This window comes from Bartonella sp. W8167 (assembly GCF_016100335.1).
Lineage (GTDB): Bacteria > Pseudomonadota > Alphaproteobacteria > Rhizobiales > Rhizobiaceae > Bartonella > Bartonella apis.
Genome location: NZ_JACFSQ010000004.1, coordinates 1 through 57,671 on the forward strand (window position 1 = coordinate 1; position 57,671 = coordinate 57,671).

Annotated in this window: 44 protein-coding genes and 4 tRNA genes (1 of these 48 running past the window's edge); 24 read left to right on the forward strand and 24 right to left on the reverse strand. The window is 45.9% G+C overall.

Features of this window, described 5'->3' with window-relative positions:
• The first annotated feature begins 6 nt into the window (after positions 1-6).
• The 3 genes from H3V12_RS10120 (at position 7) to H3V12_RS10130 (ending at position 2,540) form a co-directional block, all read left to right on the forward strand.
• Positions 7-83 (forward strand) — tRNA-Met (locus tag H3V12_RS10120).
• A 1,233-nt stretch (positions 84-1,316) separates the two neighbouring features.
• A complete protein-coding gene (locus H3V12_RS10125) occupies positions 1,317-1,667 on the forward strand; it encodes an MmcQ/YjbR family DNA-binding protein (RefSeq protein ID WP_198214566.1) in 351 nt (116 codons plus the stop codon).
• 444 nt (positions 1,668-2,111) lie between these two features.
• A complete protein-coding gene (locus H3V12_RS10130; protein ID WP_075915077.1) occupies positions 2,112-2,540 on the forward strand; it encodes a DUF3995 domain-containing protein in 429 nt (142 codons plus the stop codon).
• Between the two features lie 986 nt (positions 2,541-3,526).
• On the opposite strand, the gene H3V12_RS10135 is transcribed toward H3V12_RS10130, so the two are convergent.
• Positions 3,527-3,602, reverse strand: a tRNA-Phe gene (locus H3V12_RS10135).
• Positions 3,603-3,765: 163 nt separating this feature from the next.
• On the opposite strand from H3V12_RS10135, the gene H3V12_RS10140 reads away from it, so the two are divergent.
• Positions 3,766-3,840 (forward strand) — tRNA-Glu (locus tag H3V12_RS10140).
• A 161-nt stretch (positions 3,841-4,001) separates the two neighbouring features.
• On the opposite strand, the gene ureG is transcribed toward H3V12_RS10140, so the two are convergent.
• The 9 genes from ureG to H3V12_RS10185 all read right to left on the reverse strand — a co-directional run bounded on the left by ureG (position 4,002) and on the right by H3V12_RS10185 (position 10,162).
• The gene (gene ureG, locus H3V12_RS10145; RefSeq protein ID WP_198214567.1) at positions 4,002-4,628 is read right to left on the reverse strand and encodes an urease accessory protein UreG; all 627 of its coding nucleotides are present in this window, start codon (positions 4,626-4,628) and stop codon (positions 4,002-4,004) included.
• Positions 4,625-5,284, reverse strand: coding sequence for an urease accessory protein UreF (locus tag H3V12_RS10150; RefSeq protein ID WP_198214568.1), 660 nt, complete (start codon positions 5,282-5,284; stop codon positions 4,625-4,627). Before H3V12_RS10150 ends, ureG begins: the two co-directional genes overlap by 4 nt.
• Positions 5,284-5,748, reverse strand: coding sequence for an urease accessory protein UreE (locus H3V12_RS10155; protein ID WP_198214569.1), 465 nt, complete (start codon positions 5,746-5,748; stop codon positions 5,284-5,286). The genes H3V12_RS10150 and H3V12_RS10155 overlap by 1 nt, the downstream gene beginning before the upstream one ends.
• A gap of 7 nt (positions 5,749-5,755) precedes the next feature.
• Positions 5,756-7,465, reverse strand: coding sequence for an urease subunit alpha (gene ureC / locus H3V12_RS10160; protein ID WP_198214570.1), 1,710 nt, complete (start codon positions 7,463-7,465; stop codon positions 5,756-5,758).
• The gene (locus H3V12_RS10165) at positions 7,465-7,770 is read right to left on the reverse strand and encodes an urease subunit beta (protein WP_198214571.1); all 306 of its coding nucleotides are present in this window, start codon (positions 7,768-7,770) and stop codon (positions 7,465-7,467) included. The genes ureC and H3V12_RS10165 overlap by 1 nt, the downstream gene beginning before the upstream one ends.
• A 46-nt stretch (positions 7,771-7,816) precedes the next feature.
• Positions 7,817-8,419, reverse strand: coding sequence for a HupE/UreJ family protein (locus H3V12_RS10170; protein WP_210326827.1), 603 nt, complete (start codon positions 8,417-8,419; stop codon positions 7,817-7,819).
• A 43-nt stretch (positions 8,420-8,462) separates the two neighbouring features.
• Positions 8,463-8,765: an urease subunit gamma gene (locus H3V12_RS10175; protein ID WP_198214572.1), complete on the reverse strand. Its 303-nt coding sequence runs from the start codon at positions 8,763-8,765 to the stop codon at positions 8,463-8,465.
• Positions 8,766-8,778: 13 nt separating this feature from the next.
• A complete protein-coding gene (locus tag H3V12_RS10180; RefSeq protein WP_198214573.1) occupies positions 8,779-9,603 on the reverse strand; it encodes an urease accessory protein UreD in 825 nt (274 codons plus the stop codon).
• A gap of 121 nt (positions 9,604-9,724) precedes the next feature.
• The gene (locus tag H3V12_RS10185) at positions 9,725-10,162 is read right to left on the reverse strand and encodes a hypothetical protein (RefSeq protein WP_198214574.1); all 438 of its coding nucleotides are present in this window, start codon (positions 10,160-10,162) and stop codon (positions 9,725-9,727) included.
• A gap of 106 nt (positions 10,163-10,268) precedes the next feature.
• Here H3V12_RS10185 and H3V12_RS10190 point away from each other — a divergent pair, with 106 nt between their 5' ends.
• The 5 genes from H3V12_RS10190 to H3V12_RS10210 all read left to right on the forward strand — a co-directional run bounded on the left by H3V12_RS10190 (position 10,269) and on the right by H3V12_RS10210 (position 14,638).
• A complete protein-coding gene (locus H3V12_RS10190) occupies positions 10,269-10,754 on the forward strand; it encodes an NAD(P)H-binding protein (RefSeq protein ID WP_198214575.1) in 486 nt (161 codons plus the stop codon).
• Positions 10,703-11,044, forward strand: a complete 342-nt coding sequence (locus H3V12_RS10195; RefSeq protein WP_198214576.1) for a hypothetical protein — start codon at positions 10,703-10,705, stop codon at positions 11,042-11,044. The genes H3V12_RS10190 and H3V12_RS10195 overlap by 52 nt, the downstream gene beginning before the upstream one ends.
• 200 nt (positions 11,045-11,244) lie before the next feature.
• Entirely contained in the window at positions 11,245-12,408 is a 1,164-nt protein-coding gene (locus H3V12_RS10200; protein WP_198214577.1) for a phosphoserine transaminase, read from the forward strand.
• Between the two features lie 75 nt (positions 12,409-12,483).
• Positions 12,484-14,088, forward strand: coding sequence for a phosphoglycerate dehydrogenase (gene serA / locus H3V12_RS10205; RefSeq protein ID WP_198214578.1), 1,605 nt, complete (start codon positions 12,484-12,486; stop codon positions 14,086-14,088).
• Positions 14,089-14,113: 25 nt separating this feature from the next.
• Complete coding sequence (locus tag H3V12_RS10210) at positions 14,114-14,638, forward strand: GNAT family N-acetyltransferase (protein WP_246787556.1); 525 nt, start codon at positions 14,114-14,116, stop codon at positions 14,636-14,638.
• An 842-nt stretch (positions 14,639-15,480) separates the two neighbouring features.
• On the opposite strand, the gene glpQ is transcribed toward H3V12_RS10210, so the two are convergent.
• Positions 15,481-16,551, reverse strand: coding sequence for a glycerophosphodiester phosphodiesterase (gene glpQ, locus H3V12_RS10215; protein WP_198214580.1), 1,071 nt, complete (start codon positions 16,549-16,551; stop codon positions 15,481-15,483).
• 49 nt (positions 16,552-16,600) lie between these two features.
• Positions 16,601-17,947, reverse strand: coding sequence for a glycerol-3-phosphate transporter (gene glpT, locus H3V12_RS10220; protein ID WP_075869248.1), 1,347 nt, complete (start codon positions 17,945-17,947; stop codon positions 16,601-16,603).
• 1,166 nt (positions 17,948-19,113) lie between these two features.
• Between glpT and H3V12_RS10225 the strand changes: the two genes are divergently transcribed.
• Together H3V12_RS10225 and H3V12_RS10230 are read left to right on the forward strand one after the other, a co-directional pair.
• Entirely contained in the window at positions 19,114-20,406 is a 1,293-nt protein-coding gene (locus H3V12_RS10225; protein WP_075869246.1) for an adenylosuccinate synthase, read from the forward strand.
• Positions 20,407-20,619: 213 nt separating this feature from the next.
• Complete coding sequence (locus H3V12_RS10230; protein ID WP_198214581.1) at positions 20,620-22,587, forward strand: hypothetical protein; 1,968 nt, start codon at positions 20,620-20,622, stop codon at positions 22,585-22,587.
• A gap of 650 nt (positions 22,588-23,237) precedes the next feature.
• Here the strand turns inward: H3V12_RS10230 and rpoH are convergent.
• The 6 genes from rpoH to H3V12_RS10260 form a co-directional block, all read right to left on the reverse strand.
• Positions 23,238-24,167: an RNA polymerase sigma factor RpoH gene (gene rpoH / locus H3V12_RS10235; RefSeq protein ID WP_075869878.1), complete on the reverse strand. Its 930-nt coding sequence runs from the start codon at positions 24,165-24,167 to the stop codon at positions 23,238-23,240.
• Between the two features lie 166 nt (positions 24,168-24,333).
• Positions 24,334-25,332 carry an RluA family pseudouridine synthase gene (locus H3V12_RS10240; RefSeq protein ID WP_198214582.1) on the reverse strand — a complete coding sequence of 333 codons (999 nt, stop codon included), beginning with the start codon at positions 25,330-25,332 and terminating at the stop codon, positions 24,334-24,336.
• Positions 25,333-25,421: 89 nt separating this feature from the next.
• Positions 25,422-26,852: an aldehyde dehydrogenase family protein gene (locus tag H3V12_RS10245; RefSeq protein WP_198214583.1), complete on the reverse strand. Its 1,431-nt coding sequence runs from the start codon at positions 26,850-26,852 to the stop codon at positions 25,422-25,424.
• Between the two features lie 340 nt (positions 26,853-27,192).
• Positions 27,193-27,342, reverse strand: a complete 150-nt coding sequence (locus tag H3V12_RS10250) for a hypothetical protein (protein ID WP_198214584.1) — start codon at positions 27,340-27,342, stop codon at positions 27,193-27,195.
• Between the two features lie 297 nt (positions 27,343-27,639).
• Entirely contained in the window at positions 27,640-29,070 is a 1,431-nt protein-coding gene (locus H3V12_RS10255; protein WP_198214585.1) for an aldehyde dehydrogenase family protein, read from the reverse strand.
• 362 nt (positions 29,071-29,432) lie between these two features.
• Positions 29,433-30,077, reverse strand: a complete 645-nt coding sequence (locus tag H3V12_RS10260) for a hypothetical protein (RefSeq protein WP_198214586.1) — start codon at positions 30,075-30,077, stop codon at positions 29,433-29,435.
• Positions 30,078-30,605: 528 nt separating this feature from the next.
• On the opposite strand from H3V12_RS10260, the gene proP reads away from it, so the two are divergent.
• Complete coding sequence (gene proP / locus H3V12_RS10265; protein WP_198214587.1) at positions 30,606-32,096, forward strand: glycine betaine/L-proline transporter ProP; 1,491 nt, start codon at positions 30,606-30,608, stop codon at positions 32,094-32,096.
• Positions 32,097-32,211: 115 nt separating this feature from the next.
• Here the strand turns inward: proP and H3V12_RS10270 are convergent, their stop codons facing one another.
• Entirely contained in the window at positions 32,212-32,682 is a 471-nt protein-coding gene (locus tag H3V12_RS10270) for an Lrp/AsnC ligand binding domain-containing protein (RefSeq protein ID WP_198214588.1), read from the reverse strand.
• Between the two features lie 175 nt (positions 32,683-32,857).
• Between H3V12_RS10270 and putA the strand changes: the two genes are divergently transcribed.
• The 3 genes from putA (at position 32,858) to H3V12_RS11220 (ending at position 42,825) form a co-directional block, all read left to right on the forward strand.
• Complete coding sequence (gene putA, locus H3V12_RS10275; protein WP_198214589.1) at positions 32,858-36,526, forward strand: trifunctional transcriptional regulator/proline dehydrogenase/L-glutamate gamma-semialdehyde dehydrogenase; 3,669 nt, start codon at positions 32,858-32,860, stop codon at positions 36,524-36,526.
• 160 nt (positions 36,527-36,686) lie between these two features.
• Complete coding sequence (locus tag H3V12_RS11215) at positions 36,687-39,968, forward strand: DNA translocase FtsK (protein WP_246787557.1); 3,282 nt, start codon at positions 36,687-36,689, stop codon at positions 39,966-39,968.
• A 307-nt stretch (positions 39,969-40,275) separates the two neighbouring features.
• Positions 40,276-42,825 (forward strand): PAS domain-containing sensor histidine kinase, encoded by a 2,550-nt coding sequence (locus tag H3V12_RS11220; RefSeq protein ID WP_246787558.1) that lies wholly within the window; start codon positions 40,276-40,278, stop codon positions 42,823-42,825.
• 371 nt (positions 42,826-43,196) lie between these two features.
• On the opposite strand, the gene mscL is transcribed toward H3V12_RS11220, so the two are convergent.
• Both mscL and H3V12_RS10295 read right to left on the reverse strand, forming a co-directional pair.
• Positions 43,197-43,610 (reverse strand): large conductance mechanosensitive channel protein MscL, encoded by a 414-nt coding sequence (gene mscL / locus H3V12_RS10290; protein ID WP_075869237.1) that lies wholly within the window; start codon positions 43,608-43,610, stop codon positions 43,197-43,199.
• A gap of 154 nt (positions 43,611-43,764) precedes the next feature.
• Positions 43,765-44,160 (reverse strand): hypothetical protein, encoded by a 396-nt coding sequence (locus H3V12_RS10295; protein ID WP_198214590.1) that lies wholly within the window; start codon positions 44,158-44,160, stop codon positions 43,765-43,767.
• A 111-nt stretch (positions 44,161-44,271) separates the two neighbouring features.
• Between H3V12_RS10295 and H3V12_RS10300 the strand changes: the two genes are divergently transcribed.
• The 8 genes from H3V12_RS10300 (at position 44,272) to edd (ending at position 54,095) form a co-directional block, all read left to right on the forward strand.
• Entirely contained in the window at positions 44,272-44,619 is a 348-nt protein-coding gene (locus H3V12_RS10300; RefSeq protein ID WP_198214650.1) for a DUF952 domain-containing protein, read from the forward strand.
• A complete protein-coding gene (locus H3V12_RS10305; protein ID WP_198214591.1) occupies positions 44,616-45,704 on the forward strand; it encodes a quinone-dependent dihydroorotate dehydrogenase in 1,089 nt (362 codons plus the stop codon). The genes H3V12_RS10300 and H3V12_RS10305 overlap by 4 nt, the downstream gene beginning before the upstream one ends.
• Before the next feature lie 467 nt (positions 45,705-46,171).
• A tRNA-His gene (locus H3V12_RS10310) sits at positions 46,172-46,248 on the forward strand.
• 722 nt (positions 46,249-46,970) lie between these two features.
• Positions 46,971-48,398 (forward strand): glutamine synthetase family protein, encoded by a 1,428-nt coding sequence (locus H3V12_RS10315; RefSeq protein ID WP_198214592.1) that lies wholly within the window; start codon positions 46,971-46,973, stop codon positions 48,396-48,398.
• An 11-nt stretch (positions 48,399-48,409) separates the two neighbouring features.
• Positions 48,410-49,687, forward strand: coding sequence for an FAD-binding oxidoreductase (locus H3V12_RS10320; protein WP_198214593.1), 1,278 nt, complete (start codon positions 48,410-48,412; stop codon positions 49,685-49,687).
• Positions 49,688-49,988: 301 nt separating this feature from the next.
• The gene (zwf, locus tag H3V12_RS10325) at positions 49,989-51,467 is read left to right on the forward strand and encodes a glucose-6-phosphate dehydrogenase (RefSeq protein WP_075869232.1); all 1,479 of its coding nucleotides are present in this window, start codon (positions 49,989-49,991) and stop codon (positions 51,465-51,467) included.
• A gap of 10 nt (positions 51,468-51,477) precedes the next feature.
• A complete protein-coding gene (gene pgl, locus H3V12_RS10330; protein ID WP_198214594.1) occupies positions 51,478-52,245 on the forward strand; it encodes a 6-phosphogluconolactonase in 768 nt (255 codons plus the stop codon).
• Between the two features lie 14 nt (positions 52,246-52,259).
• Complete coding sequence (gene edd / locus H3V12_RS10335; RefSeq protein ID WP_198214595.1) at positions 52,260-54,095, forward strand: phosphogluconate dehydratase; 1,836 nt, start codon at positions 52,260-52,262, stop codon at positions 54,093-54,095.
• Positions 54,096-54,217: 122 nt separating this feature from the next.
• On the opposite strand, the gene folD is transcribed toward edd, so the two are convergent.
• The 3 genes from folD to H3V12_RS10350 form a co-directional block, all read right to left on the reverse strand.
• Positions 54,218-55,117 carry a bifunctional methylenetetrahydrofolate dehydrogenase/methenyltetrahydrofolate cyclohydrolase FolD gene (folD, locus tag H3V12_RS10340; protein ID WP_075915493.1) on the reverse strand — a complete coding sequence of 300 codons (900 nt, stop codon included), beginning with the start codon at positions 55,115-55,117 and terminating at the stop codon, positions 54,218-54,220.
• Positions 55,118-55,571: 454 nt separating this feature from the next.
• Complete coding sequence (locus tag H3V12_RS10345) at positions 55,572-56,282, reverse strand: LrgB family protein (protein ID WP_075869873.1); 711 nt, start codon at positions 56,280-56,282, stop codon at positions 55,572-55,574.
• A gap of 19 nt (positions 56,283-56,301) precedes the next feature.
• A complete protein-coding gene (locus H3V12_RS10350) occupies positions 56,302-56,709 on the reverse strand; it encodes a CidA/LrgA family protein (RefSeq protein ID WP_198214596.1) in 408 nt (135 codons plus the stop codon).
• Positions 56,710-56,800: 91 nt separating this feature from the next.
• On the opposite strand from H3V12_RS10350, the gene H3V12_RS10355 reads away from it, so the two are divergent.
• A protein-coding gene (locus H3V12_RS10355) for a LysR family transcriptional regulator (RefSeq protein ID WP_198214597.1) crosses the window boundary here: on the forward strand, positions 56,801-57,671 show its 5' portion. 11 nt of this gene lie beyond the right edge of the window; only the first 871 of its 882 coding nucleotides appear in the window; it begins with the start codon at positions 56,801-56,803; its stop codon lies off the right edge, out of view.

Consider the following 57,671-nt stretch of genomic DNA (forward strand, 5'->3'; position numbering starts at 1 on the left):
CCTTGGCGCGGGGTGGAGCAGCCCGGTAGCTCGTCAGGCTCATAACCTGAAGGCCGCAGGTTCAAATCCTGCCCCCGCAACCAATCCTTATCTTCCTATCTTTTTACTTACCTATTGATATCCGCTTTCTATAACCGGCAGGGGTGTTTTTGTTGGTTATGATTAAATGATAAGTTCAATGGTATCGATATTACCATCTTGAAACTTTAGCACCAAAAAAACACTGATAACGGTTAAAAGCTTTGTTAAAAAGATGGAGACATTTGATCTGCTGCTCTTATTGAATCAGCAATCAGTTTGTCGCTCTGATAGCATCCAAATGTTCGTTGTTTGGCGTTTGTGTAATGTAGAGCAGAAATAACGGCCGACTTGATGCTATCGCCCAAATATCAGTATGTCAAAACCGAAATCTAACTTCGGGAAAAAAGCTTCGTCACTTTCTATCGAAACGCACGTCAAAAAAATCCTGCTGAAACACCTCACATGACCATGAGGTAATTAAATTGCCTCCTTCAAAATGGCCGCGGATCGTTGGGGGCAAATGACACCAAGTCACCCGTTGTTGCTCGATAAATCGTGGTCTGGAAAAGCACGTCATCGCTAACGGCGTTTAAACTGGTCATCTCTGGTTTAAATGAGAGCTCTCTAGTGAGTCATTGGTCTCTTTGCCAACCGCTAAAATTGATTTGACACTTGGCGGTAAACAGAACGGTTTTAAGTGTCACCAAATTGGAATAGATAGCGGCTCATTGCCCGCCGGCTCCGTTTAACGCGTTCCCTGAGCGTCTCAGAGACAGTAAAAATTGCTAGCGGTTGCAATAGCAGCTTCTTTCTCGTCAATCGTTGCCGGCATGGTTTAATGATCGGGAAATATTGTCTCTAACACTATCCGATATTAATATGCGACAATAACCGCTCGCCATAGGAAATGAAGAGAGTTTCTAGACTTACTCAACGGAATTTCTAGGGAAATTGTTATCTGTTAAAGCCTCTCATAGAACTATGTTTTGCTAGATGCCTGAGTTAAACTATCTGCTGACCATTGGACGCGAAGTGAATCCAAGTGAATTTGCCCGAGTTAACAATCAGCGAACATGCGGTAATACGCGGTGAATCTTTGGGTAATTTCCATAATCGAAGGTTGTCCGTAGGGATATGTTGGATCATTTTACGTTTGAAATTATTGAGGCCGCTAATTGGAAAAAATAGATGAAAAAGAAGGCCCGTTCCTAAGAGTAGAACAATCGAGATATTAGCAGGTGGTTCCTTTAAAATAGGCTACGACGAAATGATATCGAAAACCGGAGTATTGGAAATTGAGAGAACAACTTATCGAGTATGTGAAATCAAAATACGATACGAAAGAAGAACATCCGTGGAGAAAATATCCTGATTACGTGGTCTTACGCCATAGAGATAATAAAAAATGGTATGCTCTCATAATGAATGTTCCAAAATACCGCTTGGGTCTGACGGGAAACGATGAAGTGGATGTTATCAACGTGAAATGCCCATCAGTCATGATAGGTAATTTACGTCAGTCAGCCGGCTATTTGCCCGCTTATCACATGAACAAGGATAGTTGGATCAGTATTGTTCTTGATGGAACCGTACCTATGAAAGAAATTTGCGATCTCATAGACCAAAGTTATTCTCTCACTCATTAAGTCGGATTTTACGGTAAAAATAGGGAAATTATTCCTGAGCTTTTTAAACCCTTCGGCCGTAATTGGTGCTTAAAAATATACTTTGAGCCCACCTCAAAAACTGTCTGAATTGAGAACAATAGAGACCAACCCTTTCCATTGAAATCTTTTCAATTCATTATATGCTTCAAATCTCCTGCTTGGAAACCCGCTCTCGTCTCGCCAAAGTAAGCTGATGGATGAACAAAAAGTTTTTTATGGCAGTCTTGTTGAGCAATTGTACAAAATGAAGGATTAGGAGCCACCTTTTGATTGCAGAATTCTGGTTGAAGGCTCGATGGCATTAGGCCATAATGAAGCTGTGAACCGCCTTTTGCGAAAGGAGCCTAACCGGCCAAATCCTTTTGCTACTTATCTCAAATTACTCTTCCAAAAATAAATTCCTTGAAAGGTTGGACCACCGCGATGTTCTATACCATTGTCCATTTAAGCACTGTCATTGTGCTTTTTTTGATTGCCTTGACACATTACTATTGGGTATTGAAACCCGATGCTGAACCATCATCAAAAGTAATTCCCTATATTGAGGGTGTCCCGGCTTTCCATGCAAGCAAATTAGGTACTTTTCTAGTTGCCTCGGCACTGTTGCTTGTTACATTGTTCGTAATGGAATTGGGAGCAGGGATTATCGGCTTGCTGCCAACTTATATATTAAAAATAGGTGGGACTTTGCTTGCAGCCGTTTTTATTGTCAGGGCAATTGGCGATTTTCGGCTTGTCGGTTTTACCAAGAAAATAAAAGATAGCACATTTGCTTACTATGACACGCGCTACTGGTCTCCACTATGTGCATTGATCGGCCTATCGCTGCTTTATATAACGTGGGGTTCCTGACAAAAGATGGCACGGTTTTTAAGCTGCAATCTGTTAGAAGATTGCAGGCTACATGCTTAAGCAGAAGAACAGTGATTTTGAAAAGTAGTTTATTGCCGGCTTATCACATGAACAAGGATAGTTGGATCACTATTGTTCTTGATGAAACAGTATCTATAAAAGAAATCTACGATCTCATAGACCAAAGTTATTCTCTCACTCATTAAGTCGGATTTTACGGTAAAAATAAGGAAACTTATTCCTCACGTTTTTAAACCCTTCAGGCGTAATTGGTGCTTAAAAATAAATCTTGAGCTTACTTAGGAGATTGGCTGAATTGAGAGCAGAATTATGGAAAACAAACGTTTTCAATGGCATATTGTCGGTCCATTGCATGGCTCAAATCTCTCGCCCAAAGAAAATTTAGCCGCTTTCGTCTCGCAAAAGTAGGCTTGTTGGTGAGACACGGAAAATTCCTAACTTAACAAATTGGCTGTGTCTGTTCGTTAGATTGACATTCGATAACTCATTTCGTTTTATAAGCTGCGTTCGAGCCAATGGCTGACAGAAAATGTGGGAGCAACGAGTGTTCGGCATTTAGAGGTCACCAAAAACATTTTATTGTTATTTTTAAAAAAGGCTTACGGCTCAATAAGATGGAATATTGTGGCAATCGAAATCAAGAGAACAGATTATCGAATATTTCAGATCAAAATATTGGACAAAACGTGAGGCTTGCAAATAAAGAGAGGGAAAAAGATTCCCATTAAAGGTGCGAGGATGAATGCGTTTCATATAAAAATTCCGGAGCCACAATAGTGCAATTGAAATCGATTTGGTTTGTGAAGCTGAAAAAAGCGTATCTTTTTATATAAAAAACAGATGATCAGCGATAATTAGCCGATGAGACAATTCAAAAGCGTCAGAACGATTGGAACGCTTTTCTATTCTCTTACTCAAGAGAATAATTAATAAAAACATTATGATAAAAAGGTGAAAAGTTGAGATGGTGCCCAGACGCGGAATTGAACCACGGACACGCGGATTTTCAGTCCGCTGCTCTACCAACTGAGCTATCTGGGCACGTCCGGTTTTTTAACCGGAGCGGTTGGGTTTATAACATTAAAATTTTGAGTGTCTAGCCTTCAAAACAAAAATATTCAAAATTTGCCCTGTTAAGTTCATTTTTTTGGGGATTTGGCATTGCTCTTTGAGTAAACAAGGCTTATTAGCGGCTCTACACCGTGCGCCTATCGTCTAGCGGTTAGGACGCCGCCCTCTCACGGCGGAAACAGGGGTTCAAGTCCCCTTAGGCGTACCAATTAATTTTCCCGAACATATTTCTCAGTGAAACTTTATAGAGAAATTCTGGCAAATATCTTTTTATCTTTGCAGAAGCTCTTTGACGCCATCAGCTTTGTTCATGTGAGAGTAAAATTTTTTAAGACGTGAAAAACGTTTTTCATGTGGGCGTTTGCTTATTTACCGGTTGAAGCCGCCCGCCTGTTCGATAAATCGAATAATGTCCTGAAGCCCTTCGCGGCGCAACATATCGGTGAATACAAAAGGCTTTTCGCCGCGCTGGATTTCGGCGTCATGTTTCATGATATCAAGATCGGCGTAAACATATGGGGCTAGATCTTTCTTGTTAATGATAAGCAAGTCGGAGCGGGTAATCGCCGGACCGCCTTTACGCGGAATTTTTTCGCCTTCTGCGACCGAAATGACATAAAGTGTCAAATCGGCAAGGTCGGGAGAAAATGTTGCTGCGAGATTGTCTCCGCCCGATTCGATAAATACCATATCAAGGTCAGGATGACGTTTAACCAGCTCGTCAATTGCTTGCAGATTGATCGTTGCATCCTCGCGAATAGCAGTGTGAGGGCAACCGCCTGTTTCCACGCCGATGATGCGGTCTTCCGGCAGTGCCTGAACGCGATTGAGAAACAGGGCATCTTCTTTTGTATAAATGTCGTTGGTAACAACGGCGACCGAGTAACGATCGCGCAAGGCCTTGCAAAGCATTTCCGTCAAAGTTGTTTTTCCGGACCCGACGGGGCCACCTATGCCGATACGTAATGGGCCGTTTGGTGAATATGAAGATGTCATGAGCGGAAAATCCTTGAATAGAGTGTTTCGTGGCGCATTGCCATGATGTCGGATATGAAACAGCTTGAACCGAGATCATCAAGTGTAAGCTTATCGCTGTTACCGGTGATAGCAAGAATTGTATTTTCGAGCTTTGCCATTATTTTGACCCCGTCGCTTTGACCAAGCGGAACAAGTCTGATTGCTGCCTGCACCAGATTTGACAGGAATGTGTGGAGATAGGCTGTCAGGACAGATGACAATGAAATTTCCAATTGGTGCCCGAGAATACCCACAGCAACCGGATAGGGAAGAGCTTTATAAATTTCTTTTGAAAAACTGGTTTGGGCAACTGCCCTACAAAAAGCACGGCCTTGTAAATCAATTTCCAGAAAGCGCTCTTTCGAGGCAGCGTTGGCATTGGCGATTTCAACTAAGTCAACAATGTTTTGTCCTTGATTGCTTGATCTCCAAGCTTCGGCGATCAAAACCACGTCATTATGGAGTGATCCGTGATTGGCAAGAGCATCAAGCCAATTAAACAAATCGTCGGCATTTTGAATAAAATTTTCATGGACTGCCTGTTCGAGACCATGGCTATAGGCAAAGCCTCCGACCGGAAAGACGGGTGAAAAAAGCGTCATCAAACGCAGTAAAGAGGCATCACCCTGCAACATTAATGATGGTGCCCCGCATGGTCGTGATAAGCTCCGTGGAGAGGTTGAAAAGGAGCTTCGATCTCTTTTATAGTTGCTCCTAAACCTTCAAGCATAGCGCGAATAACCGGATCGCGAGATAGAAGAATCGTATTTTCTTTAATTTCGACTGCTTGATGACGATTGCCCAAATGCCAGGCAAGTTGTGTAAGCTCCAGCGGTGTGTTCGCCGTTACAGAATAAAGCGGTTCGTTGGCTGCATGGATGAGAAAATATTCGCCGTTTTCTGCTTCAAGAACATCCCCTTCCAAGAGATGGACGGGTTCTTTCAGATCCACCATTATCATATCGCCATTCACAAAATGAAGTAATTTTCGGCGGATATGGCGCTCGTCATGGGAAAGTGACAACGCGCCTGAAGACGGCAAACCTTTGGCATTGGACGCCGGTATATATTTTGTTGATCGAAAAGTTTTATAGGACATTTAAACCTCAATAAAGGAAATAGCGTTGTGCCATCGGAAGTATTTTTGCCGGTTCGCATGTTAATAATTCACCATCTGCGCGCACTTCGTAGGTTTCAGGGTCGACGTCGATATGCGGCGTTGCAGAATTGAGTTTCATGGATTTTTTGGAAATAGTGCGGGTGTTTTTGACGGCAACAAGTTCCTTTTCAAGCCCGAGCTTTTCAGTGAGCCCATTGTTAATGGCGGCGATGCTGGTAAAGGTGACAGAGGTGTGTTTGACAGCCTTTCCGAAAGCGCCGAACATTGGCCGGAAGTGAACCGGTTGCGGTGTTGCAATTGATGCATTGGGGTCCCCCATTGGTGCCGCAACGATCATTCCGCCAAGCAAAACCATCTCCGGTTTTACACCGAAAAAGACTGGCGACCAGATGACAATATCGGCACGTTTGCCTGTCTCGATCGAACCGGTGACATGACCGATTCCTTGTGCAATGGCAGGATTGATTGTGTATTTTGCAATATAGCGTTTCACCCGCTCATTATCGTTGAACCCGCTATCTTTCCCCAAATAACCCCGTTGTTTTTTCATTTTATCGGCTGTTTGCCATGTGCGGATAATGACTTCGCCGACGCGTCCCATTGCCTGACTATCCGACGCGATAATAGAAAAGGCACCAATATCATGCAGGATATCTTCTGCGGCAATTGTTTCCTTACGTATACGGCTTTCGGCAAAAGCAACATCTTCTGGTATTTTTGCCGATAAGTGATGACAAACCATGAGCATATCGAGGTGCTCGGCAATGGTGTTTTCCGTATAGGGGCGTGTGGGGTTGGTGGAGGCAGGCAATACATTTTCAAACCCGCAAACACGGATAATATCGGGAGCATGGCCACCGCCGGCACCTTCTGTATGAAAGGCGTGGATTGTCCGGCCTTTGAATGCCGCGATTGTATCTTCGACAAACCCCGCTTCATTCAAGGTATCGGTGTGGATCATCACCTGCACATCATAATCATCGGCAACGCTCAAGCAATTGTCGATTGCCGCCGGAGTCGACCCCCAATCTTCATGAAGTTTGAGCGAAGAAGCACCGGCATTGACCATTTCGATCAAAGCATCCGGTGAGGATGAATTGCCTTTACCGGCAAGACCGATATTCATTGGTAAACTGTCTACCGCCTGTATCATCCGTGCCAAATGCCAAGGTCCCGGTGTGCAGGTGGTCGCAAGCGTCCCGTGCGCGGGCCCTGTGCCACCGCCAAACATTGTTGTAACGCCGGAATAGAGCGCTTCGTTAACCTGTTGGGGGCATATGAAATGGATATGTGAATCAATTCCGCCGGCGGTTACAATTTTTCCCTCCGCTGCAATAATTTCGGTTGCAGGGCCAATGATGATGTCGACATTCGGCTGAATATCGGGATTGCCGGCTTTACCGATTTTTTCGATAATCCCGTCTTTCAAACCGATATCGGCTTTATAGATGCCGGTATAATCAACAATAAGGGCATTGGTGATAACTGTATCCATAGCCCCTTTTTCCCGTGAACACTGGCTTTGCCCCATGCCATCGCGGATAACTTTACCGCCACCGAATTTGACTTCCTCGCCATAAGTTGTCTTGTCATCTTCGACAGTTACGAAAAGGTCTGTATCGGCAAGGCGGATATGGTCGCCTGTTGTAGGCCCGAACATTTGCGCATAAGCCGCACGTGAAATTTTGTGGGTCATCAAAGATCCCCCTGAATTTTTGCACGAAAACCGAAGACACGCCGTTTTCCCGCTAATGGTATGAGGAAAACATCTTTTTCTTGTCCCGGTTCAAACCGGATAGCGGTACCAGCCGGAATATCAAGGCGCATTCCACGGGCTTTTTCACGGTCGAATTGAAGGGCAGAATTGGCTTCATAAAAATGATAATGCGAGCCCACTTGAATAGGGCGGTCACCACTATTGCCTACTTTAAGCTTTATTGCAGGACGGCCGGCATTCATTTCAATGTCGCCTTCTTTTGTGATGATTTCACCGGGAACCATAATGTTTCTTTCCGATTGTTAGAGCGGTTACTTTTGTCAGCATTATTTACGCAGAAAACGCCATATAAACGCCGACAAGAAGGGTAGCGATGCCTCCGATGCGGATGGCTTTTTTGCCGTTCAAGCGGCCAAAAATTTTACCGGCTCCCAAGCCGATTGCGATGCCTGTTGCATGAAGAAGTGCGGTTGCAAGAGAAAATCCGGCGGCGTAAGCATAAGCGCTAGCGCTTTCGAGTTCGCTGCCATGTGCATATCCGTGGAAAATTGCAAAGGCACCAACAACCAACATTGCCGGCATAACGGGAAGATGAATAGCCATAGCTGCAAAGAGCCCCATTGCAACGACCGAGGCAAGAATGACGGGTTCAACAAAAGGCAGTTCGACACCATTCAAAGCAAGCAAAAAGCCGAAAGCCATAAAGAGAACGAAACTTGCCGGAACTGCAACAATCGATTTTCCACCGAGTTGAGCTGCCCATAGGCCAACTGCAACCATCACCAGAATATGATCGAAACCGGTTAACGGGTGTAAAAAGCCGCTTGTAAAAGAGCTATGGTCATGTGGAACACCTGTAAGGTGGGCAAAAGCCGGTGTGGATGTAAAAATCATCAAACCTGAGATAAGTGTTGATCTTGACACGAGTTTCATGAGAGTTCCCCTCTTTATAGTTTTATTTTTCCAACTGTTGGGCTTAACGTATCGGATTGTGGACAGTGACAAGTTTTGTACCGTCGGGAAATGTTGCTTCAACCTGAATATCTTCAATCATTTCAGGGATGCCTTCCATGACCTGGTCGCGGCGCAATACATAAGCGCCTTGTTCCATGAGATCGGCAACGGTCCGACCATCGCGAGCGCCTTCGACAACAAAATCGCTGATGATGGCAACCGCTTCCGGATGATTGAGTTTGACACCCCGTTCGAGCCGTTTTCTTGCGACTATTGCAGCCATAGAGATCAACAATTTGTCTTTCTCTCTTTCGGTAAGTATCATTGTTCACCTTTACCTAAATTGACCAAAATTTCGGCACACCTGCCCCTTTTGTCAGCAGATTTACCAAAGGAACCAACCTTTTCTTCAGAAAATAGGAGTCCTTTTCTATAATCCTTGCAAGAAGCTTGCCATTCCACGCAGAGACCCCTCCGGATTGCCCGATAATCTCTCTCGCTGCCTCTTCTTTGCTTTGATAATCATCAGCAATGTAAAGAACACTGGCAATGGCCTGATTGCCGTTAAAAATTGCAGGACGGGCGAATTGTTGCACGATATCGCCAGCGATTTTAAAAGCTTCGAAATGGATAAGTTTATTGCCAAGGCGGATTTGCCAACGATCGTCAAGAGAACCGCTGTTGACCGTTTCACCCATCAATTTCCTACCGAAAACAAAACTTTCAACCATGAGGAGTTTTGCATTTTCTTCCATCTTGACAGTGATGTTGCGTTGGAGTGCGCCTTGATCAAAGAAAATCGTTTCCTGAGGCAGCCAGAAAAGCGTAGCGCCTGTCTTCAATTCGAGTGAAACGTCTATTTCAACGGGTTGTCCATCAAGCGAGCGGTATATTTTTTCCGCGGCTTGGGTGGTGATTGTTGCTTGTGTTTTTTCGCCGAGCTCGCATTTCCAGAAAAGCTTGTCTCCGCCGGTTGCGCCGCCGGCTGTATTGATTTGCACAGCCTCGAAATGTTTGTCCGGATAAAGCGGGAACCGCAGTTTTAATGATCCCGATTGATAAAGCTTTTCCAATGATGACCGTTGATCTTTATAGACCGTGCTGAACGAAGCGCAGCCTTCCATGCGCTGCATCACGGCTTTTTTTAAAGACGAATTTTGCAAATTATTTCCGCCCCCTAGTTTTTAAAAAACTAATGGTTTCTCTAACCGCTATATGACAGCAGTTTTTCTGTAAAACGCAATTTTTATCTTGAACTTGAAGTGACCAACTTGTTGAAAACAGCTATTTGGAAATAACCTCGGTTACATCATAAACTTTGGTCGCTTGTGCTTCGGGCGTATGCATCATGGTGACAACCCAATGGATGCGGCGCGTATTCAACGGTAAATCCATTGAAATTCCACCTCCTGTACTGTCGGCGCCAGGGTCGGAAAAACCATAAGGATCGCGTCCGTAATTAATGCCGAAAGTTGGTATTTTTGAAGTCTGGGCACCTTCGGATGTGTCATTGATTGTAAAATAACGATAGCCGCGGCGTTCTGCCGTAAAAGCGGCACGCCTCAGGACATCGGCCGGAATGCCAACTTCATTTGTCGGGCGGGTGTTAAACTCGTAAACATTATCCGGTGATTTGAGCTTGGGAACCGATTGGCAACCACTTAAAAACAAAAGCGGAATTATCATAAGGCTTAAGCTTTTTATCCAATGCAATTGTTTCATCCTGCACCTGTCCCGTTTTAAAGCTCATCATAGTTTCATTAGTTCTTCCCGACAAGAATGATTATCGTCATTTGATGGCTAACGGCTTTCGAAAGAAAGGTGAATCATGTTTGTCGTGATGGGCGGAACCTGCCATATCGATTCCGAACTCACAAAAAATCTGCTTCTTTCGAGGAGGGATGTGACAGTGGTGACCCGTTCTGGAAAACGTGCTGAAAACCTTGTCAAGCTTGGTGCGCAACTGGCGGAAATCGATAGTTCTGACCACCGCTCGTTAAATAAGGTTTTGAAACAGGCAAGCGGTGTTCATATCCTTAATCCCCCTGCCAATCCTGTTCATGATGTCGATGTTGAAGAGCGCCGAACAATCGCAGCGATTACGCGCGCGCTCGAAAACACGAATCTTAAAAAAGTCATTGTGCAGTCGACTTATAGTGCTCAGGAAGGTGACCATATCGGAGATTTAGGAAGCCTTTATTTATTGGAGGTGAAGGTTAAAGAGATTTATCCGGAAGCGCTTATTGTTCGGGCAGCGTTTATATGTCCAATTGGGATTTTGCACTTAATGGGATTGCCGAAAAAGGATGTCTGACCATCATTTATCTCTCGCATTCTATCATTCCGATGGTCGCTCCCCGCGATATTGCCGATTATTTGACAGGGCTTGTTGAACGCGGAAAGGCCGGCATTCATTATATTGAAGGGCCGGAACGTTACACGGTTCAAGATGTCGCGTCCGCCTTTGAAGCGGCACTCGGAAAGCCCATAAAGCTCGAAGGAGTGAACAGGGAAGATATTGAAAAATATTATCTTTCTTTGAGATTGTTCGAAAACAAGTGCAATGTCTTTTACTCGAATGGCGCTAAAGACAATAAGAGGTAATTGGCCGCCTTTGAATAAAACGCTGAGAGGAAAAATAACACTTCAACAATACATTGAAAAACTTTGTCTAAAACCCACTTAGGCTAAATAATTTGTGATAATCTATTTTTTTACTTGTATTGATAGAAGCTTTCGGATAACCACGTGAGCGGGCCACCTCTTCCCAACGAGAGGCGAGCTATCTGAAAGGGTAGATTAATATGACAAATTTAGACGAGCCGGGCGTGCGCCCGAACAATCCCAATTTCTCTTCTGGTCCCTGTGCAAAGCGTCCCGGTTGGACGGTTGAAGCGCTTGCTGATGCGCCGGTTGGCCGTTCACATCGTGCAAAAATTGGTAAAGCCAAGCTGGCAGAGGCAATCAATCTTACCCGCGAAGTGCTGGAAGTTCCTGCAAATTATCGTATCGGCATTGTTCCCGCATCCGATACCGGTGCTGTTGAAATGGCACTGTGGTCGCTCCTTGGAGCACGCGGGGTTGACATGCTCGCATGGGAAAGCTTCGGTTCCGGCTGGGTTACAGATGTTGTCAAACAATTGAAATTGACCGATGTGCGCAAGTTGGAAGCGCCTTACGGTGAATTACCGGATTTGACCAAAGTCGATTTTGATCGTGATGTTGTTTTTACATGGAATGGAACAACCTCCGGTGTGCGCGTTCCTAATGCCGATTTTATTCCGGCTGATCGTAAGGGACTTACGATTTGCGACGCAACATCCGCAGCATTTGCACAAAATCTCGATTTCTCGAAACTCGATGTTGTAACATTCTCCTGGCAAAAAGTGCTGGGTGGCGAGGGTGCCCACGGTGTGCTTATTCTTGGGCCACGCGCGGTGGAACGTCTTGAAACCTACACGCCGGCATGGCCGTTGCCAAAAATTTTCCGCATGACAAAAGGTGGAAAACTCAATGAAGGTATTTTCGAGGGCGCAACAATCAATACGCCGTCTATGCTTTGTGTTGAAGATTACCTTGATGCATTGAAATGGGCAAAGTCGATTGGTGGCTTGAAAACACTCATGAAACGGGCTGACGAGAACTTTGCTGTTCTGGACAAATTCGTTGCAAAAACTTCGTGGATCGAATTTTTGGCCACAGATCCGGCAACCCGCTCGAATACTTCCGTCTGCTTCAGAATTGTTGATCCTGCAGTGGTTAAACTCGATGCCGACAAGCAGGCAGCATTTGCCAAGGCTATTGTCAATCGTCTGGAAAAAGCCGGTGTCGCCCATGACATAGGGGCCTATCGCGATGCACCGTCAGGTTTGCGCATCTGGGCAGGTGCCACGATTGAAGCTCGCGACCTTCAGGCATTGACGGAATGGCTCGACTGGGCTTTCAAGGCTGAAAAAGCAGCTCTTTAAAAATTAAGATTCCCTTGTAGCGGCTTGTTTCAAGGCCGCTCATTCCCCCATTTTACAAAATTTTTGGAGGCCATAATGGCACCTCGTGTACTTGTATCTGATAAACTATCCCCGACGGCTGTCCAGATTTTCAAAGATCGCGGCGTTGAGGTCGATTTCAAACCGGAACTCGGTAAAGACAAAGAAAAGCTTCTCGAAGTTATTGGTCAATATGATGGTTTGGCAATCCGTTCCGCAACCAAGGTAACGGAAAAACTAATTGCTGCCGCGAAAAACCTGAAAGTTGTCGGTCGTGCCGGTATCGGTGTTGACAATGTTGATATTCCGGCCGCTTCACGGCGCGGTATTATTGTCATGAATACGCCATTCGGCAATTCGATAACAACCGCAGAACATGCCATTGCATTGATGTTTGCTGTTGCTCGCGAATTGCCAGCTGCCGATAAATCGACCAAGGCTGGCAAATGGGAAAAAAGCCGCTTTATGGGTGTTGAAATCACCGGCAAAACTCTTGGTATTATCGGCTGTGGCAATATCGGTTCGATTGTCGCAACCCGCGGTGTCGGATTGAAAATGAAAGTGATTGCTTATGACCCGTTCCTCTCGGATGCCCGAGCCAAAGAACTTGGTGTCGAAAAGGTCGAATTGGACGATCTGTTGAAGCGCGCCGATTTCATTACTTTGCATACACCGCTTACCGATAAGACCCGCCATATCATCAATGCAGAAACGATTGCCAAGATGAAAAATGGCGTAAGACTTATCAATTGTGCACGCGGTGCGCTGGTTGTCGAAAAAGACCTCGTTGACGCTTTGAAGTCGGGCAAAATTGCAGGTGCAGCGGTCGACGTTTATGAAGTCGAGCCACCGGCTGCCGATGATCCGCTCTTTAGCCTTGATAATGTTGTTTGCACACCGCACCTTGGTGCCTCGACAACCGAGGCGCAGGAAAACGTTGCCATTCAGGTTGCCGAACAGATGTCGGATTATCTCATCAACGGTGCTGTCAGCAATGCAATCAATATGCCGTCGATTACGGCAGAAGAAGCACCGCGCTTGAAGCCGTTTGTCAAACTTGCCGAAGTTCTCGGTGCATTTGTTGGCCAATCGACCGAGGAAGACATCAAGGAAGTCGAAATTCTGTTTGATGGTTCAACGGCTGCCATGAATACGCGCGCGCTTATCAGTGCCGCATTGGCCGGTCTCATTCGCCCACAACTTGCCGATGTCAACATGGTATCGGCACCGGTTCTCGTTAAAGAGCGCGGTATTATTCTTTCTGAAGTCAAGCGCGATAAATCCGGTATTTTTGACGGTTATATCAAACTGACGGTCAAAACATCGAAGCGCACCCGTTCCATTGCCGGAACCTGCTTTGTTGACGGCAAACCGCGCTTTATCCAGATCAAGGGTATCAATCTTGATGCCGAGGTCGGCCCGCATATGCTTTATATCACCAACACCGACACACCGGGAATTATCGGTACAATCGGTACGATTTGCGGAAAATCCGGCGTGAATATTGCAAACTTCGCTTTGGGACGTAATGAACCGGGTGGTGACGCAATCGCGCTTCTTTATCTTGATGCACGTATTCCCGATCAAGTGCTTGATGAATTGCGCAAGATAAAGGGTATCAAACACACTCAACCTCTGGAATTCGATGTCGCTAACGGTTGATCGAACCGTGAAATATTGGCGTCCAATGAAACAAAGCGATCTGGCAGATGTCTGCCGGATCGCTTCACTTTGTCATCCGGATTTTCCGGAAGAGGATGCAGTGCTCGAAGAAAAGTTTAATCTTTCTCCTTCGTCCTGCTTTGTATTTTCCGACGGAAATCCTGCCTCCGGAAACATTTCAGATAAAAGTTCAGTCTCCGGAACAAGCGCAATCTATGGTTATTGCCTTGCCCATCCGTTCAGAGTGAATTCCATTCCTGCTCTTGATCGCCTGCTGCATAAACTTCCGGAAAAATGTGATACGCTCTACATTCACGATCTTGCTTTATTGCCTGAAGCGCAAGGCGGGGGAAATGGCAAAAAAGCGGTGGAGCTGCTGTTCAATGTAGCCAAGCGGAAAAAACTCGAAACACTTTCTCTTGTTTCTGTTCATGGATCACAACCTTTTTGGCAAAAGAACGGATTTAAACCGGCGGAAGTTTCAGAAATATTGAAACAGAAATTGCTGACTTATAGCGAAGACGCCCGCTACATGGTGCATCGACGCTGAAGTTGCAAATGATGCCGATTTTCAGCTTTATCAGTCCCGTCTCGTCGGTCCTGTCAACCAAGTCCATTCTTTCAAATCAATATCATTTTTTACCGATGTTCTTGTATTAAAATTTTAAAAATAATTATTTGTCGAGTTCTTTATATATCGGAATGAAATGGAATTTCTGATTTATTTTAACCGTGTCCTGTTTCGGCTTTTTATTTTTAAAAATTCAATTTTGATTATATTTTAAAATAATCTATTTAACTGTCCGAAAATTTCAAAATATCATAGGGTTCATCCATCCATTCTTTGAGCTTTCTTTTTGCGGAAAACGATTGGTCGTTACTAATTGCGTTTTCGCTCGCTAACAAAGAAAAATGATGAGTTCACACATGGAAACAGCATGCGTTGTTCGCATTTTCGATAACATATTTGATTTTTTGAAGAGTAAAATTATCTTAATTCTTGATAGAGAAAAAATAAAAGAAATATCGCTTTTAAAGCATCTTTTATCTGAAGTTATCTGATCGATGTAAGAAATCACGAATTGAAATTTTTGTAGCGTAAAAGGTTATTGTTTATGAAACGCTTTGAAATGACAAAAGCGCGTGCACCCGCACGACCGTCCATTTCAGGATTGGTGTTAAGAAAAGTGTGATAGATTTAACAAACGCTCCAACGGTTATGCAACAACCGTTATCCGGAACAGTGGAGCTAGATGAAACGCGTGTAAGAGAATTCAAAATCAGGAACAAATGGGATGGGCGTTTCAAATCTTTTGATAATCATAACAAAAAGATATTTGATTAAGTGAGGATTTCCCATAGTTTTACGGGAAATCCTTTCTTTTATAAACATCACGGATGTGAATGGAGATAGCTTACCGCTTTATCAGGAAAGTCGGTGAACAATCCGTCGACATCGGCTTGCCGATACAACGCATCGTAAAGCTCGTTTACATCTTTTGCGTAAGGTGGCAACTGGTCGGCTCTTACTGTGAAAGGATGAACTTCTAGTTGATGCTCATGCGCTTCCTTGACCATTCCGTTTATGATTATATGTCCGTTGGTAGAACTATCGGCTATCAACATATGATAATCGGGGCCAATACCATCGGCATATTGCGCAATTTTCTCCATGGCACCGGGTTCCAACATCCAGTCATAGCTGTAGTTTACCCATTTACCATCGGGCTGTTGCTCTTCGGTCTCATTCCATTTTGTGTAGGCGATGAGCTGCACCAGCTTCAAATCCATGCCCATTTTTGGCTCAAGTTCGTTGCGAATACGTTTCAACTCGTTGGCATCAAAACATTGGAGATAAATTTTGTCAGATTTTTTGGCATAACCGTATTTTTTTAAAACTTCCAAAACGCGCGTGGCTATATCCTTGCCTTCCTGATGATGAAACCAGGGCGCTTTGATTTCGGGATAGAGACCGATGTTTTTTCCGGTAGAATGATTAAGTCCCTGAATGAATTCGATTTCTTCCTCGAAAGTGTGAACCCGAAAATCGGATTTTCCCATCGGAAAACGGCCCGGAAAAGTTTGCACTTTCTTGCCGTTTTCGACCGTGAAACCTTCGCTGAATTTCAGTGATTTGATTTCAGCCAATGTGAAATCGATCGCATAATAACGTCCATCCTTACGGGCGCGGTCGGGAAAACGGTCCGCAACGTCTGTTACGCGATCAAGGTAATGATCATGTAAGACCACCAACTGGTCATCCTTTGTCATGACCAGATCCTGCTCAAGATAATCTGCACCTTGCGCAAAAGCCATTGCTTTTGCCGGCAGCGTATGTTCGGGCAGGTAACCGCTGGCTCCGCGGTGTGCAATAACAACTTTGTCATCGGCGTTGGCGGTGGTGCTGAAGGTTGCCCCCATCAGCACCAGTCCGGCCATCAACATGCCTAATAGTGTTTTCATAATGCACTTACTTTCTGTGACAGACGCCACTTTATCGGATTAACGCCGATCAGTGTGCCTGCTCTTTAGCATGCTGCTTGCGTTCGCCAATCATTTCGATTGCAAGAAGGATGACAGCTACGACACCACCACCGATCATGAGAAGGAAACCACCGTTCCAGCCGAAATAGTCGACGGTGTAGCCAACGATTGCGCTTGCAGCAACCGAACCACCGAGGTAACCGAAAAGACCGGTAAAGCCGGCCGCAGTACCGGCCGCTTTCTTTGGTGCCAATTCGAGAGCATGAAGACCGATCAGCATAACAGGACCGTAGATCAAAAAGCCGATAACGATCATGCAGATCATGTCGATATTGGGGTGGCCTTGCGGGTTAAGCCAGTAAATAACAGTGGCAATGGTCACCAATGTCATGAAGAAAACGCCGGTTGCACCACGATTGCCCTTGAATACCTTATCGGACATCCAGCCGCACAGAAGAGTGCCGGGGATACCTGCATATTCATAGAAGAAATAAGCCCATGACGATTGGTCGACTGCAAAGTGCTTGACTTCTTTCAAGTAAGTCGGTGACCAATCAAGAACGCCATAGCGCAGCAGATAAACAAAAACATTGGCAAAAGCGATATACCAGAGCAGCTTGTTCGGCAAAACATATTGGGTGAAGATCTGCTTGGTCGTAAGCTCGACTTCGTTCTTTTCCGAATAGTTTTCAGGATAATCGTTTTTATATTCTTCAATTGGCGGCAAACCGCAAGATTGCGGTGTATCGCGCATCATTGCAAAGGCAAAAATGGCAACCAGAATGGCGGCAAAAGCCGGCATATAAAAGGCTGCATGCCAATCGTTAAACCATGCCATACCAAGCATGAACAGGATCGGAGGCAGACCACCACCGACATTGTGGGCGCAGTTCCACAAAGAAACGATACTGCCACGTTCTTTTTGTGACCACCAGTGCACCATTGTGCGCCCGCATGGAGGCCACCCCATTCCCTGGAACCAGCCGCAAATGAACAGCAGCACGAACATGACAGCAATGCTGGATGTTGCCCACGGAACAAAGCCCATAATCAGCATGACAACTGCCGCAAGAATCAAACCGACAGGCAGGAAAACACGCGGATTAGAACGGTCGGATACCGCCCCCATAATGAATTTTGAAAAACCGTAAGCGATAGAGACAGCCGATAAGGCAAACCCCAAATCACCACGGGTAAAGCCTTGCTCGACCAGAGAAGGCATTGCCAAAGCAAAGTTTTTACGTACGAGATAATAGGCGGCGTAACCGAAGAATATCCCTAGGAAAATCTGCCAACGCAGACGACGATAAAGCGGGTCGATTTCCGCTTCGGGGACACGCGGCTTATTCGGCGCGTGTTTAAAAATGTTTAGCATGAACTGCCTCCCATAGATATCGACAGAACGCAACCTGAAAAACTATGGCGTCTCATGTTCACGCAGGCAAATCCCCCACCGGATGGACAGGAAAACGTCGCACAGATGTTACATTCCAATGACAATGTGATCCAATTTGTGCACAGTAACACGTTATATTTTCTTTGTGAGTTCAATTAATTTCAATATTGAACAATCCACAATTAATTATGAATAAATGGTTAAGACCGAAAAGACAATCTTAATTAGCCGGTTTATTTTTTAAAACCGGATAAACCACAGGGCCGAATTGATCGGGTAATGTTTAATAAGTCATTGTTTTATATATATATAATTAATTTAAAAAATTTATGAATTGATACCGTAATTTTTAAAAGCCAACGACAAATTTTGTGGAGTTACCGCACTTTTGCTGTTTTTAATTTTGACTTTTATCAAGGCTAGAAATTCACCTTTTAGAATCAGAAAAATAAAATGTTTTCAAGAGGATAACTTTAAAAATTGCACATATCCTACAATCTTTTAAAATTGTTGAACAATGCAAAATATGGCTCGCGTCGAAACAAGGGGAAAAGTGTCTTTTCAAAAATTTTTGATAATAAAATCGCACTTTCAGAAAATAATGTACCAATACGAAACAAGTGAAGAGAGAATCACGCAAGTTTCCGCAGGGTGGATTTAAATCGATTTAAAAAGAATGAAAGAATAGTTCATATTTTAAATGCAAAACTTCTTTATCGGTTTTAAATCCGATAAAATGCAAATAAGCCTGTTAACCGTTGTTCCATGGCGGCAAAATCAGAGTCGAAATTTTTAAGGTGTGCAGGGCACTTGGCAACTTTGGTCTAAATGGCCATCGCCTATTTTTTTAAAATCGCAATGTTTAATCTGCTTGTTGCGGTTGTAGAAAAGCACTTTATCGTTCAGGAGATAGAAAAAGGGAGATCGTTCGAAAAATGTTGAGGAGGGTGACCATTTTTTTAAGCTTTTTCCCATTGCTCGGCCTTTTTGATTGATTGTTTTCGAGCTTGTTTTTGGTGTAAAAGTTCAAAAATTTCGGCGTAAAAGGCTAAAAGAAGAGTCGCACTCGAAACTATAGTTGGGTATAAGAAAGCCGTTTATTTCTGAAGGAAGGTTAAAAACCTTCAAATAGGACGGAGAAGATTATGGCCAATGTAGTGGTTGTCGGCGCACAATGGGGCGACGAAGGAAAAGGCAAGATTGTTGACTGGTTATCCGAGCGTGCAGATGTTGTTGTACGTTATCAAGGCGGACACAACGCCGGACATACATTGGTTATAGATGGAACAAGCTACAAATTGTCACTTTTGCCATCCGGCGTTGTTCGGGGTAAACTTTCTGTCATCGGCAATGGTGTTGTTGTTGATCCGCACCACTTTGTGGAAGAGCTGAAAAAGCTCAGAGGGCAAGGAATTACTATTACACCGGAAAATTTGCGTATAGCAGAAAACGCACCGCTTATTCTTTCTCTTCATCGGGATCTTGATGCAGCCCGGGAAGATGCCACATCAAGTCTTAAAATCGGCACGACCAAGCGGGGAATAGGGCCGGCCTATGAAGACAAAGTCGGCCGTCGTTCAATCCGTGTCATGGATCTTGCGGAACCCGATACTTTGATGGCGAAAATTGAACGTTTGCTTGCCCACCACAATCCGCTCCGTCGCGGTATGGGGAAGCCGGAGATTGATCCAAAAACACTTTATGACGAGCTCATGGAAGTTGCAGGCGATATTCTTCCCTTTATGGACCGCACATGGAAATTGCTCGATGAACAGCGCCGTGCCGGTTCTCGAATTCTTTTTGAAGGTGCACAAGGTGCACTTCTTGATAATGATTTCGGCACTTATCCTTATGTCACCTCTTCCAATACAATTGCCGGTCAGGCTGCGACAGGATCAGGTATGGGGCCGGGTGCAATCAATTATGTTCTGGGTATCGCCAAGGCTTACACAACACGCGTTGGTGAGGGACCGTTTCCGACCGAACAGAAAAACGAAGCGGGTGAATATCTTGGCACACATGGACACGAATATGGCGTTGTAACCGGACGCAAACGCCGTTGTGGTTGGTTTGATGCGGTTTTGCTGCGCCAGATGATTGCTGTTTGCGGCATTAACGGTATTGCTTTAACCAAACTTGATGTTCTTGACGGACTGGATGAAATCAAATTGTGTGTCGGCTATGAACTTGACGGTAAAAAGATCGACTATATGCCGTCATCCATGGGGGCTCAGGCACGCTTGAAGCCGATTTATGAAACCATGGAAGGCTGGAAAGCAACCACCGCGGGTGCCAGAAGCTGGGCTGATTTGCCGGCCAAGGCGGTTAAATATGTCCGTCATATCGAAGAATTGATCGGCGCACCTGTGGCGCTTCTTTCAACCAGCCCCGAGCGTCTCGACACTATTCTTGTAACCGACCCGTTTGAAGACAGATAAGACAGGTTTGAAGTGTGTGGCGGCAAATGGCCGCCAACTTATCCCGGGATAGAGTAAAATTTGACGATTGTTTTGTTAGACTATATCTATTTTTTATGAGGGATAAACTTACCGGAAAAGGTTGTTCAAGAACAATATCGGTCAACAATCTGAAGTAACCGGCAGAATAAAGGCCTGCCGGTTGTTGTGGATATTTAGAAAGTAAAGAAACCGATGGCGAATTTCGCAGGGTTATTAAAAAAAACTATCGATGCCCAGAATAATCCGACACCACAATTGCGGGCACGGGTTTATGCTCGCGCGCGTGAAACTGTCGAGCGGAAACTTGCCGAAACCAATGTTCCCGAAAATGTGGCAGCGGCACAATTGAACGCGCTTGATGAGGCGATCAAAAGTGTTGAAGCCGACTATGTCGCGGTTGAACAGGAATTGCTTTCTACCATTATGGTAAGAAAACCGGCTGAAGAAAAACCGGCGCCTGCTGGCGAAGCATTTCGTCCATTTGCCTCTCCACAAAATCATCAGGAATCGGAGCATATCGAGGCCCGGACACCATCTTCTATTCATCCGCAAGATAACGCCGACGACGTGCAAAGAAAAGCTGGTGAACAGCATGACGGGCAGCAAACTTCACCAACAGACTATCAGGGTGTTGCAAGCGGTCTTGGAGAAAATAGAAGTTTGCTTTCTGGAGAAACGAAACGAGATGACTCAACTCCAAGCAATGATCTAGGCAAAAGGGCAACGGCTTCTTCCCGTAATTTTTTAGGCGAGAATAAAACATTTGCCACTACCAGTAATGGTGATGAAGCAACGCTCAAGTCGGACGATGCTTTTTCGACCAATTCTACGAATGTAAAAAAAGTGCCGGACGCCGAGCCGGTCAATATGGAAGACATTATCGCTGCGGAAAAGGAAGCCGAGAAAGAACAAGCTGAAAAAGAACAGCAGTCGGCAAAGGCCTTGGGAAACAACCAGCAAACCGGCGATTATGACATCGTTTCCGATATTTTTGTGCAGGCTGCCAAACGGACAGAACGCCGTGCTGCGAGAAAACGGGCAATTGTAATCGGTTTATCAAGTGCGGTCGTGGTCATCGTTGTAGTGGGTGTTTTGTTGACAGCCTGGAGTTTTCTTTCAGGAAAAAACAAGTCGCATGAAGCGGAAAACCACATTGCGGAGAGCAATGCAAACGAGCAACCGAAAGAAAAATTTACCCAGCGCCTTCTGGCTGATGGTAGCGAAGTTGACGAAGGGCCTGCAAAAACGGCAATCAAACCCGGTGAAGGGACGTCAACTTCAGCCGGAACAACCGGAGCTGCAAATCCCCAAGAACAACCGGGAGAAGCAACATTCTATCAGGCACGCACCGATCAACAGGATGAAAAAGTCGAAACCGGTTCGGTTCAATGGTCGGTGGTTAAAGATAAAGCCACTGCACAGCATCCGGAAGAAATTGCGGTGCGTGGTAACGTGACAATTCCTGACGAAAAATTGTCGCTGAGGTTGACACTTCGACGCAATACCGATCCATCATTGCCGGCAGCCTATCTTATCGAGGCAATTTTTATTGTTCCCGACGATTTTGAAGGTAAAGCGATTGATAATGTTCACGAGCTGACATTCAAGGATAGCGAGCAGGCTCCCGGTCAACAGTTGACCGGAACAGTCGAAGCGAAAATTGATGATGATTTCTTCCTCTTTGCATTAAGTGGAGCCAATCCTTTCCGTGATCGTAATCTTCAGCTCATGAAACAATTGGGATGGATCCGTCTTGTCATCACCGATAAAAATAAACGTGTTTCGGAATTGACCTTTTCAAAAGGCCCGAATGGTGAGGCTATCTTCAATCAAGTGATCGATAGTTGGCTCAATCAAAACAACAAACCGACGCTCTATGATGAGAAGCAGAGTTCCGATGGTAGCAATGCAAATAATCCGACAGCACAAAGCAACGAAAATGGCGTTACAACTGATAATCCGCAAGCTCAGGGGCAAAGCGAAGATAATGCTGAAGTAAACGGCATAAATCAGTCCCCGACAACAGGTGCCCAACCGGATTCCGATGCCGCGGAACCAAGTACTGGTGAATCGGGAGCCGCTGACGCGCCGAAAGGTGATGGACAAACAGCGCCCGATGGCGATCAATCAACTGATACAGGTGAAGAAGATACCGAATAACAGTTTGATCGCAAAAATTAGATTGCCGAATTCGAAATAACGCTGTTGGACTTTTCCATATTTATTATTAATGAGTGCGGAAAGCGTGGCATGTGAAGCCGTATCCGGTAAGAACAACCTTGCCGTAAAAGGGAACGCCTAACTCCTTTTTTATCTCGTTGACGGAGGAAGGGTGGAAAATATATGCATGAAAAACGGTAGCGGTTAAAATGCTACCTGATTGAAATTTCCGCTCATTGTTTACTCAAAAAACCACCAAATGCCGGAATGCAAATTGACCAGGCTACTGATCCAATCTGTGAAAAAGAAGGTCGGAATAATTGCGTTACCAATATGCGAGAGATCAAAATATCAGTCAATCAAACGCGTTGAACAAATACCGGCATTTCAGGGAATTCCGGAAATTGCATGAAAGAAGCAGGCTTTCATATCAACGTCCAAACTTTCGTATAAATTCCCGAATATTCATATAAATTCATTGTGTCGGGTAAAATTTTCAACAAGCCGGAGCGGAACAATGAAAAATAAAAAAGGCCCTTTCGAGCCTTTTGCTTTTTTTGGGTTTTGTTCGGAGTTTTTCCGCTGCATCAAGAAAAATCTTCGTTATCCGATAAACTGTCGCCAATAACCGGAATGCTTTCCGGTTATGTTTATTTGGTTGCCGCAGGTGCAAGTTTCTTGGGCGTTGTCGGAAGCAATGCACGCTTTTGCGCGATTGCAGCAGCTTTCACGGCATTCTGTACTTTTTCGAATGCGCGCACTTCAATTTGGCGAACACGTTCACGACTGATGCCGAATTCGGTTGAAAGTTCTTCAAGTGTCACCGGATCTTCCGAGAGACGGCGTGCTTTGAAAATGCGTTTTTCGCGATCATTTAAACCTTCCATTGCCTGTTCAAGCATGGCACGGCGATTTTCAAGCTCGTCTTCTTCAATCAGTAGCTGTTCCTGACTGCTTGAATCATCAACCAGCCAATCTTGCCATTCACCACTTTCACCTTCACTCGCACGGATCGGCGCATTGAGTGATGTGTCGCCCGATAAGCGCCGGTTCATCGAAATGACGTCTTCTTCACTGACATTAAGACGGGTCGCAATTTCCTTGACCTGTTCGGGGTTAAGGTCGCCGTCATCCAAAGCCTGAATTTTGCTTTTGACTTTTCTCAAGTTAAAAAACAGCCGCTTCTGATTGGCAGTGGTGCCCATTTTTACAAGGCTCCACGAGCGCAAAACATATTCCTGAATGGACGCTTTGATCCACCACATGGCATAAGTTGCAAGCCTGAAGCCGCGTTCCGGTTCAAAACGTTTGACAGCCTGCATCAGGCCGACATTTCCCTCGGAAATAACTTCACCGATCGGCAGACCATAGCCACGATAACCCATTGCAATTTTTGCAACGAGCCTTAAATGACTTGTAACGAGTTTATGTGCTGCCTTCGGGTCATTATGCTCGCGATAACGTTTTGCAAGCATATATTCTTCCTGTGGCTCCAGCATAGGAAACCGGCGTATCTCTTCCAGATAGCGGGTAAGTCCCCCATCACCGTTAGCAACTGATGGTAAATTTGTCTGGGCCATAAAGCACCCTCCTTTAGCGCGTTCTCCCATTAAAGGCGAAAACGAAAAATATCCTTTTCGTACAGGATGTAACAAGCATATTACACCGTCTATATGGCCTTTTTAAGAAACAAGCATCCGTCCGGTTGACGTTCAATCAAACAAACCCGCCAAAGCCAAAATAGTTTCACCTAAATTTCCGAAATGCCCCGATAAGATTGAGCATATCAGTTGGCAGGCTACTCGTAAAGCGCATGATTTTTCCGGTAGACGGATGTTCAAAGACAAGTGTCGCAGCATGAAGAGCTTGATGCGGAAATGCACTGACAATTGCTTTTAAGTCATCGGGTAACATATTGGCTTTTGTTTTAAAAGCATTGCCATAGACCTGATCGCCGACAAGCGGATGACCGATGTGAGCCATATGCACACGGATCTGGTGTGTACGTCCTGTTTCCAATCGGCATTCAATCAGACTTGCAATCGCTTCCTTTTCATTCGTTTCCCCGAAAGATTCCAATAGTCGGTAATGTGTCACGGCATGGCGCGCATCCATCTGGGTGGGCGAAACAACGGATCTTTTTGTACGATCACGCGAAGAACGTCCCAGATAGGTGTCAACCACACCAGCCTTTTGCGCAAAGGCACCCCACACCACAGCCTGATAGCTGCGTTCGAGAGGACCTTGTCGACCGTGATCAGCAAATTGTCGGCTTAAAACATTATGTGCATGGTCATTTTTTGCAACAACCATAACCCCGCTTGTATCTTTGTCGAGACGGTGCACAATTCCCGGACGCTTTACGCCCCCTATGCCCGAAAGCGAAGAACCGCAGTGGTAGATCAGGGCATTGACCATTGTACCCGTTTCGTTGCCATTGCCGGGGTGGACAACAAGGCCTACCGGTTTGTTGATAACTATAAGATCATCATCTTCATAGAGAATTTCAAGGTCTATTGCTTCCCCTTCGGGGCGTGCAGCAACCGGTTCCGGCAGAAAAACTTCAATTGAATCGCCAATTTTCAAGCGGGTTTTTGGTTCGCGTATAACAAGTTGATTTATTTTCAACTGCCCTTCACGAATGAGTGCCTGAAGACGCGAGCGCGACATTTCGGGACAATTCTTTGCCAGCCATTGATCGACGCGTTGACCTTTAGCCGTGTCATCACTTACCAGTCTGATCAAATGAAGCCCTATTGAAGTTTAAAGTTTACGAAATTGAGCCGCTTCGGCAAAGGGAATGTTCCCCTTGCCGGAGACGGATAATCATTATCTTACCATTCGGAGATGGCTTTTGTATCAAGAAATTGCTTGATTCCCCAGATACTACCTTCACGGGCATGGCCGGAATATTTGACACCACCGAAGAAGCTTTCCTTCGGCAAGCTCTTACCGTTAACTTCGACCATACCGGAACGCAAGGCCGTTGCAACGCGGTGGCATTTTTCCTTGTCTCCGGATTGGACATAGTTGGTCAGTCCATAATCCGTGTCATTGGCCATTGCAATGGCTTCTTCTTCACTGTCAAAAGGAATCATCGACAGAACCGGCCCGAAAATTTCCTGACGGAAAATTCTCATATCCGGTTTGACATCGGCAAAAACGGTCGGGCGGACAAAATAGCCGCGCTTGAAACCGTCAGCCAAGCCGGTACCACCGGCAACAAGTGTTGCGCCTTCGTCGATACCCGATTGGATAAGGCCTTGGATCTTGTCAAATTGGGCTTTTGATACAACCGGTCCCAAATGGTTTCCGTGTTCGCTCGCAACAGCAAGTTTGACATTATTTGCTACGTCTTTCGCAATTTTCTTGGCTTTTTCATAAATTGAACGCTCGACAAACATGCGGGTCGGTGCATTGCAACTCTGGCCGCTATTGTTGAAGCAGGCCAGAACGCTCCATTTGATAGCATCTTCACGGGCATCGGCGAAAACCAGATTGGCTCCTTTACCACCAAGCTCCAGATCAACATGTTTTAATGTGTCCGAAGCATTTTTGGAAATTGCTTTGCCAACGCCGGTAGAACCGGTAAAACTTATCATTGCAATATCGGGATGGCCGGAAAGACATGTTCCAACACCGGCGCCATCACCATTGACAAGGTTGAACACCCCCTTGGGAAGACCCGCCTCATCAATAATATCGGCATATAAGAGACCGGAAAGCGGAGCAATTTCAGAAGGCTTCAAAACCATCGTGCAACCGGTAAGCAATGCCGGAATAACCTTCAGGTTGATCAGGTTCATTGGCCAGTTCCATGGCGTAATGAGACCGACGACGCCGACCGGTTCATATTGTAGCGCACTATCCTTGCGACCTTTGACAAGTTCTGTCTTAAAAGAAAAATGTTTAAAGCTATCAATAAAGCCTTCGATAAAGTAAGCACCACCTCCGACTTGTTGTTCCAAGGCCATATCAATGGGGGCACCCATTTCTGTTGAAATAGCTTTTGCCATTTCACCTCTGCGCTGGTTATAGATGTCCAATATTTTTTCAACAAAGATTAAACGCTTTTGCGGGTCGGTATGCTTCCATCCCTCAAAGGCTGCTTTTGCAGCTGCAACGGCGCGATCGACATCTTTTGACGTGCCATTGCTGATGACAGCACAAGCTTCTTCCGTCGACGGATCAATTACTTTGAGGTCATGTGCCTCGACTGGCTCAACCCAGGCACCATTTATATAGAATTTGCGTTTATCTAACATATTTATCCCTTTAAGCCCACGCAGGGCAATTTTATATCGGTTTTCCTTTTTCCCGAAGCCATAGACATCCATATTGGAAAAACTTTTTGTCGTTCAAAAAGTTGGAAGAACCGGAATTTCCGTGCAAACGGCTTTTTTAAAAATACGATTGCCCCTCTTATTTAAAAAGTGATCCTAGGTATTAAAGTGTTGTCGTTTATTTTTTTAAAAAAAGTCGCAATAAGGTAAGACACACGAAAGCCGTGTTGAAACAATAAAAATCCGGCAAGCTTTCAATATTCTTATAAGCCAAAGGTCTTTCAAAGAGGCCAATATCGGGAGGAAAAAACGGAGGAGCAGATCACGGCGTTGACTGAACCGTCTCGTTATCATTGCCGGAATAGACCACAAGGCCTGCCGGTTTGTTGATAACTATAAAATCATCATTTTTATAAAGGATATCAAGGCCTATTGCATACCCTTCGGGGCGTGCTGCAACCGGTTCCGGCAAAAAACTTTAATTGAACAGCCAATTTTCAACCGCGTTTTCGGTTTGCGTATAACAAGTTGATTTATTTTCAACTGGCCTTCACAAATGAAATCCTCAAGAGCCTGAAGACGCGAACACGACATTTCCGGACAATTCTTTGCCAGCCCTTAATCGACGCGTTGACCTTTGGCTGTGTCATCACTTACCAGTCTGATCAACTTCCATCCTGCCTATTTGCAAAAGTCGGAAATTTGCATTTCCGGCAAAAAGTAAATGGCTTTTTGCCGGAAAGGGTAACCTTATTTTATCATTCGGATTTTACCATTCGGAAATGGCTTTTGTATCAAGAAATTCCTTGATTCCCCAGATACCACCTTCACGGGCATGGCCTGAATATTTGACGCCACCGAAATAGCTTCCCTTCGGCAAGCTTAAACCGTTGACTTCAACCATGCCGGAACGCAATGCCGTTGCAACGCGGTGGCACTTTTCCTTGTCTTCGGATTGGACATAGTTGGTCAAGCCATAGTTCGTGTCATTGGCCATTGCTATGGCTTCTTCTTCACTATCAAAAGGAATCATCGACAGAACCGGTCCGAAAATTTCCTCGCGGAAAATTCTCATGCCCGGTTTGACATCGGCAAAAACAGTCGGCCGGACAAAATAGCCATGATTGATACCTTCTGGCAGACCCGTTCCACCGGCAAGAAGTGTTGCACCTTCGTCGATGCCCGATTGGATAAGGCCCTCAATTTTATCGAATTGGGCTTTTGATACAACGGGGCCGAGATGGTTTCCATGTTCGTTTGCCACAGCGAGTTTGACATTATTGGCAACTTCTTTTGCTATTTTTTTGGCTTTTTCATAAATCGAACGCTCGACAAACATGCGGGTTGGTGCATTGCAACTCTGGCCGCTATTATTGAAGCATCTTAAAACACTCCATTTGACAGCATCTTCACGGGCATCGGCGAAAACCAGATTGGCTCCTTTGCCTCCAAGCTCGAGCCCCACACGTTTTAGTGTTTCTGCTGCATTTTTGGAAATTGCCTTACCTGCGCGGGTGGAGCCGGTAAAGCTTATCATGGCAATGTCCGGATGACCGGAAAGACATGTTCCAACACCCGCACCATCACCATTGACAAGGTTGAACACACCCTTCGGCAGACCAGCCTGATCAATAATATCGGCGAATAAAGATGCAGAAAGCGGAGCAATTTCGGAAGGCTTCAAAACCATGGTACAACCGGCAAGCAATGCCGGAATGACCTTCAATGTAATCTGGTTCATCGGCCAGTTCCATGGCGTAATGAGACCTACAACTCCAATCGGCTCATATTGAAGCGCACTATCTTTATGACCTTTGACAAGTTCGCTCTGGAAAGAAAAATGCAAAAAGCTATCAATGAAAGTTTCAATATGGCGTCCACCAGCGGCAGCCTGTTGTTCTACAGCCATATCAATCGGGGCGCCCATTTCGGTTGAAATAGCCTTCGCAATTTCACCCCTGCGCTGATTGTAGATGGCCAATATTTTTTCAACAAAGGTTAAACGCTTTTGCGGGTCGGTATGCTTCCATCCCTCAAAGGCTGCTTTTGCAGCTGCAACTGCATGATCGACGTCTTTTGACGTGCCATTGCTGATAACACCACAAACTTCTTCAGTTGATGGATCAATCACATTAAGGTCGTGTGCCTCGACAGGCGCAACCCAGGCGCCATTTATATAGAATTTGCGTTTATCTAACATAGTTTATCCCTTTAAGTCCTCGCTTGGGTATTTTATACCTGTTTTCACCCTATCCAAAGTCATAAGACGTTTTTATTGGCAAAACTTTTTGTCATTGGAAAAATATTAGAACCGGACTTTGGTGCAAAAAGGTTTTTCAAAATTACGATCGTCTCAATTATTTAAAGAGCGATCACATCTGTTAAAAGTATCATTGTCCGGTTTTTCAAGCTAGCGTACGACAAAATCAGCAAAAGCGGTATTGCAGTAACAAAAATCAGGCAAGCTCCAAACAGTCTGATAAGTCGGGCGGTTTTCTAAAGAGGTCCGTTTTGCAAAGCCCGTTTTTCGACTTTTATCGGCGATAGTTTTGCAAAAGTTTTTTATTTATCTGGTTCCACGCTTTCAGATTTATCGGGTTCAGGACTTTCAGATTTATCGGGTTCGGAGTTTTTAACCGGTTTATCCTCGCAGCTTGATACGGGAATTTCCATTTTGGCCTTTTTATCCCCATCAATAAAGGTGATGTAATAGGATTTGATCGTCAAATCAAAATATTGCTGATTGGTTTTGCGATAAGGCAACGCTTGTTCGGCCTTGAGTATTCCACAATATTTTACGAGATTTTTATTCAGATAAGAATTGGCATAAGCCTCGAGATCGTCTTTTGTGGATCCTTCGGCCAATGGAGTGTTGTTTTTCACGTTAAGTGTAAGTGAATGGGCACGTACCTTGACACTGGTGAGTGTCACATTTTCGAATTTCAATGGTGTTTGTTCGAATTGCCGGTCAAGTTGTTTTTGACGTTGAGCGAGATTTATCAGGGGTTGGACCGGACTGGGGCCATCAGTCTGGAACGCCATATAAGCAGCCATTGCAAGAGCACCGGTGGCGATCACCATAAGTTTTTGCGGAACTTTCAAAAGCCGCATGACAATAGAAAACAAGACCAGTGCTACAATAAGAATTGTAACGACGATCTCGATCCCGTGCAGATCGAATGGCAATATATAGATCAGTTCTTCCATGGCTCAATCATCATTAAAATCAACTGCGTTAAAGTATAAAACAAAATTCTTAATCATAAGATGACGACCGACAGAGATTGCTTTTTTACAGCTTCAAGTTGAAAAGACATATCCACATCATAAGTTCCATCTTAATGCTCGACTTGTTATTTTTGATTAAATTATCTATACTGAACCCCTCATATATGTGATTTTGGTTGACGGTTATTGATCTGGCCCTAATTTTCAAGATGGTCATTATCGTTGTTGTGGGCAATTATTCAACCGTCTTTAGCCCTTTATCTAATTTCCGGTTATGTTTACCGCGGGATTTGATGGAAGCAAGACTTGATTGTCTTTTTTAAAGAAAGGGCAAACCTCGGCATCGTGAGAATTTGGTATGAAACGACCTTCATCGTCGCGTCTTAACGCGCTTCAATGAAGGGGTATGTCTTTGGCTCGAAAAGGAGCTTTTGCTCAAAAAGAACGGGGGCGCGAAAAGGGTGGGCCTTTTTATTCAAAAGACATATCAGGAATAAGGAAGAACATATGTCAGAAACGACACAACAACCACTTACTGTCAAAGATATTCCGATTGTCGGAAACAAAGAGTTGCGAAAAGTTATCTGCGCAGCCGGTCTTGGAAATGCCATAGAGTGGTTTGATTTCAGTGTCTACGGTTTTCTGGCAGTCATTATCGGACACACGTTTTTTGCTTCCGCTCCCCAATCGGTTCAATTGATTGCATCCCTCGCCACTTTTTCCATCCCGTTTTTGTTCAGGCCGATGGGCGGCGCCATTTTCGGTTATCTCGGCGACAAATATGGTCGCAAAAACATTCTTTCCTTTACAATCATTTTGATGTCGGCAAGCACATTTGCTATTGGCCTCATTCCCTCTTACTCGACAATCGGGATATTCGCGCCACTTTTGCTGCTTCTCGCTAAAATCATTCAGGGACTTTCCGTTGGTGGTGAATATGCCGGTGCGGTGGTTTTCGTCAGCGAATATTCACCGGACAGGAAGCGCGGCTTTATGGCAAGCTGGCTCGATTTCGGTTCTATTGCCGGTTTTCTTGTCGGTGCTTTGGTGGTGTCGACGATTTCTCTTGTGATCGGGCAGGATGCAATGGGCAATTGGGGCTGGCGTATCCCCTTCTTTATTTCACTGCCGCTGGGGTTGGTCGGCCTTTATTTAAGAAAATCGTTAGATGAATCGCCCACTTACGAGGCACAAAACAACAATTCGGCCGAGGAGGAAGCACAGGAAAAAGTCGAGACGACATCTGTCGGTACCATCATCAAGGAAAACCTCAACGGCATTGTTATCAGTTGTCTGTTGGTGATTGCGGTGAATTCGACCTATTATATGTTGCTCACTTATATGCCGAACTTTTTATCCGTCAATCTCGGCTATAGTTATGACCATGGTGTTCTTATTATCATTGTTGTCATGGCTTTCATGCTTCTGGTGCAACCACTTGTCGGTTTTTTAAGCGATAAAATCGGTCGCAAACCGTTTTTGTTCATCGGTTCTGTCGGTCAATTCTTTCTCGCTATTCCCGCTTTTTATATGGTCATGCACCACAATGTATTTATGATCGCAGGGGGAATTGCCATTCTCGCTGTTCTTCTTTGTTGTTTCATCGGTGTTATGGCCTCTATCCTTCCGGCACTTTTCCCGACTGATGTACGTTTCAGAACACTTGCGATCTGCTTTAATATTGCAGTGTTGATTGCCGGTCTTACACCGCCTATTGCAGCCTGGCTTGTTGAAACTTTGCAATCTCTTTATATGCCGGCCTATTATCTCATGGTGGTTGCTATTTTCGGCTTTATCGCAGCCGTCAAAATGCCGGAAACGGCCAATCGTCCGCTAAAAGACGCAACACCGGTTGCTTCGTCCAAAACCGAAGCAAAAGAAGTGTTGCAGGAACATTTCGATTATATTGAAGATCAGGTCAACGAGATTGAAAACAAAATCTCCGATCTCGAGGAACAACGGCAAAATCTTGTTGACCAGCATCCGAAGTTGAATTGATTGAGAAATATGGCCGTTTCGCTTTATGGTCAATTGACCGGCTTTTGAGCTCCAAACCTCATATTGAAGAAGCTGACGTATAAAGGGCAGGTGCTAAAGGTTTCCGGTATATCGATTAACGCCTGAAACCGGCATCTACAACATTTTGCATAACTACGAAGGTCGATGTACTCGCGACATAGGGCAAGGTCGAAATTTTTTCGCCAAGAACGATACGGTAACGCTTGATGTCACTGGTTCGCACTTTCAAAAGATAGTCGAACGAGCTTGCAATCATGTGGCATTCTTCCACTTCCCGTATTTTTTTCACGGCAGCATTGAAAGCCCGCAAAGCTTCTTCTCTTGTGTCGGAAAGTTTCACTTCCGCAAAAGCGATATGTTCAAGTCCCATTTTTGCAGGGTTGAGCACGGCACGAAAACCGGTGATATAGCCTTCATTGACAAGCTTTTTTAAACGTAATTGGCAAGGTGTTTTTGAAAGGCCGACTTTCTCGGAAAGCTCGGTAATAGACATACGGCCATTTTCAACAAGTGCATCAATAATACGATTATCGATGCGGTCGATTTCGCTATTTTTTTCTTCCATTGATGTAAAAAATCCTAATACTCAGGCTTAAAACAAGAAAAAACACTAGAAAATACATTTTTTTGTGCAAGAAGTAAACTATAGCCGGTGCTATGATCGCTGCATAACAAGCTTTAAAAGCATTTTTTCAAAATTTTCCAAGTTCAATAAATCTTATCCAGAGTGGAATGAAATCATGACCAGAACACAAAAGCCGTTTGCCGAATTTGCGCCTCCCATCTCCAAGCAGAGCGAACTTCGCAAAAAAATCACCGCAGCCTATCGCCGTACGGAAACCGAATGTCTGAAGCCGCTTCTCGAGGCAGCAACAATTGACGAGAAAACCAAAAAAGACATTGCAGCTACTGCGCGCCATCTCATTGAAACGATGCGGGCAAAATATAAGGGTAATGGCGTTGAAGGTCTGGTTCATGAATATTCTTTGTCGTCGCATGAAGGTGTGGCACTTATGTGTCTGGCAGAAGCACTGTTGCGCATACCCGACAAAGCAACCCGTGATGCCCTCATTCGCGACAAAGTGGCGGGTGGTGACTGGAAAGCGCATTTGGGCGGTGGAAAATCGCTTTTCGTCAATGCCGCAACCTGGGGACTTGTGGTGACCGGCAAATTATCAGCGAGTGTCAGGGAAGGAGAACTGTCTTCCTCTTTGACTGGTCTTATCGCGCGCTGTGGCGAGCCGGTTATCCGCAAAGGAATGGATATGGCCATGCGCATGATGGGCGAGCAATTTGTGCGCGGCGAAACCATTGAAGAAGCGCTCGAGCGCTCGAAACCACTGGAAGCACGCGGGTTTCGTTATTCCTATGACATGTTGGGGGAAGCCGCTACAACGGCTGACGATGCCGATCGCTATTATCGTGACTACGAGATGGCAATTCATGCCATCGGTAAAGCCTCGAATGGACGTGGCGTCTATGAGGGGCCCGGTATTTCCATTAAGCTTTCTGCACTTCATCCCCGTTATTTCCGTTCTCAGGCCGACCGTGTCATGGGCGAACTCATGCCGCGCGTCAAACAATTGGCTTTGCTTTGTAAAAATTACAATATCGGGCTTAATATAGATGCCGAGGAAGCCGACCGGCTCGAGCTTTCACTTGATATCATGGATAGCCTTTGTTTCGATCCTGATCTTGACGGGTGGAACGGTATCGGCTTTGTTGTGCAAGCTTACGGTCGTCGCTGCCCCTTTGTGCTTGATTATCTCATTGATCTTGCCCGCCGCAGTCACCATCGTTTGATGGTGCGCCTTGTCAAAGGTGCCTATTGGGATGCTGAAATCAAGCGCGCACAGGTTGACGGGCTTGAAAGTTTCCCCGTCTATACGCGTAAAGTTTATACAGATGTTTCCTATGTTGCCAATGCCCGAAAACTTCTTTCGGCTCCTGATGCCGTTTTCCCGCAATTTGCAACGCATAACGCGCAAACCATGGCAACGATCTATCATCTGGCAGGGCCTGATAAGTACACTGTCGAACAATTCGAGTTCCAGTGTCTCCACGGCATGGGCGAACCACTTTATGACGAGGTTGTAGGCAAAGATAAAATGCAGCGTCCGGCACGCCTTTATGCACCGGTCGGAACACATGAAACCTTGCTTGCTTATCTGGTACGGCGGTTGTTGGAAAACGGTGCCAATTCTTCTTTTGTCAATCGCATTACCGACAAGTCTATATCGGTTGATGAACTTGTTGTTGATCCGGTTGATGTGGTGCGTAATATGCCCGTTCCCGGTGCCCAACATGATAAAATTGCTTCACCTGCCGATCTTTTCGGAAAAGACCGTCGCAATTCCGATGGATATGATTTATCGAACGAAACAGTGCTTGCGGAACTCACTGAAGATTTTCAAAAAAGTTCGGCAACAGACTGGAAAGCAGCACCGGCGAATGTTGGAAAGGGCGCAAAATCACGTCAAATTTTAAATCCCGGAGACCATCGCGACAAAGTGGGCGAAGTTATCGAGATTGATGAAAGTGAAACGCGCAAAATGGTTGCGACCGCTGAAAAAGCGTTTTCATCATGGGCAAAGACTTCACATCAGTCGCGCTCGGAGATTCTTGAAAAAGCGGCCGATCTTATGCAAGCGCGCATGCCTTTACTTCTAGCACTTGCGGCACGGGAAGCCGGAAAATCCATTCCGAATTCTATTGCCGAAGTGAGGGAGGCCATTGATTTCTTGCGCTTTTATGCCGGAGAGGTGCGTAAGACTTTTAAAGGCAATGAAGAACCGTTGGGACCGATTGTTTGTATCAGCCCGTGGAATTTCCCGTTGTCGATTTTTATCGGTCAATTATCGGCTGCATTGGCGGCGGGCAATACCGTTTTGGCAAAACCGGCAGAACAAACACCGCTTATTGCTGCTGAAGGCGTGCGCATATTGCATGAAGCGGGAATCCCGGAGGACGTTTTACAATTGTGTCCGGGAGATGGACAAATCGGTGCGGCACTCATTGGCGAGAAAGCGACTTCAGGTGTTATGTTTACCGGCTCGACCGAAGTTGCGCGGCTCATCCAGAAAGAGCTTTCAACCCGCCTCAACAAGAATAAGAAACCCATTCCGATCATTGCCGAAACCGGCGGGCAGAATGCGATGATTGTCGATTCGTCAGCACTTGCCGAACAGGTTGTAGGCGATGTTATTGCCTCGGCTTTTGATAGTGCAGGCCAGCGTTGTTCGGCTTTGCGGGTTTTGTGTTTACAGGAAGAGGTGGCTGACCGCATTCTGGACATGCTTAAAGGCGCAATGCAGGAATTGCGTATCGGGCGCACAGATTTCATCGATACCGATATTGGTGCGGTTATTACCGAAGAAACCAAGGATAATATCGAAACGCATATCGAAACAATGCGCGCTATGGGGCATAAAGTAACACAAACTCCGCTTCCCGATATTGCAAAAGAGGGAACATATGTAAGCCCCACTCTTATCGAGATCGATTCGATTGGCGAATTGAAGCGTGAAGTCTTCGGCCCGGTTTTGCATGTTGTGCGTTATAAACGCAAAGATATTGAAAAGCTTATCAACGAAATCAATGCAACCGGATATGGTCTCACCTTCGGGCTTCATACAAGACTGGATGATTTTGTCGATTATGTTTCAAGCCATATTCGGGTTGGCAATATCTATATCAACCGCAATATTATCGGCGCGGTTGTCGGCTCCCAACCATTTGGCGGAAGGGGATTATCCGGAACAGGTCCCAAAGCCGGTGGGCCTTTATATATCGGCCGCCTCGTCAAACAGGCTCCCGACCTGCAATTTTCTGTTGGGCCAAGAAAAAATGAGCTTATCGACAGTTTTTTGAATTGGCTTCAAAAAAACGGAGAATTATCCGATGCAGCCTTTGCAAAATCATTAAACGGCAAGTCATCGCTTGGCGTCGCCATCAATTTGCCGGGGCCGGTGGGGGAAAGCAATGTTTATTCCCTTCACAGCCGTGGAAAAATTCTCCTTTTTCCGCAAACGAAAAGCGGGCTTTACCGGCAGCTTGCCGCGACATTTGCAACCGGCAATATTGCCGTGATTGACGCAACTTGCAAATTGCAAAATTCGCTTTCGGATTTGCCAAAACAGCTTGCTCGGAACGTCAAATGGTCAGAAAATCTGAACGCCGATGGTCCTTATGCGGGTGCGCTCATAGAAGGCGATGAAAACAGCATTATCGAAAAACAGAAAATTATAGCAGCCCTTTCAGGGCCTATCATTCTCACACAAGCGGCAGCAAGCGAGGAGCTTACATCAGCAGAATTGCCCTATAACCTCGGTTATCTTAGCGAAGAAGTTTCAACTTCGGTGAATACCGCCGCAGCCGGCGGCAATGCAAGCCTGATGACAATCGGCTGAAAGCCGGCAATTATTGTTATTTATAGCAGATCTATTCATCACCACCGGAATATCCGTTCCGGTGGTTTTTTTGTTGATAAAGCGACTTTGGCAAAAGGTTATTAACTTTCGCACTTTAACGTTGAAAAGATGAGTTTTGTTAAGAGGCAATCTTTAAAAATTGCCGCAATCTAGTTTGAGTGCCATGCGTAATCTGAAAACAAATCCGGTCTCTTTAAATCCTGTTGCCAAGCCCGTTTCCGGCGCCACTGCAAAGCCAGAAGAAGCGGTGGCTAGCGCACAATCACAAACGCAATATCCCACCATATGGAAAAAAGCTTTTGCCCTCGGACAGAATGTACGTTTTACACGCACGCCGGAAGTCGAACTTGTGCGCAAACGGGTTGAAAATGATCCCGATTTTGCGGAGAAATTGAAAGCTTTCGAGCTCGAACAAAAGCAAAAGCGTGAAAACGTGGCCTTGAAAGAAAATGCTCCGGAAAATAAAGAACTGGTGACACTTGCTGGAACCACGCCCTTGCCGCAAGGACAGGCACAAGTTCGCTCCTTGCAAGACGAGGTGATTGCTTCTGTCAAACGCAAAAATATCGAACAGAATTATAGCGTCAAATCTGTTTACACACGCCCTCAAAATAGTGGCGCTCCTCAAATCCGGAATGAAACTTCTATGCAAGAAGCGGCGGTCGAGGTGGAAAAACCGGCATCTGAAATTAATAAGCCTGCCGATATCAAGCCGTTTTATCTTTCCGATTCGGCATTTTTTGAATGCGGGCCGGACATTCTTGAAAATCTGGCAAAACTTACGCCGCAAAATGAAAGCGAGCCGCAGCCGGTTGAAACGCCGCTTGCAAGTGCAAACACTATTGTTCCGGAAACAAGCTTGAACATGACTGCGCCCGAAACAGATGCAAACTCTGTAGCAGTCGAAAAGAAGCCCGTTGTGACTGTACAAAAAATGTCACTTGATGGGTCGCTCACGTCGGGTGCGTCCCAATTACCGCCAGTCGCTTCGACTTTGATGACGGGTAATACAACCGAAGAAAAAAGCGCCGCCAAGGTTGAAGAAAAATCTATTGCCGATCTTTATCGGGTGCTGGAATGCCGTTTCCCGAAAAAGAGTGGAAATGGTCCGGAAAAGCCAACGGAAAAGGTTGAAGAAAAAATTGAACAGCAAGTGGCGACACCGGACATAGTTCAACCGACAAGTACTGAATCAGGGGCTTCAGCTCCGGTAGCAAATGATGCGACGGTTCAAGCACCGGAAACATCGGAAGCGGCGGGCGTGGAAAATACCAATGCCGTTATTGTTGACGCGGCACCTCAATCAATCATCAATCAGACAGCGGTAACAGAAAGTGTATCGTTATCAAGTGTTAGTCCGGCAATCACTCCCCGACTGACTGAAACGCCTGTTCTGCAAGTGATAACACCATTGCCTGACAATTCTGTTGTCACTACCTTCAATAATCAGGGGCAAGTGGTGATTGAAAATGCCGGTGCCGAGAAGAATACCGAAAATACGGCCGGTGACGCACAAACGAGTAAATCCGTTGGCGGCACAGTGTCTCAAGCGGCATCGCAAAATTCGGTTTCTGTTTCCTCTGCGGGACAGGAAAATTCGGTTGCTCCATCTGCCGGAATTATCGAGGATATAGAACCGGTAAAAACAGCCGACATCCAGTCCGCTGCAGCACTTCCACAGGCCATAGCACCTCAACATAGCGGAGAAGAAAAGGCTCCTGAACAAAAGGAAAAAACGCAAGCTGTTGCACCAATTGCAACAACTGCGCAAACCGCAACAACCGCGCAAAATGCAACAATTACGCCAACTGCAACAAAAGCGACGATTTCTGCACCATTTCGCACGCTCAATCCGGCTTTTATTCCGAGCCCCAAATCCCAAAGCGACGATTCATACATTTTTCCTTCAATCGACCTTTTGCAGGAGCCGGAACATAAAGATGGTGCGGTGATTTCTCAGGAAACACTTGAACGCAGTGCCGGACTTCTTGAAAGTGTGCTGGAAGATTTCGGTATCAAAGGCGAAATCATTCATGTCCGTCCGGGGCCGGTTGTCACCATGTATGAGTTCGAGCCGGCAGCCGGTGTCAAATCATCGCGCGTTATCGGTCTTTCTGACGATATTGCCCGTTCGATGTCGGCGATTTCCGCACGTGTAGCGGTTATTCCGGGTCGCAATGTTATCGGCATAGAATTGCCGAATAAAGTGCGCGAGACCGTTTATTTACGCGAGATTATCCAGTCGAAGACATTTCAGGATAGCAATTACAAGCTGCCGCTTGCATTAGGTAAAAATATTGGTGGTGAACCGGTTATCGCAGAACTTGCAAAAATGCCGCATCTGCTTGTTGCCGGTACTACGGGTTCGGGTAAATCGGTGGCAATCAACGCCATGATTTTGTCTTTGCTTTATCGTTTGAAGCCGGAGCAATGCCGCCTCATCATGGTTGATCCCAAGATGCTTGAACTGTCTATCTATGACGGCATACCGCATCTTCTAACCCCGGTTGTTACCGATCCCAAAAAGGCTGTGACGGCATTGAAATGGGCGGTGCGTGAAATGGAAGATCGTTATCGCAAAATGGCAAAACTCGGCGTGCGCAATATTGACGGCTTCAACCAGCGTGTCAGTGCGGCAGCAGAAAAAGGCGAAACAATTACCTGTCGTGTCCAATCCGGTTTTGACAAGGAAACCGGCGAAATGCTTTATCATGAAGAGGCAATGGATCTTACGCGTCTTCCTTATATCGTCATTATTGTTGACGAAATGGCCGACCTGATGATGGTTGCAGGCAAAGAAATCGAAGGTGCAATCCAGCGCTTGGCACAAATGGCGCGTGCTGCGGGAATTCACCTTATCATGGCAACACAACGCCCTTCGGTTGATGTGATTACCGGCACAATCAAGGCGAATTTTCCAACCCGCATTTCATTTCAGGTTACCTCCAAGATTGATAGCCGCACGATACTTGGCGAACAAGGTGCAGAGACATTGCTGGGGCAGGGCGATATGCTCCACATGGTGGGTGGTGGCCGGATTGTCCGTGTTCACGGCCCCTTTGTTTCCGATGAGGAAGTCGAACATGTTGTGGCTCATCTGAAGACACAAGGCACGCCCGACTATCTTGCAACAGTGACGGATGGTGAAGACGAAGAAGAAACCATCGAGGACGCCGATTCCATTGCGGACATTGTGGCTGCCGGCAGCGCCGGAGAAAATATGGAAGAACTTTACTTGCAAGCTGTCAAAGTGGTTATGCGCGACAAGAAATGTTCAACATCTTACATCCAGCGCCGTTTGAGTATCGGCTATAACAAGGCAGCAACACTGGTTGAACGCATGGAAGCTGAAGGCATAGTCGGTCCGGCCAACCATGTGGGAAAACGTGAAATTCTTTTAAACCATGGCCATGAACTTTGATAATCGGTTGAGTTAACCAATTCGCGAGAAGGCGTAGACGGTTATGTCTGCGCCTTTTTGCTATAGATAGACAAAAACGTTATTTTCTAAAAGGTAGAAACGCTTTATCTATAAAAAGAACTGAAGAAATGACGGTCAATCCATTGAAGTGATTGACGAGTTTCGAGCATATTTGAAAGATATCTTTCAACCGAAGTTTCAAAAAATTTATAGCGGCCGACAAGGATGTTTCCTGATTCCTTTTGAAACTTTTTGCTCTTTCCTGTAAAAGATCGAATTAACATTTCTTTAACCGGTGGAGCTATCCTTGGCATTTCTGGATTTTCTATCTCAAAGTACAATCAGAAACGCTTTTTTGAGCGGCAAGTGTTCTTTCGTGCTTGACCGCAACGCATCGGTTTTATTGTGGCTTGATGGTGCTGCTCTCTCGTTTTTCGGCTTTTCATCACTTACCGATGCACTTGATCGGGAAGAAATTTTCGATAGTGCTGTTAAACGTCAGATCGAAAATGGCATCAAAAGCGGGCGTCCGGTTCATTTGCGTGGAAAAAACGGAGCGCGGTCTTTCAATCTGTCACTTATATCCGGTGGTTATGCATCAAATGAAACATATGGGGAAAATGCGCCGGACGAACAGAAAGAATTTATCTTTGCCTCCGAGATCAATTCGGCAAAAACAACAAACGGGGCAGGCAAAGCAGCAAATGATACAAATCGGAATCTTTCAAGCTCTCATCCGGAAGCACTTCTTGTGGGGCTTGAAGGTAAGAATATTTCGGCGGCTATTTTTGACGACGAAAACAAAATTCTTGCGAAAACAGGAAATTTTCAGCCGCTTGGCGATGCACTCCAAATTTTTCTTTCTTCTATTGACGGTTTTTCACCCATTAAAACATTGATGAAAAATGACGGGGGAAAAGTACAGGTCAATGCCATTCGCCTTGGCGAAATGCCACAACGTTTTCTCGTTCTTTGCTTCAATGTCACGGCAATAGAAGAAAACGCGGACGATCGGAACAACTTGAAGACACATGCAAAGCCGGAGCGTTTTACATGGCAAATGGACAAAAACAGTGCGTTCATCAATTTTTCCCGCGAGTTTTATGATCTTGGGGGTGACGCTGAAAAATTGCTTGGGCGTTCGCTTGCCTATCTTTCCGGTGAATACAAAAATTCCGGTTTTTTAAACCTTGAAAAAAACATTTCGCAATGCACTGCCTTTCAAGACGTGGCGGTTTTTTTCCCGGCCAAAGGGGAACGTGCGAATTTGGAAGTCCATTTATCCGGCCTCCCCATTTTGTCGCTTGATGGAAAGCTTGACGGGTTTCGCGGTTTCGGCACGGTGAAGGATCTGATGAACGGGCAGCCAAATCCGGAGAGTGGAAATCGGGTTGCCGATTCTGTCGCAACTGTCGGGAAGGACTTGACTCCAGTGCCGGAAAAGCCGGTTGTAGACGAAATAATTCAATCGCAATTGTTGTCAGATCATATTGAGCCGGAGGACGCAGCAAAACCGGCGTTTCCGGTGGAAGAAAACCAATCTCATCAAACTTTGCAAGAGCGCGATAAGGACACGAGCTTGAACAGTTCGGAACGTTCGGCTTTTCGTGAAATTGCGGAGCGTTTGCGCAGCGAATTACAATTGCCTGCCGTTTCACGGCCGCTTTCAAAGGCTGCAAATACAGATAAAACAGTTCATGACGACACATTGTCCGGCGACAGCAAGTTTACCCCCGAACGGTCTTCCCTTCTCAATTTGCTGGATACAGCAACTGATGGTGTTGTCTTTCTTGATAATGACGGCTCAATAGAAGGTGTTAGCGCAGCCGCGTCGGCTCTTACCGGTTACGAAAGACAGGACGTGACCGGTAAACCTTTTAAAAGCTTGTTCCGCCCGACATCCGAAGAAGCGATCGATAATTATCTTGCCGCACTTAAAAGCGGTGGAGCAAAACGCTTATTCAACCGTGGTCAATCGGCCGATATTCAAACTAAGGGTGGTGATGACATTCGGGTTTTCGTCACTCTCGTACCGCTTTCCAACCAAAAAGGATATGCAGGGCTTTTGCGCGATATGACGAATGTGTCAGCTCAAAGCCAGCCTATCTATGATAACGAGGTTTTTGCACAAACCATCCACGAGATCAGGACGCCGCTTAATGCCATGATCGGTTTTGCCGATATCATGCGGGAAGAACGTTTCGGCCGAATAGAAAACGAGCGTTACCGTGGCTATTTGCGCGACATTATTTCTTCGGGCAAACATATATTGTCACTCGTTAACTCTTTTCTTGAAAAGGCAAAATCGCGTTACGAAGAAAGATCGCATTCCGGTGGACAGACTAGCGCGCAGATAATCGACAACCGTCAATCTGCAGTGCCGGGTTTCGACGTTATCCAGCAGTTGAGGAAATCGGTTGCGTTGTTTGAAAATCAGGCAAACGAAAACGGCATTATTATTCGCATCATTATGCCGCCAAAAATACCGGCAATCAGGATTGATGCGCAGGAATTCAGGCAGATTATTTTCAATCTTTTGTCAAATGCTATCCGTTTTACCCAAAGTGGCGGTCAAATTGTGGTGCATCTTTCTTCAACAGATAAGAATTTGGTGAAATTGTCGGTAAGCGACAATGGTATCGGTATGAACGAGGAAGAAATGGCACGCGCCCTTCAGCCCTATGGACAGGTTGCAAGAAAGGACGGGCGCGCGGGGGACGCTGTGTTTACCGGTACCGGTCTTGGCCTTCCGACAACAAAAGGGATTGTCGAAAAAATTGGCGGGCGGCTCGTTCTCTTATCAAAACCGGGACAGGGAACAACAGTGGAAGTGTTTTTTCCCATTAACCGCTCGTGAAAAAGCGTACTTTTGGAAAAACGCTATCGAGAAGGCCAGCCCGAAAAGGTTGTGTAAATAAAGCCGATTTATGAAAACACAACTTTTGAAAACACATAATTTACAGGGACCTCAATTATAAGCGCATCGGAAAAAATTGAGCTCTCTTGAAATAGGGCAAAAAATCGGACGCCGCATTAATATCACTGGTGTGTCGAGAACCATATTTCTTATCGAAAATTTTGTTTTTCTTGCAGGTGCATTAAACTCGTCACGCACTTCGACATTACCGGCTTTGCGGAACATTCTGCGGCAAATCTCACGGGCTGATTGTTACATTTGTTTTAAATATTGTCATACTTTGCCCCGCATGGCCTTTCGCTTTTTTGAGCTTATTTTTTCGCGGCCAACAGATCGCGTATTTCGGTTAGCAATACCTCGTCACGCGGAACCGGCTTTGGTGCAGGTGTTTGTTGCTCTTTACGATGCATTGCATTGATTGCTTTAACAACAATGAACAATACCCATGCAATGATAAGAAAATTGATGAACAAAGTAATGAAGTGGCCGTAGGCTATTGTGGCACCGGCTTCACGCGCTGCCGCAAGGGTTGTCTGTTTTTCACCGGCAAGCTGGATAAACATATTGGAGAAATCTATGCCACCGGTGATGAGCCCGATGACCGGCATGAGTAAATCATTGACAATCGAATTGACAAGTCCGCCAAAGGCACCGCCAATAATAACACCAATGGCCAGATCAATCATATTGCCTTTAAGTGCAAATTCCCGAAACTCTTTTAGCATCAGCCTCTTCCTCGCTTGTCGTTGATCGTTCTTAACTCTGGCAATAATCGTTGACGATTATGCTCTGACCGTAAAATATGGCACGATTACCATAAGAAAAGACTTTTATTATTATTTCCTGCGCGACCTAAAAACATCGCGGAATTTTCAGGATTTAAAGTTTATCAGCGCCATTATCAGGGGCAGTTTCGTTATTTTTGAAGTCGTTTTTAAACTTGTCGAAGAAATATTTCATTGTGTCATAAGCCTGATCCATATCCTGTTTGCTGGGCAGGCTCGTTTTGGCTTTATTTTGTTGAAGCTCGGCAATTTTATCTTTCAACGTCTTGATTTCCTGTTCATAGCGCGCGCGTTCGTCACCGGAAATAGCACAGATTATTTTCCCGTCCTTATCAAGACATTTGTCGATGCTGCCGGTATCGCCATCAAAACGCAAATAACCACCATCGACTTTTTGAAATTCGAAACGATGATCGGATGCGGATCCGATTGTTGTCAAACCGATGGTGCAGAAGGATGCCAGAACAAGTGTTTTTAGAAAAGTCGACATTTTTATTCCTTGGTTGAAACTCTCACATCTTTTATATAGGGATGAATAAGAATATTTCCCGTCTCATGGGCGCTTACGTCTGGCGGGGTAAGAATGTTAGGCTCGAAAGATATGGCCTTGATTTATAAGATTGTGTCGAAAGACGAATGGAAAAAAGCCGAGGAAACGGGTGTTTTTTCCGGTGCTGCAGTTGATATTGCCGACGGTTTTATACACTTTTCAACTGGCGAACAGGTGGCAGAAACGGCAAATAAACATTTCAAAGAGCAAAAAAATCTCTTGCTTGTAGCTATTGATGAAGATGAGCTTGATGAAGAGGCACTGCGTTATGAGGTGTCTCGCGGGGACGCGTTTTTCCCTCATCTTTATGGTGAATTATCACTTGAAGCTATTGTCGGTGTCAGTCCTTTTGAAGCCGACGAGAAAGGCACATTCCATTTCAGCGAGGTTTTGCCATGAACCTCTATCGTTCTTTATTACGCCCGTTGGTTTTTTGCCTATCACCGGAAAATGCCCACAGGCTTTCTATTCTTGCTTTGAAAGCTGGCCTCGGTTCAGGGAGTGAGTTCCGTGACCAACGTTTGGGTGTGAATATTGCCGGTCTGGAATTCCCGAATTTTTTAGGCTTGGCTGCCGGATATGATAAAAATGCGGAAGTTCCCGATCAAATATTGCACTTGGGCTTCGGCTTTAGCGAAGTTGGCACGATCACGCCGCGCCCGCAGGCGGGCAACCCGCAACCCCGTCTTTTTCGTCTCTGTGAAGACGAGGCGGTGATCAATCGCATGGGGTTTAACAATGAGGGGCATGAGGCCGCTCACAAACGTCTCGCCATGCGCAAAAAGCAAGGCATTGTCGGGGTCAATATCGGAGCCAACAAGGATTCCGACGATCGTATTCTCGACTATTCGCGCGGTGTTCATTGTTTCTATGATGTTGCAAGCTTTTTTACTATCAATATCTCTTCACCGAACACACCGGGTTTGCGGAATTTGCAAGCCCGTGACAGTTTGAGAGAATTGCTTTTGTCGGTAAGCGGTGCAAGAGCGGAAGAAAAGCAGAAGACGGGCGTTCATGTTCCGGTCTTTTTAAAGATAGCACCTGATTTGACTGAAGAAGGGCTTGATGATGTTGCCGCCGAGCTTCTCGACTCCGATGTTGACGGGCTTATTGTTTCCAATACAACTCTTTCAAGAACCGGTCTTGAAAATAAAAGCTTCAGGAGCGAATCGGGCGGGCTTTCCGGAAAGCCGTTATTTGAACGCTCGACAATTGTTCTTGCCAAGATGCGCAAGAGATTACAGCAGAAAAAAGCAATTATCGGTGTTGGCGGCGTTTATGACGAGAAAACAGCACTCGAAAAAATCAAAGCCGGTGCCGATCTTGTCGAACTTTATAGTGCGATGGTTTTTGAGGGTGCAGGACTTGCGAGACGCATCCTGAAAAATGTGATTGGAATCATGAAAAATGATGGTGCGAAAAAGATAGGGGAGTATCGCGACCTGTCTTTGGATGAATGGGCCAACCGTAAAATCCCTGATTAAGCGCGTTTACTAAAAACTTAGGTTCTCCAAAAGTGCCCAAGCAGTGCCTAAAAAGTGCGAAGCGGTTTTTAGCATAAGCACTGCGACAAGGAAAGAGTACGGTTTTGGGATAAGAACCGCGTTTACTCAAAACTTGGTTCCCCAAAAGTACCCAAGCAGTGCCTGAAAAGTGCGAAGCGGTTTTCTTCAATAACGCTGCGACAAGGAAAGAGTACGGTTTTAAAAAACCTTTGATTGAAAGTTTTCTATAAAAAAGAAGAGACGCATTTTGCGTGTGTTTTAACCCGCATGCATTGTCGATTTTGTAAGTCTCGCCACATAGACAAGCAAAAATTTCAGGACTTTTGAAGTTTGGCAAAACAAAAACGACTGAAAATGCCAATAAATAGAGTTTAAATGCGCTAAGGCACTTGCAAAATTGTTCGATCTTCCGTATGTCACCCGTCAGAATGTTTAATTCTAACGATGCGGTTGTAGCTCAGTTGGTTAGAGCGCTGGTTTGTGGCACCAGAGGTCGTAGGTTCGACTCCCACCAACCGTACCATTCCCTTCAAGCTTTATTATTTCTCCAGTCGAATTGAAGCTTTACGGCTTTTTGTATCTCCTCATATTTTTATCGGAATAATGGAAAGACGTTGCTTTTATGCGTCGAATTTTTTTGATTGGTCGGAAACGAAAACTCTGTTTAAAAAGCCCGAATACGTTTTTGGTCGCAACGAGCGCCTTTAAACGAACAGTGAAAATGAAAATGTGAAGGCCGGTTTTTGATCTGTCCTGAGATAACCTCTTCGACGAATAATGATATTTCGGGAATCTCCCAATTTTCGACAACCGCAATTCATACAAGCGAGAAAGTGCGGGATAACGGTTTGCCGCCAGGAGAATGGAAAAAAGTCAGGATTTTTGAATAGGCAAGCGGGCGTTGGAACAGTTGAACGCCTATTAACGAGTCGTTTTAAAGGTCCTTTGCTTCAAGAAAAAGTATTTTTCTCGCCAGATTGCACAGAGCGCAAGTTTACACAAAGCGCCGGATTGCCGGTGGCAATTGGAAAGTGAAGGGCAATGTTGACAGGATCAGCTTCAGGCAAGACCGCAACAATAAATTATAGTAGGTTATAATTGGTCCTCATGGTTCGATGCAAAGCGGTTGAAAGGCAAAAGCGATTGAAAGGCAATTGTCAGGTTGACAAACGATTGTGCCCGTCACAATTTTTCAGAATTGATTGTTAATATTGATAGACGATACACATTTCAATTTGGTGTTTTATGACTGTGGAAAAAACAAAAAAGACAAAAGACAAAAATACAAAAATACAGCACGCTTATCTCAAGAATATTTATGGCGTGAAAAATTGGAAAGAAGCGTCGGAGTGGCTGGCCTTTCGCGGTATTGAAGACATTGAATGTATCACACCCGATCAGGCAGGTGTCGCACGCGGCAAAATGATGCCGTCAAACAAGTTTACTTCCGATACGTCGCTTGCTCTGCCATCAGCTGTGTTTATGGCGACGATTTCCGGCGATTATCCCGAGGATGGCAACGGTTTCCATTATCCTGCCGATGATGGCGATTTGCGGCTGGAGCCCGATCTTGCAACTTTAAGCGTTGTCCCTTGGGAAGATGATCCGACCGCGCAGGTTATTTGTGATATTGTCTACCAGACAGGCAAAAGGGTGGAATTTACGCCGCGCAATGTTTTGCGCAATGTGGTGGAAGCATACACAAAGTTGGGGTTGAAGCCGGTGGTGGCACCGGAAATCGAATTTTATCTTGTCCAGAAAAATCCTGATCCAGATTATCCGTTGACACCGCCCGTTGGCCGCTCCGGTCGCGCAATCGGTGGAGGGCAGGGGTATTCTATTGCCGGTGTTAACGAATTCGACGAACTGATCGACGACATGTACCATTTTTCCGAAGCGCAAGGCTTGGAAATCGACACATTGATCCATGAAGAAGGGGCAGGCCAGCTCGAGATCAATTTGCGTCACGGTGATCCGATCGAACTCGCCGATCAGGTTTTTCTGTTCAAGCGCACCATTCGGGAGGCGGCATTCAAGCATGATATGTATGCAACCTTTATGGCCAAACCCATAGAGGGTCAGCCGGGTTCAGCCATGCATATCCATCAATCTATTGTCGACGTGAAGACGGGAAACAATATTTTCACCCGCGCAGATGGAAGTGAAAGTGAAGCCTTCCGGTATTTTCTGGGGGGCTTACAAAAACATATGGCAAGTGCAATGGTTATGCTTGCGCCTTATGTCAATTCCTATCGCCGTTTGGTGCCGGATCTTTCGGCGCCGGTCAATCTCCATTGGGGGTACGACAATCGCACAACGGCATTTCGTGTTCCCCGTTCGGCACCTCAGGCACGACGGGTAGAAAATCGTCTTCCGTCTTCCGATGCCAATCCTTATCTCGCACTTGCGGCATCACTCGCCTGCGGTCTTATCGGGCTAATCGACAAACTCGAACCTGATGAACCGTCGTCAAAGACTGTTAATGCCGATCGGGTCGATTTGCCACGCGGACTTGTAGAAGCTGTTGCGTTGTTTGACGAAAACAAGCGGTTGCGGTCGGTGTTGGGGGACGCATTTGTCAACACCTATGCTGCGATCAAACGACAGGAATTCGAGACGTTCATGGAAGTTATCAGTCCTTGGGAGCGGGAATATTTGCTGCTTAATGTTTAGGATATCAGTTGATGTTTCACGAGAATTCCATTTCGCCGGGTATATCATGGTATGAATTCAGCGTTGCCAACCGTCCGTCGTACCCCTCTCTTCACGAGAAAAAGGATTGTGACGTGGCAATTATCGGAGGTGGCTTCACCGGACTTTCGGCAAGCTATCATCTGGCAAAAGCTGGACTTCGTGTTGTGCTTGTCGACGGTGCACGATTTGGCGATGGAGCCTCCGGCCGCAATGGCGGGCAACTCGGGACCGGTCAACGGCAATGGGTAGAAAAGCTTGAAAAAAATCTTGGATACGAGCGGACAAAGGCTTTGCTCGATTTGGCGGAAGAAGCCAAAAAAGACATCATTAACCTCGACAGCCAAATAGGCCTCGACTATTTTCCCGGACAATTATCGCTTATCCATAAAAAGCGCGAGATTGCGGCTTATCAGGCGCATGTCGAAAATATGGCGCGCTATGGCTATGAGCAATTGTCGTTCATGGACGGGAAAGAGACTAAAGAACGTTTGGGTTCAAATTTCTATTATGGCGGCATCCGCGATACCGGCACCGGCCACATCAATCCGTTAAAACTGGTTGTCGGACTTGCGTCTCTTGCTTCGGAAGCCGGTGCGGAACTTTATGAAAAAACGCCCGCTACGTCACTTGAAAAGAGGAATGATGATTGTATCGTCACAACGCCGGATGGATATATCAAATCGAAATACGTCCTGCTTGCCACCAATGGTTACAATCAAGGGCTAAAAGGTTTTGTAGATCGCACCATTGTTCCGATACGTTCCTATATCGGCGCGACAGCTCCGTTGCCGATTGATAGTGAAATTTTACGTGGTAGAGAGTCCGTAGACGACTCGCGCTTCGTCGTCCGCTATTTCAGAAAAAGCATTGATAATCGCCTGCTTTTTGGCGGTGTCGAGAGCTATGATAATGCGGTGGCTGACCATCTTGGCGATCGCATTCGTGCGCAAATGGTGGAAATTTTCCCGAAATTAAAGGAAATCGAAATAACCCATTGCTGGGGCGGAACCGTGGCGATAACGGTCGAACGCATGCCTTATATTCGTGACATTATGCCAAATGTTACTTATTGCGGCGGCTATTCGGGCCACGGTGTTATGCTTGCTCCGTTTATGGGAAAACTTTATGCGGAAAGTATAACAGAAAAAGGCGATCGTATTCGCTGTTTCAAAAATTTGAAAATTTCGCCTTTTCCGGGGGGCGAAACTTTAAGAAAACCGTTGCTTTGGCTTGCAATGCGCTTTTTCGCATTGATGGACAGATTTTGATGTTTTTTAAAGTTCTATCGGCCTGAATATTATCGCGTTGCCGGTCGATACGCGGCGGAAAGTGGCAAAACGAGCGAAACGAAAAATGTTAAGCCACCCAAAATCGGCAAGAAAAAAGCCGATTGTTTGTGCGACGCCTTTAAAAAAAGCGTTTCTGATAAAATTTAATGACTTGAAACACAAAATTAATGGTGAAGTCATTACCAAATTAACAGCTTATTCAGCACCTCAAGGCATATATAATATGATATGAGTGAAAATTAAGACTTAAGGTAAAGCGTCTAAGGACTTTGGTATTTTCATGGTAAGTAAAATAATTCCTATACCCCCGTTTGATTGCATCGTGTTTGGCGGTGCAGGCGATCTTGCCGAAAGAAAACTCTTTCCTGCGCTCTATCATCGCCAATGTTCGGGACAATTCAGTGAACCGACACGTATTATCGGTACATCACGGTCAAAACTGACCGATGAGGAATATCGCAATTTTGCACGTCAAGCGATCGAGAAACACGTTTCTGCCGCTGATATCGACAAGGGTGAAGTCGACCGTTTTCTCAAACGGCTGAGTTACGTTCCGGTCGATGCTACAACCGATGACGGTTGGGATAAGTTGAAAAAAGCAATCGAGATCCCCTCGGCTAGCACGATCAGAGCCTTTTATCTGGCGGTCAGTCCGGCACTTTTCGGTAGCATTGCCGAACATTTGGGCAAAAATGGTCTGGTCACCGACGAAACCCGCATTATCGTCGAAAAACCGATTGGACGGGATCGTGAAACAGCAACCAAGCTTAACGATACATTGGCGCGGGTTTTCCACGAGAATCAGATTTTCAGAATCGACCATTATCTTGGCAAGGAAACTGTCCAGAATTTGATGGCATTGCGCTTTGCCAATGCTCTTTATGAACCATTGTGGAATTCCGCCCACATCGACCATGTCCAGATAACAGTGGCTGAATCGGTGGGGCTTGAGGGACGTGCCGGTTATTATGACAATGCAGGCGCCCTTCGCGACATGGTGCAAAACCATATGCTGCAACTTTTGTGTCTGGTCGCGATGGAACCTCCTTCAGCCAACACAGCCGATGTTGTCCGCGACGAGAAACTTAAAGTTCTGCATTCGCTTTCGCGCATTGACAGCCATAATGTAACAACCCACACGGTACGCGGGCAATATATGGCTGGTGCTTCGACAAGCGGACCTGTCGGTTCCTATCTCGATGATCTAAAAAAAGATAAAAGCAATACCGAAACATTTGTTGCTTTGAAAGTTGATATCAACAATTGGCGTTGGGCGGGGGCACCCTTCTATTTACGCACCGGCAAACGTCTTGCTACAAGAATGTCGGAAATTGTCGTCACTTTCAAACCCATTCCGTACAACATTTTCGGCAGCGAGGCTGGTGAAATCGTACCGAACCGGCTGGTCATCCGTTTGCAGCCTGATGAAGGTGTCAAACAATGGTTGATGATCAAGGATCCGGGGCCTGGTGGAATGCGGCTTCATCATGTGCCGCTTGATATGACATTTGCCGATTCATTTCCGGTTCGCAATCCCGATGCTTATGAACGCTTGTTGATGGATGCTGTACGCGGCAACCAGACGCTGTTCATGCGACGTGACGAAGTCGAAGCTGCCTGGGGATTTGTCGACCCTATCGAAGAAGGATGGGAAGCGACAAAAATGCCGGTGCAAGGCTATACCGCGGGAACATGGGGGCCATCAAAATCGATTGCCCTGATCGAGCGGGATGGTCGTACATGGAACGATACAGTTTAGGGTATTTGTTATGAGCTTGATGGATACAAACCGGCTGAATTTCGATACGCCTTCGGCATTGGCTTCAGCTTTGGCTGATCGTGTTGCAGCGGAATTGAGTGTTGCCATAGTTGAACGCAAACAGGCAGTGCTGGCAGTGTCAGGTGGTAAAACGCCGGAACTTTTTTTCCATTATCTCGCCAAGGCAGATATCGACTGGAAAAATATTCTCGTCACTTTGGTGGACGAACGTTTTGTACCGGTGACAGATGATCGTTCCAACGAGCGTCTTGTGCGTTCAAGCCTATTACAAAATTTTGCCTCGAAAGCGCGCTTTTATGGCCTCTATAACCCGTCCATTACTGCAGAGCTTGCGGCATTTTCCGCAGCAAGTCGCATCAACAGCCTGCCAAGGCCTTTTGATGTGATTGTGCTTGGTATGGGAACCGACGGGCATACAGCTTCGTTCTTCCCGGGCGGCGACCGATTGAAACAGGCCATTGACACCGAGTCACGTGCACTGGTCTTGCCAATTCATGCACGTGGCTTGAAGGAAGCCCGCCTGACACTTACATTGCCGGTGATCGTTGAAGCACGCTTTATTGCTCTTCATATTGAAGGTCAGACGAAACTGGATGTTTTTGAACGGGCTTTGCAAGATGGGCCGGTTGAAGAACTGCCTATTCGCGCTGTATTGAAAAATACGCGCCATCCTGTTCAGGTTTACTGGGCGCCGAATGAAGAGGAAAAGCAGATCACGGATGGAACCCATTCGTTATTTGATACAGTTTCAGTTTAGGAGAAATAGAGAAGATGTCTCTTTCAGGCACAATTGCTGCCGTGACAGACCGGATTCGTGAACGGTCCAAAAAAAGTCGCGAAATCTATCTTGACCGCATCACCCATGCAGCACGAAATCGCCCGCGTCGCAGCTTTTTTGCCTGTGCCAATCAGGCGCATAGCTTTGCCGCCTGCGCACCGCTTGATAAAGAACGGTTGAAAGAAGATGTCGTCGGTAATATCGGCATCATTACAGCCTATAATGACATGTTGTCTGCGCATCAGCCCTTTGAAGCTTTTCCGAAAATTATCAGGGAAGCAGCACGTGAAGCTGGCGGTGTAGCCGAAGTTGCAAGCGGTGTTCCGGCGATGTGCGATGGTATTACCCAAGGTTATACCGGCATGGAACTATCGCTTTTTTCACGTGATGTGATTGCTATGGCAGCAGCCGTCGGTCTTTCGCATGATGTGTTTGATGCTGCACTTTATCTCGGCATCTGCGACAAGATTGTACCGGGACTTTTGATAGCCGCGTTGACGTTCGGGCATATCCCCGCAATTTTTGTGCCGTCGGGCCCGATGACAACCGGTCAGGGCAATGACAAGAAAGCGGAAATCCGCCAGCTTTATGCCGAAGGCAAGGTCGACCGCAAAGCGTTGCTGCAATCGGAAGCGACATCCTATCATGGGCCGGGAACGTGCACTTTCTATGGAACGGCCAATTCCAACCAGATGATGATGGAAATGATGGGGCTTCATATGCCGGGAGCCGCATTCATCAACCCCAATACGCCGTTACGCGATGCATTAACGCGCGAAGCCACCAGACGCGCCCTCAAGATTACCGCCCTTGGCAATGAATATACGCCGGTCGGTGCGATGATCGACGAAAGGTCTTTTGTTAACGCCATTGTCGGATTGAATGCGACTGGTGGTTCAACGAACCATACAATCCATTTGATCGCTATGGCTCATGCCGCGGGTATTGATCTTACCTGGGGCGATATTGCCGAAATTTCGTCGGTCGTTCCGCTTATCGCAAGGGTTTATCCTAACGGTCTTGCCGATGTGAACTATTTTCATGCCGCTGGTGGAATGGGGTTTGTTATCAAACAATTGATTGAAGCGGGTCTCGTTCATGAAGATGTCCGCACAGTCGTCGGCGAGGGCTTGAGTGCCTATGCAACCGAACCGAAACTGGGAAGTGACGGACAAGTGGTGCGCGAACCGGCGCCGGAAAAAAGTGGCGATGAAAAGGTGCTTGCCGGCTGGCGGAAACCCTTCCAACCGGATGGAGGTATTCGTGTGCTTTCCGGCAATATGGGGGCGGCTATTATCAAAGTGTCGGCAGTCAAACCCGAACGCTGGTTGATTGAAGCACCGGCGCTGGTTTTCAATGACCAGTTGGAACTTCAAGAGGCTTTCAAAGCCGGCAAACTTGATGGCAAGGATTTTGTTGCCGTTGTGCGCTATCAGGGGCCAAAAGCCAACGGCATGCCGGAATTGCATAAACTCACAACAGTTCTCGGCGTGTTGCAGGATCGCGGACAAAAGATTGCTCTTGTTACCGATGGTCGTATGTCCGGCGCATCCGGCAAAATTCCGGCTGCAATCCATGTCACTCCCGAGGCACTGGACAACGGGCCGATTGCACGGTTGAAAGACGGAGATATGATCCGGCTTGATGCCAATGACGGAACATTGACAATTCTTGTTGATGAAAAGGAATTCAACAATAGACCGATCAAACACCCTGATCTTTCAGCCAATGAATTCGGAACCGGACGCGAACTTTTCCGTGTCTTCCGTGAATTTGTCGGGCGGGCCGATCAAGGAGCAAGTGTTGTCGTCGGGCCTTTGAGCAAATAGCTGGTTCAAACTTTTCTATTCATAAAAAACGCTCCGGATTTGAACATTCCGGAGCGTTTTTCGTTTATTTCATGAAATGACATCTATCCAACAAATGTTGGAAAGGAAATGTTGCAATCACATCAGAACTTTGGCAATGGCAAATTGTTTGCTTTGCACGCAGCCTTCAACGTATTTGCCATTAACATTGCAATTGTCATCGGACCAACACCGCCCGGAACAGGGGTGATGAAGCCCGCCACTTTTTCTGCGGTTTTATATTCGACATCACCGACGAGACGGGTTTTCCCCTGACCTTTTTCAGGTGCGGGAATGCGGTTGATGCCGACATCAATGACAGTTGCACCGGGTTTTATCCAGTCACCTTTGATCATTTCCGGTTTACCGACAGCGGCCACAAGAATATCGGCGCTACGGCAGACATCATCAATCTCGCGGGTGCGGCTATGGGCAATCGTTACTGTCGCATTGGCAGCAAGAAGGAGCGCTGCAACAGGTTTTCCAACAATATTCGAGCGGCCGACAACTACGGCATCAAGGCCTGAAAGATCTTTACCCAGTCCATGTTCAACCATCAGCATGATACCGGCGGGAGTGCAGGGAACGAATGCATCTTCGATTGCACCGGTCATAACTTTACCGGCATTGATATAGTGAAAACCGTCAACATCCTTATCCGGAGAAATTGTCTGTATCACATGATCGGCATTGATATGCGCGGGCAATGGCAATTGCACCAGAATACCGTGAATATTTTTGTCGGCATTCAATTCCTTGACGAGGGCAAGCAAATCCGCTTCGCTGGTTTTTTCATCCAGTTCATATTTGTTGGATAAAAAACCACATTCTTCAGCGCGCTTTTCCTTGGACGCGACATAAACTTTACTGGCAGAATCTTCCCCCACAATAATAACCGCAATTCCCGGTTGGATATCGTGTTGTTCACGTAAAACAGCTGTTTCCTGTTTTACCTTGGCAAGGATATCTTCAGAAAGCTTTTTCCCGTCAATCACATTGGCCATAAAGGAATCCTTTCACTAGGCTTTTTGTTCTGCTTTAGAGCATTTTCCTGAACTAGAACAGGTCATTGTGTCAAGATTGTACATGTTTGGCACAAAGGAAGTGAAAAATAACCACTTCAAGCACAAGTGCAGCGCAAGTGCGGGGAAAAACCGGTTCAGCTTTACCTGATGTCGTTCATTATCCGGAAGGCATAAAGGGTACCGGTTGCAATTTGAAAGAGTGGTCAAATTTTTAAGGAGCAAAAAATCCGTTTTTTTATACAGGAAAATTTCCGGAATTGATTTGAAAGGAACAAACCTTGCTGGCTCGATAGAAATAAAGCAAAGGCTGAATAGGAAGACAGCAACGGCTATTTTTAATGCAAATTGGCGTTATGGGAGATCTGTGTGAAAACGAATATCACTCAACAAACGAAGATATGCGGTTTTTATAAAGAACCGCATATCTTTTGTTCTATTTCAAAAGCCACCCGAGAATCGGTGCCAACAAGACGTTGACAATACCGACCATCACCATAACGAGGCCGGCAATCGAACCTTCCTCGCGTCCCATCTGGTGGGCGCGGGCGACGCCTGCACCATGCGCGCCCATGCCGAAAAGGGCACCGCGAGCAATTGAAGAGCGCAGCGGCAAATATTTGACAATAACCTCGCCTAACGCTGCTCCGAGAACGCCGGTCAACACAACAAATACTGCTGTCAAATCCGGAATGCCGCCAATGTCGCCCGAAACTTCCATGGCAAAAGGTGTACTGATCGAGCGCGGCATCAAACTTAGCCGCAAAGCAGGGTCCAATTGCATAAGTGTTGCAAGTCCCCATGCCGACATCATCGAGGCAAAAGAACCGACGATAATGCCAATAGCGAGAATGAACCAGTTTCTGGCAATGATGCGGCGTTGCTGCCAGATCGGAACTGCAAAGGCAACGGTAACCGGCCCCAGAATTGCAACCAACCAATGCGTTGCTTTGATGTAGTGGGCGTAATCGCCTTTAAGCAGAACAACAACAATCATCAGCAGCAGTGGCGTTACTGCCAATGGTGTCAGCCACCAGTAAGAAAAACGACGGTAAAAAGCTTTAGCCGCCATATAGAGGAGAATCGTAACGAGTGACCAGAAAACAGTTTTGAAAACCGGACTCGTATAAAGCTCGATATCCGCCATATAGCGTTCAAGGTCGGTTTCAATGTTTGACATGGCGCATTAACATCCAACGGTAACAAAGGTCTATGGTCAAGGCGGTAATGCTCATAACAACAAAGGTACCGCCCAAAATAACGACCAGAATTTTGATACCCAATAATCCGATAAATTCTTTGTGATTGAGAAGAGCCAGAACAGCCGGAACGAAAAACAAAAGCATTTCTGCAATAAGCCAATCGGCAGCACGTTTCATGCTTAATATGCTAAGTTTCCCGCTAGCCAGTGCAACGAGTGCCAGCACCATGCCGATAATTGCCCCCGGAATCGGTAGGTTAAATGCCCAGGTAATAATTTCGCCAATAACCCAGAACACGCAAATGAGCCCGATCTGGGCAAATATGTTGTGATGAAAAAGATGGCGCGTTTGAATTGCTAGACGATGTATCATTTTGTACTCCTGACGGAGCGTTAGATAAGTGATGAAGTGCCATTCGTAAAATGAATTGAATTCATGTTAACTATTCCTATATAGCATAGTCATGCAGATCAGAACCCTTGAAGCTTTTATAGAAATTATTCGGCAAAACGGCTTTTCCGCTGCGGCGAAAGTTTTGAATGCCACTCAATCAACAATTAGCAAATCTTTGGCCCAGCTTGAAAACCAGTATGGAACCAAATTAATCAATCGCAACAAGGGAAAAATGCAACTTACGGCTGCGGGTGAATATGTCTTTCGGCATGCCCAGCGGATACTTGCCGAAGAAACGGCAATAGAACGCGAAATTGCCGAATTGAAGGGCTTGAAACGCGGTGTGTTGAAAATCGGACTTCCGCCTATTGGCAGTTCGGAGCTTTTTGCTCCCGTTCTTGCCCGCTATACGTCTTCACACCCGCAGATTGATATCAATATTGTCGAACACGGGAGCAAAAAACTGGAAGAGCTGGTGCGGCAGGGCGAAATCGAACTTGCCGGTTCTCTGGTGCCAATTGCGAGCGGCTTTGATTATCAAGATGTTCGTAATGATCCTGTTGTTGCGTTAATGCCGGCCAGTCTTGCCGGAGAGCGAACCACAATCACGGCCAAAGAGCTTGCCGAATATCCGTTTGTGCTTTTTGCCAGCCAATTCGCTTTGACACCGCTTGTTATTGAAACATTCCGTAAAAAAGGACTGTCGCCGATCGTTTCGGCACGCTCGAGCCAGATCGACTTTTTGTTTGGCCTTGTTGCAGCCGGTATGGGAGTGGGGTTTTTGCCAAGGATGATTGCAGAAAAACGCAATGTCAAAAATGTTAAAACCGTCGAAATCACCGATACAGCGATCGAATGGCATATGGCATTGATCTGGCGCAGTAACGATCACCTTTCCTATGCGGCTCGTGAATGGTTGCGTCTATCACGGCAATATCACG

Coding starts and splice junctions, on each gene's coding strand:
- H3V12_RS10320 (WP_198214593.1), top strand. CDS start 48,410: ATGTTTCACGAGAATTCCATTTCGCCGGGTATATCATGGTATGAATTC.
- pgl (WP_198214594.1), top strand. CDS start 51,478: ATGAGCTTGATGGATACAAACCGGCTGAATTTCGATACGCCTTCGGCA.
- H3V12_RS10270 (WP_198214588.1), bottom strand. CDS start 32,682: ATGGAAGAAAAAAATAGCGAAATCGACCGCATCGATAATCGTATTATT.
- H3V12_RS10185 (WP_198214574.1), bottom strand. CDS start 10,162: ATGAAACAATTGCATTGGATAAAAAGCTTAAGCCTTATGATAATTCCG.
- H3V12_RS10165 (WP_198214571.1), bottom strand. CDS start 7,770: ATGGTTCCCGGTGAAATCATCACAAAAGAAGGCGACATTGAAATGAAT.
- H3V12_RS10345 (WP_075869873.1), bottom strand. CDS start 56,282: ATGGCGGATATCGAGCTTTATACGAGTCCGGTTTTCAAAACTGTTTTC.
- H3V12_RS10315 (WP_198214592.1), top strand. CDS start 46,971: ATGACTGTGGAAAAAACAAAAAAGACAAAAGACAAAAATACAAAAATA.
- zwf (WP_075869232.1), top strand. CDS start 49,989: ATGGTAAGTAAAATAATTCCTATACCCCCGTTTGATTGCATCGTGTTT.
- mscL (WP_075869237.1), bottom strand. CDS start 43,610: ATGCTAAAAGAGTTTCGGGAATTTGCACTTAAAGGCAATATGATTGAT.
- H3V12_RS10305 (WP_198214591.1), top strand. CDS start 44,616: ATGAACCTCTATCGTTCTTTATTACGCCCGTTGGTTTTTTGCCTATCA.
- folD (WP_075915493.1), bottom strand. CDS start 55,117: ATGGCCAATGTGATTGACGGGAAAAAGCTTTCTGAAGATATCCTTGCC.
- H3V12_RS10200 (WP_198214577.1), top strand. CDS start 11,245: ATGACAAATTTAGACGAGCCGGGCGTGCGCCCGAACAATCCCAATTTC.
- H3V12_RS10260 (WP_198214586.1), bottom strand. CDS start 30,077: ATGGAAGAACTGATCTATATATTGCCATTCGATCTGCACGGGATCGAG.
- H3V12_RS10255 (WP_198214585.1), bottom strand. CDS start 29,070: ATGTTAGATAAACGCAAATTCTATATAAATGGCGCCTGGGTTGCGCCT.
- edd (WP_198214595.1), top strand. CDS start 52,260: ATGTCTCTTTCAGGCACAATTGCTGCCGTGACAGACCGGATTCGTGAA.
- H3V12_RS10230 (WP_198214581.1), top strand. CDS start 20,620: ATGGCGAATTTCGCAGGGTTATTAAAAAAAACTATCGATGCCCAGAAT.
- putA (WP_198214589.1), top strand. CDS start 32,858: ATGACCAGAACACAAAAGCCGTTTGCCGAATTTGCGCCTCCCATCTCC.
- H3V12_RS10210 (WP_246787556.1), top strand. CDS start 14,114: ATGAAACAAAGCGATCTGGCAGATGTCTGCCGGATCGCTTCACTTTGT.
- H3V12_RS10155 (WP_198214569.1), bottom strand. CDS start 5,748: ATGTCCTATAAAACTTTTCGATCAACAAAATATATACCGGCGTCCAAT.
- H3V12_RS10195 (WP_198214576.1), top strand. CDS start 10,703: ATGTCCAATTGGGATTTTGCACTTAATGGGATTGCCGAAAAAGGATGT.
- rpoH (WP_075869878.1), bottom strand. CDS start 24,167: ATGGCCCAGACAAATTTACCATCAGTTGCTAACGGTGATGGGGGACTT.
- H3V12_RS10350 (WP_198214596.1), bottom strand. CDS start 56,709: ATGATACATCGTCTAGCAATTCAAACGCGCCATCTTTTTCATCACAAC.
- H3V12_RS10295 (WP_198214590.1), bottom strand. CDS start 44,160: ATGTCGACTTTTCTAAAAACACTTGTTCTGGCATCCTTCTGCACCATC.
- ureG (WP_198214567.1), bottom strand. CDS start 4,628: ATGACATCTTCATATTCACCAAACGGCCCATTACGTATCGGCATAGGT.
- H3V12_RS10175 (WP_198214572.1), bottom strand. CDS start 8,765: ATGATACTTACCGAAAGAGAGAAAGACAAATTGTTGATCTCTATGGCT.
- proP (WP_198214587.1), top strand. CDS start 30,606: ATGTCAGAAACGACACAACAACCACTTACTGTCAAAGATATTCCGATT.
- ureC (WP_198214570.1), bottom strand. CDS start 7,465: ATGACCCACAAAATTTCACGTGCGGCTTATGCGCAAATGTTCGGGCCT.
- glpT (WP_075869248.1), bottom strand. CDS start 17,947: ATGCTAAACATTTTTAAACACGCGCCGAATAAGCCGCGTGTCCCCGAA.
- H3V12_RS10150 (WP_198214568.1), bottom strand. CDS start 5,284: ATGTTGCAGGGTGATGCCTCTTTACTGCGTTTGATGACGCTTTTTTCA.
- H3V12_RS10170 (WP_210326827.1), bottom strand. CDS start 8,419: ATGAAACTCGTGTCAAGATCAACACTTATCTCAGGTTTGATGATTTTT.
- serA (WP_198214578.1), top strand. CDS start 12,484: ATGGCACCTCGTGTACTTGTATCTGATAAACTATCCCCGACGGCTGTC.
- H3V12_RS10130 (WP_075915077.1), top strand. CDS start 2,112: ATGTTCTATACCATTGTCCATTTAAGCACTGTCATTGTGCTTTTTTTG.
- H3V12_RS10225 (WP_075869246.1), top strand. CDS start 19,114: ATGGCCAATGTAGTGGTTGTCGGCGCACAATGGGGCGACGAAGGAAAA.
- H3V12_RS10190 (WP_198214575.1), top strand. CDS start 10,269: ATGTTTGTCGTGATGGGCGGAACCTGCCATATCGATTCCGAACTCACA.
- glpQ (WP_198214580.1), bottom strand. CDS start 16,551: ATGAAAACACTATTAGGCATGTTGATGGCCGGACTGGTGCTGATGGGG.
- H3V12_RS10300 (WP_198214650.1), top strand. CDS start 44,272: ATGGCCTTGATTTATAAGATTGTGTCGAAAGACGAATGGAAAAAAGCC.
- H3V12_RS10245 (WP_198214583.1), bottom strand. CDS start 26,852: ATGTTAGATAAACGCAAATTCTATATAAATGGTGCCTGGGTTGAGCCA.